At 38.8% G+C, this 56737-nt stretch carries 63 protein-coding genes (2 of these 63 only partly in view); 27 read left to right on the plus strand and 36 right to left on the minus strand.

What is annotated here, in order from left to right:
• Both ligA and zipA read right to left on the minus strand, forming a co-directional pair.
• Positions 1-181: the 5' portion of an NAD-dependent DNA ligase LigA gene (gene ligA / locus AVFI_RS10070; protein WP_155651046.1), read on the minus strand. 1826 nt of this gene lie to the left of the window's left edge; the window shows 181 of its 2007 coding nt (coding positions 1-181); its start codon is at positions 179-181; its stop codon lies beyond the left edge, outside the window.
• 91 nt (positions 182-272) lie between these two features.
• Positions 273-1280 carry a cell division protein ZipA gene (gene zipA, locus AVFI_RS10075; protein WP_054775453.1) on the minus strand — a complete coding sequence of 336 codons (1008 nt, stop codon included), beginning with the start codon at positions 1278-1280 and terminating at the stop codon, positions 273-275.
• A gap of 284 nt (positions 1281-1564) precedes the next feature.
• On the opposite strand from zipA, the gene cysZ reads away from it, so the two are divergent.
• From cysZ to crr, 5 genes are all read left to right on the plus strand, one after another.
• Entirely contained in the window at positions 1565-2317 is a 753-nt protein-coding gene (gene cysZ / locus AVFI_RS10080; RefSeq protein ID WP_017020321.1) for a sulfate transporter CysZ, read from the plus strand.
• 130 nt (positions 2318-2447) lie between these two features.
• Positions 2448-3416 (plus strand): cysteine synthase A, encoded by a 969-nt coding sequence (gene cysK, locus AVFI_RS10085; protein ID WP_017020322.1) that lies wholly within the window; start codon positions 2448-2450, stop codon positions 3414-3416.
• Positions 3417-3736: 320 nt separating this feature from the next.
• The gene (ptsH, locus tag AVFI_RS10090; protein ID WP_005420435.1) at positions 3737-3994 is read left to right on the plus strand and encodes a phosphocarrier protein Hpr; all 258 of its coding nucleotides are present in this window, start codon (positions 3737-3739) and stop codon (positions 3992-3994) included.
• Between the two features lie 55 nt (positions 3995-4049).
• Entirely contained in the window at positions 4050-5774 is a 1725-nt protein-coding gene (gene ptsI / locus AVFI_RS10095) for a phosphoenolpyruvate-protein phosphotransferase PtsI (protein ID WP_005420436.1), read from the plus strand.
• 75 nt (positions 5775-5849) lie between these two features.
• Positions 5850-6359 (plus strand): PTS glucose transporter subunit IIA, encoded by a 510-nt coding sequence (gene crr / locus AVFI_RS10100; protein WP_005420437.1) that lies wholly within the window; start codon positions 5850-5852, stop codon positions 6357-6359.
• A gap of 138 nt (positions 6360-6497) precedes the next feature.
• On the opposite strand, the gene AVFI_RS10105 is transcribed toward crr, so the two are convergent.
• The 3 genes from AVFI_RS10105 to AVFI_RS10115 all read right to left on the minus strand — a co-directional run bounded on the left by AVFI_RS10105 (position 6498) and on the right by AVFI_RS10115 (position 8344).
• Entirely contained in the window at positions 6498-7403 is a 906-nt protein-coding gene (locus AVFI_RS10105; protein ID WP_005420439.1) for a Dyp-type peroxidase, read from the minus strand.
• Positions 7404-7485: 82 nt separating this feature from the next.
• Positions 7486-7878, minus strand: a complete 393-nt coding sequence (locus AVFI_RS10110; protein WP_005420441.1) for a hypothetical protein — start codon at positions 7876-7878, stop codon at positions 7486-7488.
• Positions 7879-7894: 16 nt separating this feature from the next.
• The gene (locus tag AVFI_RS10115; protein WP_012533412.1) at positions 7895-8344 is read right to left on the minus strand and encodes a DUF2919 domain-containing protein; all 450 of its coding nucleotides are present in this window, start codon (positions 8342-8344) and stop codon (positions 7895-7897) included.
• A gap of 204 nt (positions 8345-8548) precedes the next feature.
• Here AVFI_RS10115 and AVFI_RS10120 point away from each other — a divergent pair, with 204 nt between their 5' ends.
• Positions 8549-8908, plus strand: a complete 360-nt coding sequence (locus AVFI_RS10120; RefSeq protein WP_005420444.1) for a DUF2956 domain-containing protein — start codon at positions 8549-8551, stop codon at positions 8906-8908.
• Between the two features lie 89 nt (positions 8909-8997).
• On the opposite strand, the gene AVFI_RS10125 is transcribed toward AVFI_RS10120, so the two are convergent.
• The 6 genes from AVFI_RS10125 to napF all read right to left on the minus strand — a co-directional run bounded on the left by AVFI_RS10125 (position 8998) and on the right by napF (position 13584).
• The gene (locus AVFI_RS10125; protein WP_005420446.1) at positions 8998-9129 is read right to left on the minus strand and encodes a TIGR02808 family protein; all 132 of its coding nucleotides are present in this window, start codon (positions 9127-9129) and stop codon (positions 8998-9000) included.
• Between the two features lie 9 nt (positions 9130-9138).
• Positions 9139-9714, minus strand: coding sequence for a NapC/NirT family cytochrome c (locus AVFI_RS10130; RefSeq protein ID WP_005420448.1), 576 nt, complete (start codon positions 9712-9714; stop codon positions 9139-9141).
• Between the two features lie 32 nt (positions 9715-9746).
• Positions 9747-10220, minus strand: coding sequence for a nitrate reductase cytochrome c-type subunit (locus AVFI_RS10135; RefSeq protein WP_054775451.1), 474 nt, complete (start codon positions 10218-10220; stop codon positions 9747-9749).
• 75 nt (positions 10221-10295) lie between these two features.
• Complete coding sequence (gene napA / locus AVFI_RS10140; protein WP_188863463.1) at positions 10296-12785, minus strand: periplasmic nitrate reductase subunit alpha; 2490 nt, start codon at positions 12783-12785, stop codon at positions 10296-10298.
• A complete protein-coding gene (locus AVFI_RS10145; protein WP_005420454.1) occupies positions 12782-13066 on the minus strand; it encodes a chaperone NapD in 285 nt (94 codons plus the stop codon). The genes napA and AVFI_RS10145 overlap by 4 nt, the downstream gene beginning before the upstream one ends.
• Positions 13060-13584, minus strand: coding sequence for a ferredoxin-type protein NapF (gene napF, locus AVFI_RS10150; protein ID WP_005420459.1), 525 nt, complete (start codon positions 13582-13584; stop codon positions 13060-13062). The genes AVFI_RS10145 and napF overlap by 7 nt, the downstream gene beginning before the upstream one ends.
• A gap of 187 nt (positions 13585-13771) precedes the next feature.
• Between napF and narQ the strand changes: the two genes are divergently transcribed.
• The 3 genes from narQ to AVFI_RS10165 are packed head-to-tail and all read left to right on the plus strand — an operon-like array spanning position 13772 to position 16426.
• Positions 13772-15463: a nitrate/nitrite two-component system sensor histidine kinase NarQ gene (narQ, locus tag AVFI_RS10155; RefSeq protein ID WP_065597991.1), complete on the plus strand. Its 1692-nt coding sequence runs from the start codon at positions 13772-13774 to the stop codon at positions 15461-15463.
• A gap of 20 nt (positions 15464-15483) precedes the next feature.
• A complete protein-coding gene (locus tag AVFI_RS10160; protein WP_005420464.1) occupies positions 15484-16095 on the plus strand; it encodes a response regulator in 612 nt (203 codons plus the stop codon).
• Between the two features lies 1 nt (position 16096).
• Complete coding sequence (locus AVFI_RS10165) at positions 16097-16426, plus strand: DUF4156 domain-containing protein (protein WP_054775450.1); 330 nt, start codon at positions 16097-16099, stop codon at positions 16424-16426.
• 120 nt (positions 16427-16546) lie between these two features.
• Here the strand turns inward: AVFI_RS10165 and AVFI_RS10170 are convergent, their stop codons facing one another.
• Positions 16547-16828: a winged helix-turn-helix domain-containing protein gene (locus tag AVFI_RS10170; protein ID WP_005420468.1), complete on the minus strand. Its 282-nt coding sequence runs from the start codon at positions 16826-16828 to the stop codon at positions 16547-16549.
• A 166-nt stretch (positions 16829-16994) separates the two neighbouring features.
• Positions 16995-17279, minus strand: coding sequence for a type VI secretion system PAAR protein (locus tag AVFI_RS10175; protein ID WP_005420470.1), 285 nt, complete (start codon positions 17277-17279; stop codon positions 16995-16997).
• Between the two features lie 197 nt (positions 17280-17476).
• Between AVFI_RS10175 and AVFI_RS10180 the strand changes: the two genes are divergently transcribed.
• From AVFI_RS10180 to AVFI_RS10195, 4 genes are read left to right on the plus strand one after another with little or no spacing between them, the layout of a single operon-like run.
• Positions 17477-17824: an ArsC family reductase gene (locus AVFI_RS10180; RefSeq protein WP_054775449.1), complete on the plus strand. Its 348-nt coding sequence runs from the start codon at positions 17477-17479 to the stop codon at positions 17822-17824.
• A 34-nt stretch (positions 17825-17858) separates the two neighbouring features.
• A complete protein-coding gene (gene dapE, locus AVFI_RS10185) occupies positions 17859-18992 on the plus strand; it encodes a succinyl-diaminopimelate desuccinylase (protein ID WP_188863462.1) in 1134 nt (377 codons plus the stop codon).
• Between the two features lie 58 nt (positions 18993-19050).
• The gene (locus AVFI_RS10190; RefSeq protein ID WP_188863461.1) at positions 19051-19719 is read left to right on the plus strand and encodes a M15 family metallopeptidase; all 669 of its coding nucleotides are present in this window, start codon (positions 19051-19053) and stop codon (positions 19717-19719) included.
• 2 nt (positions 19720-19721) lie between these two features.
• The gene (locus AVFI_RS10195) at positions 19722-19931 is read left to right on the plus strand and encodes a DUF2897 family protein (protein ID WP_012534030.1); all 210 of its coding nucleotides are present in this window, start codon (positions 19722-19724) and stop codon (positions 19929-19931) included.
• A gap of 28 nt (positions 19932-19959) precedes the next feature.
• On the opposite strand, the gene bamC is transcribed toward AVFI_RS10195, so the two are convergent.
• Together bamC and dapA are read right to left on the minus strand one after the other, a co-directional pair.
• Positions 19960-21012, minus strand: a complete 1053-nt coding sequence (gene bamC / locus AVFI_RS10200) for an outer membrane protein assembly factor BamC (protein WP_054775448.1) — start codon at positions 21010-21012, stop codon at positions 19960-19962.
• An 11-nt stretch (positions 21013-21023) separates the two neighbouring features.
• Complete coding sequence (gene dapA / locus AVFI_RS10205; RefSeq protein ID WP_017020330.1) at positions 21024-21905, minus strand: 4-hydroxy-tetrahydrodipicolinate synthase; 882 nt, start codon at positions 21903-21905, stop codon at positions 21024-21026.
• A 271-nt stretch (positions 21906-22176) separates the two neighbouring features.
• Between dapA and AVFI_RS10210 the strand changes: the two genes are divergently transcribed.
• Together AVFI_RS10210 and bcp are read left to right on the plus strand one after the other, a co-directional pair.
• On the plus strand, positions 22177-22704 hold the full coding sequence (locus AVFI_RS10210) for a glycine cleavage system protein R (protein ID WP_017020331.1): 528 nt from the start codon (positions 22177-22179) through the stop codon (positions 22702-22704).
• Positions 22705-22805: 101 nt separating this feature from the next.
• A complete protein-coding gene (gene bcp / locus AVFI_RS10215; protein ID WP_161484862.1) occupies positions 22806-23273 on the plus strand; it encodes a thioredoxin-dependent thiol peroxidase in 468 nt (155 codons plus the stop codon).
• A gap of 57 nt (positions 23274-23330) precedes the next feature.
• On the opposite strand, the gene AVFI_RS10220 is transcribed toward bcp, so the two are convergent.
• Together AVFI_RS10220 and AVFI_RS10225 are read right to left on the minus strand one after the other, a co-directional pair.
• On the minus strand, positions 23331-24395 hold the full coding sequence (locus AVFI_RS10220; RefSeq protein WP_005420484.1) for an AI-2E family transporter: 1065 nt from the start codon (positions 24393-24395) through the stop codon (positions 23331-23333).
• A gap of 8 nt (positions 24396-24403) precedes the next feature.
• Positions 24404-24625, minus strand: a complete 222-nt coding sequence (locus tag AVFI_RS10225; RefSeq protein WP_012533142.1) for a sulfurtransferase TusA family protein — start codon at positions 24623-24625, stop codon at positions 24404-24406.
• A gap of 158 nt (positions 24626-24783) precedes the next feature.
• Here AVFI_RS10225 and bepA point away from each other — a divergent pair, with 158 nt between their 5' ends.
• The 3 genes from bepA (at position 24784) to AVFI_RS10240 (ending at position 27098) form a co-directional block, all read left to right on the plus strand.
• Positions 24784-26238: a beta-barrel assembly-enhancing protease gene (bepA, locus tag AVFI_RS10230; protein WP_188863460.1), complete on the plus strand. Its 1455-nt coding sequence runs from the start codon at positions 24784-24786 to the stop codon at positions 26236-26238.
• Positions 26239-26253: 15 nt separating this feature from the next.
• The gene (gene arsC / locus AVFI_RS10235; RefSeq protein ID WP_188863459.1) at positions 26254-26604 is read left to right on the plus strand and encodes an arsenate reductase (glutaredoxin); all 351 of its coding nucleotides are present in this window, start codon (positions 26254-26256) and stop codon (positions 26602-26604) included.
• 65 nt (positions 26605-26669) lie between these two features.
• On the plus strand, positions 26670-27098 hold the full coding sequence (locus AVFI_RS10240) for a DUF2069 domain-containing protein (RefSeq protein WP_054775447.1): 429 nt from the start codon (positions 26670-26672) through the stop codon (positions 27096-27098).
• A 79-nt stretch (positions 27099-27177) separates the two neighbouring features.
• On the opposite strand, the gene AVFI_RS10245 is transcribed toward AVFI_RS10240, so the two are convergent.
• Positions 27178-28353, minus strand: a complete 1176-nt coding sequence (locus AVFI_RS10245) for a DUF2066 domain-containing protein (protein ID WP_065624766.1) — start codon at positions 28351-28353, stop codon at positions 27178-27180.
• A 236-nt stretch (positions 28354-28589) separates the two neighbouring features.
• On the opposite strand from AVFI_RS10245, the gene AVFI_RS10250 reads away from it, so the two are divergent.
• Entirely contained in the window at positions 28590-29810 is a 1221-nt protein-coding gene (locus AVFI_RS10250) for a uracil-xanthine permease family protein (RefSeq protein WP_012534143.1), read from the plus strand.
• 125 nt (positions 29811-29935) lie between these two features.
• Here AVFI_RS10250 and upp read toward each other — a convergent pair whose 3' ends face one another.
• Positions 29936-30562 carry a uracil phosphoribosyltransferase gene (gene upp / locus AVFI_RS10255; protein WP_005420493.1) on the minus strand — a complete coding sequence of 209 codons (627 nt, stop codon included), beginning with the start codon at positions 30560-30562 and terminating at the stop codon, positions 29936-29938.
• 225 nt (positions 30563-30787) lie between these two features.
• On the opposite strand from upp, the gene purM reads away from it, so the two are divergent.
• The 3 genes from purM (at position 30788) to AVFI_RS10270 (ending at position 33912) form a co-directional block, all read left to right on the plus strand.
• Entirely contained in the window at positions 30788-31828 is a 1041-nt protein-coding gene (gene purM / locus AVFI_RS10260) for a phosphoribosylformylglycinamidine cyclo-ligase (protein WP_005420494.1), read from the plus strand.
• A gap of 126 nt (positions 31829-31954) precedes the next feature.
• Complete coding sequence (gene purN, locus AVFI_RS10265; protein ID WP_188863482.1) at positions 31955-32593, plus strand: phosphoribosylglycinamide formyltransferase; 639 nt, start codon at positions 31955-31957, stop codon at positions 32591-32593.
• A 90-nt stretch (positions 32594-32683) separates the two neighbouring features.
• A protein-coding gene (locus AVFI_RS10270) for an IS3 family transposase (RefSeq protein WP_408580437.1) occupies positions 32684-33912 on the plus strand; the annotation gives its coding sequence in 2 pieces (ribosomal slippage) (positions 32684-33047 and positions 33047-33912; 1230 coding nt in all).
• Between the two features lie 52 nt (positions 33913-33964).
• Here AVFI_RS10270 and AVFI_RS10275 read toward each other — a convergent pair.
• Both AVFI_RS10275 and lpcA read right to left on the minus strand, forming a co-directional pair.
• Positions 33965-34798, minus strand: a complete 834-nt coding sequence (locus tag AVFI_RS10275; RefSeq protein WP_011262409.1) for a class II glutamine amidotransferase — start codon at positions 34796-34798, stop codon at positions 33965-33967.
• Positions 34799-34870: 72 nt separating this feature from the next.
• Entirely contained in the window at positions 34871-35452 is a 582-nt protein-coding gene (lpcA, locus tag AVFI_RS10280) for a D-sedoheptulose 7-phosphate isomerase (protein ID WP_005420499.1), read from the minus strand.
• A gap of 342 nt (positions 35453-35794) precedes the next feature.
• Here lpcA and fadE point away from each other — a divergent pair, with 342 nt between their 5' ends.
• A complete protein-coding gene (fadE, locus tag AVFI_RS10285; protein ID WP_005420500.1) occupies positions 35795-38242 on the plus strand; it encodes an acyl-CoA dehydrogenase FadE in 2448 nt (815 codons plus the stop codon).
• A gap of 68 nt (positions 38243-38310) precedes the next feature.
• Here the strand turns inward: fadE and AVFI_RS10290 are convergent, their stop codons facing one another.
• From AVFI_RS10290 to dnaQ, 3 genes are all read right to left on the minus strand, one after another.
• On the minus strand, positions 38311-38487 hold the full coding sequence (locus AVFI_RS10290) for a hypothetical protein (RefSeq protein ID WP_005420501.1): 177 nt from the start codon (positions 38485-38487) through the stop codon (positions 38311-38313).
• A gap of 172 nt (positions 38488-38659) precedes the next feature.
• The gene (locus AVFI_RS10295) at positions 38660-39922 is read right to left on the minus strand and encodes a TIGR03503 family protein (protein ID WP_188863561.1); all 1263 of its coding nucleotides are present in this window, start codon (positions 39920-39922) and stop codon (positions 38660-38662) included.
• 10 nt (positions 39923-39932) lie between these two features.
• Entirely contained in the window at positions 39933-40664 is a 732-nt protein-coding gene (gene dnaQ / locus AVFI_RS10300; protein WP_041941370.1) for a DNA polymerase III subunit epsilon, read from the minus strand.
• Positions 40665-40701: 37 nt separating this feature from the next.
• On the opposite strand from dnaQ, the gene rnhA reads away from it, so the two are divergent.
• On the plus strand, positions 40702-41175 hold the full coding sequence (rnhA, locus tag AVFI_RS10305; protein WP_081248912.1) for a ribonuclease HI: 474 nt from the start codon (positions 40702-40704) through the stop codon (positions 41173-41175).
• On the opposite strand, the gene AVFI_RS10310 is transcribed toward rnhA, so the two are convergent.
• Entirely contained in the window at positions 41172-41912 is a 741-nt protein-coding gene (locus AVFI_RS10310; RefSeq protein ID WP_170618920.1) for a methyltransferase domain-containing protein, read from the minus strand. The genes rnhA and AVFI_RS10310 overlap by 4 nt on opposite strands.
• A 50-nt stretch (positions 41913-41962) precedes the next feature.
• Here AVFI_RS10310 and gloB point away from each other — a divergent pair, with 50 nt between their 5' ends.
• The 3 genes from gloB to AVFI_RS10325 all read left to right on the plus strand — a co-directional run bounded on the left by gloB (position 41963) and on the right by AVFI_RS10325 (position 45055).
• Entirely contained in the window at positions 41963-42721 is a 759-nt protein-coding gene (gene gloB / locus AVFI_RS10315) for a hydroxyacylglutathione hydrolase (RefSeq protein WP_065597980.1), read from the plus strand.
• Between the two features lie 91 nt (positions 42722-42812).
• Positions 42813-44366 carry a lytic transglycosylase gene (locus AVFI_RS10320; RefSeq protein WP_017019006.1) on the plus strand — a complete coding sequence of 518 codons (1554 nt, stop codon included), beginning with the start codon at positions 42813-42815 and terminating at the stop codon, positions 44364-44366.
• Positions 44363-45055 (plus strand): YIP1 family protein, encoded by a 693-nt coding sequence (locus tag AVFI_RS10325; protein ID WP_054775629.1) that lies wholly within the window; start codon positions 44363-44365, stop codon positions 45053-45055. Before AVFI_RS10320 ends, AVFI_RS10325 begins: the two co-directional genes overlap by 4 nt.
• On the opposite strand, the gene AVFI_RS10330 is transcribed toward AVFI_RS10325, so the two are convergent.
• The 11 genes from AVFI_RS10330 to lpxD all read right to left on the minus strand — a co-directional run.
• Positions 45036-45902: an endonuclease/exonuclease/phosphatase family protein gene (locus tag AVFI_RS10330; protein WP_041941371.1), complete on the minus strand. Its 867-nt coding sequence runs from the start codon at positions 45900-45902 to the stop codon at positions 45036-45038. The genes AVFI_RS10325 and AVFI_RS10330 overlap by 20 nt on opposite strands.
• Before the next feature lie 117 nt (positions 45903-46019).
• Positions 46020-46358, minus strand: coding sequence for a nitrogen regulatory protein P-II (gene glnB / locus AVFI_RS10335; protein WP_005420517.1), 339 nt, complete (start codon positions 46356-46358; stop codon positions 46020-46022).
• 142 nt (positions 46359-46500) lie between these two features.
• On the minus strand, positions 46501-46812 hold the full coding sequence (locus tag AVFI_RS10340) for a c-type cytochrome (protein ID WP_005420520.1): 312 nt from the start codon (positions 46810-46812) through the stop codon (positions 46501-46503).
• Between the two features lie 51 nt (positions 46813-46863).
• Complete coding sequence (gene tilS / locus AVFI_RS10345) at positions 46864-48234, minus strand: tRNA lysidine(34) synthetase TilS (protein ID WP_188863562.1); 1371 nt, start codon at positions 48232-48234, stop codon at positions 46864-46866.
• A gap of 70 nt (positions 48235-48304) precedes the next feature.
• Entirely contained in the window at positions 48305-49264 is a 960-nt protein-coding gene (gene accA, locus AVFI_RS10350) for an acetyl-CoA carboxylase carboxyl transferase subunit alpha (protein WP_005420529.1), read from the minus strand.
• A 51-nt stretch (positions 49265-49315) separates the two neighbouring features.
• Positions 49316-52795, minus strand: a complete 3480-nt coding sequence (gene dnaE, locus AVFI_RS10355) for a DNA polymerase III subunit alpha (RefSeq protein WP_199414897.1) — start codon at positions 52793-52795, stop codon at positions 49316-49318.
• Entirely contained in the window at positions 52795-53418 is a 624-nt protein-coding gene (rnhB, locus tag AVFI_RS10360; RefSeq protein ID WP_005420535.1) for a ribonuclease HII, read from the minus strand. Before rnhB ends, dnaE begins: the two co-directional genes overlap by 1 nt.
• A 4-nt stretch (positions 53419-53422) precedes the next feature.
• A complete protein-coding gene (gene lpxB / locus AVFI_RS10365; protein ID WP_012533690.1) occupies positions 53423-54574 on the minus strand; it encodes a lipid-A-disaccharide synthase in 1152 nt (383 codons plus the stop codon).
• Positions 54575-54642: 68 nt separating this feature from the next.
• Positions 54643-55431, minus strand: coding sequence for an acyl-ACP--UDP-N-acetylglucosamine O-acyltransferase (gene lpxA, locus AVFI_RS10370; protein ID WP_005420540.1), 789 nt, complete (start codon positions 55429-55431; stop codon positions 54643-54645).
• A 2-nt stretch (positions 55432-55433) separates the two neighbouring features.
• Positions 55434-55886, minus strand: a complete 453-nt coding sequence (gene fabZ, locus AVFI_RS10375) for a 3-hydroxyacyl-ACP dehydratase FabZ (RefSeq protein ID WP_005420541.1) — start codon at positions 55884-55886, stop codon at positions 55434-55436.
• A gap of 127 nt (positions 55887-56013) precedes the next feature.
• A protein-coding gene (gene lpxD, locus AVFI_RS10380; RefSeq protein ID WP_054775628.1) for a UDP-3-O-(3-hydroxymyristoyl)glucosamine N-acyltransferase crosses the window boundary here: on the minus strand, positions 56014-56737 show its 3' portion. Its footprint extends 296 nt past the window's final position; 724 of the gene's 1020 nt are visible here — the last part of the coding sequence; its start codon lies beyond the right edge, outside the window; the stop codon is at positions 56014-56016.

Below are 56737 nucleotides of genomic sequence, written 5' to 3' on the forward strand. Positions count from 1 at the left end.
CTCGTTGACTTGGTGAATCAACAGTAACTAATTCAGGATGTTCAGATTCAATAGATAACAATTCCTGCATCATTCGATCATATTCAGCATCTGGTAGCTCAGGGCTATCTTCTACATAATAACGATATGCATGGTAATTAAGTTGTTGCTTCAACTCATCTAATGTCTGTTCAATACTCATGATTCATCAACTTCTTTTTCGGTTATTCTTAAAATAAAAAAAAGGCTCATGATGAGCCTTTCTCATTAGTTCTAATTCTATAGCAGATAGACTATTTACGGCAGAATACTTTTACACGCTGCTTATATTCATCGATTTTATTTGGTGTCAGCATATCGCGTTTCTCATCCAGAACGTTACCACCTAATTCTGAACTTACCATTTGAGCCGTTTGTAGCATCAACTTAAAGTTATGCTCCGCATCACCATAGCATGGAAGCGGTAAGAAGAAAGAAATCCCTGGTGTTGAGAACTCTTCACCTTCAGGTACTTGGAAATGTCCAGGTGATACCATATTCGCGACACTAAATAAGACTTTTCCAGCGCCAGATAAATCAGAGTGACGGTGATAAATAGCCATATCACCAAATACAAGACCATTTTGCTCTAAACTATTAAAGAGACGATTACCACTGAATCTATCACTTCCCATACCATGGACATTAATTACAATAACATCCTCTTCTGGTTCTGGTTCTGGTTCTGGTTCTGGTTCTGGTTCTGGTTCTGGTTCTGCAATAATAATTTCAGGTTCTAAGTAAGTCGATGTTTCAGGAATATCGACCTTAGCTTGCATAGGCTCTTGTTGAGTTAACACTTCGTCATCAATAGCAGAAAAAGAGATGGTTGGTTCTTCCCTTTTAACTGGTGCAGCAACAGGCTTAGCTTCTGGTTCAATACGACCTACTGTTGGCTCTTGTACTTGTTGTACAACCGGTTGTGGTTGAGCTTGCTGTACCGTTGGTTTTTCTTGTTCTGTAAACTTATTTGATTCAGACGAAACCGTACCTTCAAATAATGGATCATCAGAAGTAGGAACCTCTTCTCGAGCAAAAGCAGGTTCTTTTCGTTCTTTCTGAACAACCACGTCTTCTTTTGGCTGATCAAACCCACGCATAGGAGCAGCTTGTTCATCATCAACGTCTGAATCAAAATCTATGTCTACTTTCTTTCCAAATTTTGAGCTCGTTTCTTTTCGACTTGTCCACAAGCCATGAAACAATAATGCCGCAATGGCCAATGCTCCAACAAGTATCAACACTAATCGCAATTCTTGCATCGTTAACTCTCTGCTCTTCTGCTTTATTGAGCTTTCTCTTAAATAAAAAATAAGAAAGCTTATATCAACTATCATATGAATGTAGTTTAGTTATTATCACTAATCTACCACTACTTTCCTGTAATGTACCAAATAATAACCCTATTGTTGAATAACAAAATGAAAGTGGTGACATAAATCTTACATTTGAACTGTTTAGTGGAACTTTATTTGCTCATATTTCATTTATTTGTCTCAAATTTTGAGTATAGTGAACTCAACATCCACACAGTAAAATACAAATTATGAATTCGTTTAAACAATCTCAATCTGGGGTTCAATACTTTTTAAAAGGCATTTCATTAGCAATGACACCAGGCTTGCGTCGATTTGTTTTTATCCCTTTATTGATTAATTTCTTATTGCTTGGTGGCTCTTTTATTTACTTATTTAATCAAATTGGTAGTTGGATTGACCAAATTCTAGCTCAGATTCCAAGTTGGTTAGATTGGTTATCTTATTTATTGTGGCCTTTAATTGTCATCAGTATATTGGCCGTCTTCTCATACTTCTTTAGTACATTAGCGAACTGGATTGCCGCTCCTTTTAATGGATTACTTGCTGAACACCTTGAAGCTAAATTGACAGGTCAACCTGCACCAAATGGCGGAATACTAGATGCTGTGAAGGACTTACCTCGTATCTTCAAGCGTGAATGGCAAAAATTGAAATACTATATACCTAAAGCATTAGGTCTATTTATTCTCTTTTTTATCCCTGCAATAGGTCAAAGTATTGCACCTGTTTTATGGTTTTTATTTACCGCTTGGATGATGGCTATTCAATATTGTGATTATCCATTTGATAACCACAAGGTGCCTTTTGAAACAATGAGAGATGAGCTAAAAACAAAACGTGGCAAATGCTTATCCTTTGGCTCTCTTGTAACACTTTTTACCATGACGCCAATCCTAAACCTATTTGTTATGCCAATCGCAGTTTGTGGGGCAACCGCTATGTGGGTTGATGTTTACCGTGATACACATAAAAACCGTTAATCCATAACTTATAACCTTTTGATCCTTTCTCATTTTAGAAACTCTTCGTATTCTAGTTGTGTTGAGTTACTCAAATTGAGTTAAAAATAATTTATATAATCACGCTGACCGTGAAATGAAGGAACAGATCATGACAAAGATTTACGAAGATAATTCTCAAACTATTGGTAATACCCCACTTGTTCGCCTAAATCGCGTAAGTAAAGGTAACGTTTTAGCCAAAGTAGAAGCACGTAACCCTAGCTTTAGTGTTAAATGTCGTATTGGCGCAAACATGATTTGGGAAGCTGAAAAAGCGGGCACATTAAAAGAAGGCATTGAATTAGTTGAACCAACATCAGGTAACACAGGTATTGCTCTTGCTTTCGTAGCTGCCGCACGTGGTTATAAACTAACACTAACAATGCCTGCCTCAATGAGCCTTGAGCGTCGTAAGCTACTTAAAGCATTAGGGGCTAACCTTGTATTAACAGAAGCACCTAAAGGAATGGGTGGTGCCATTGCTAAAGCAGAAGAAATTGTTGCAAGCGATCCAAGTAAGTACCTACTACTTCAACAATTTAATAACCCAGCAAACCCTGCTATTCATGAAAAAACAACTGGTCCAGAGATCTGGGAAGCGACTGAAGGCAATGTTGACGTATTCGTCGCTGGTGTTGGTACTGGCGGTACATTAACAGGTACAAGTCGTTACCTAAAACACACTCAAAATAAAGCCGTTCTGTCTGTGGCAGTAGAGCCTGCTGAGTCACCGGTAATCGCTCAAGCGTTAGCTGGTGAAGAGATCAAACCGGCACCTCATAAGATCCAAGGTATTGGTGCTGGCTTCATTCCTGGTAACCTAGATCTGACACTAATTGACCGTGTTGAAGCAGTCACATCTGAAGATGCTATTGAAATGGCACGTCGATTAATGGAAGAAGAAGGGATTCTTGCTGGTATTTCTTCTGGTGCCGCAGTAGTTGCAGCTAATCGTATCGCGGAGCTACCTGAATTTGCTGATAAACAAATTGTTGTTGTGTTACCAAGCTCTGGTGAGCGTTACTTAAGTACAGCATTATTTGCAGGCTTGTTTACTGAACAAGAAAATGAGCAATAAATTTGTAACATCTATGTGTTCAAATCAATTTTTTATCCAAAAAAGCCCCTTCTGGGGTTTTTTTGTTGATTTCATTTCCCTCCTTAGTAATAATCAAGCCACTTTATTTTTAGGTGTAAAATAATTACACTCGAATACAAAGTAACAATTTTGAACTAGCTTAATATTACAAAATAAGAAAGAATGTATAAATTACTGTCGTTAACTAATTTCGTTGAAGATAGATTGTTTCTAGGTCTATGATGTGCGAAAGTACGTGCGCAAACCGAATTGGTTAACGACACTAATTTCAACATAAAATATAAATCGGGGTATACACAATGTATTCACAAGACGTAGTAATCACTGCAGAAAATGGCCTTCACACTCGTCCAGCGGCTCAGTTCGTTAAAGAAGCAAAAGGTTTTGATGCAAAAATCACTGTTACTTCTAACGGTAAAAGTGCAAGTGCTACTAGCCTTTTCAAACTACAAACTTTAGGTCTAACTAAAGGTACTAACGTAACTATCTCTGCTGAAGGCGCACAAGAGAAAGAAGCTGTAGACCACCTAGTTAAACTAATGGACGAGCTGCACTAATCAGCTTTTCTTTATTATTTTCATTCTCTAATTTGATCAATTTTAAGGTAAAGCTATGATTTCTGGCATTCTAGCATCTCCAGGTATTGCTTTCGGTAAAGCACTACTACTTCAGGAAGATGAAATTGTCCTAAACAAAACTCCAATCTCTGATTCTCAAGTAGAAACAGAAGTTCAACGTTTCTTTGATGCTCGTAATAAGTCTTCTGAGCAATTAGAAGCTATCAAAGCAAAAGCGCTAGCAACTTTCGGCGAAGAAAAAGAAGCTATTTTTGAGGGGCACATTATGCTTCTTGAAGATGAAGAGCTAGAAGAAGAAATCTTAGCCCTTATTAAAGATGATAAAATGGCTGCAGACTTTGCTATTCACTCTGTAATTGAAGAGCAAGCGTGTGCACTAGAGTCATTAGATGATGATTATCTAAAAGAGCGTGCTACAGATATCCGCGATATCGGTAGCCGCTTTGTTAAAAACGCACTAGGCATCAACATTGTTTCACTAAGTGACATCAATGAAAAAGTAATCCTAGTTGCTAACGACCTTACTCCTTCTGAAACAGCACAAATCAACCTAGACTACGTTCTTGGTTTTGCTTGTGACATCGGTGGTCGTACATCTCATACATCTATCATGGCGCGTTCTCTTGAGCTTCCTGCTATCGTTGGTACTAACGATATCACTAAGCAAGTGAAAAATGGCGACATGCTAATTCTTGATGCGGTTAACAACAAAATTGTTATCAACCCATCAGAAGCTGAACTAACTGAATCTAAAAAAATCCGTGACGACTTAGTTGCAGAAAAAGAAGAGTTAGCAAAACTTAAAGACCTACCAGCTATCACTCTAGATGGTCACCAAGTAGAAGTTTGCGGTAACATCGGTACAGTTAAAGACTGTGACGGTATCATTCGTAACGGTGGTGAAGGTGTTGGTCTATATCGTACAGAATTCCTATTCATGGATCGTGATGCACTTCCTACTGAAGAAGAGCAATATGTTGCTTACAAAGAAGTAGCAGAAGCGATGCATGGTGAGCCAGTGATCATCCGTACTATGGATATCGGTGGTGATAAAGATCTACCATACATGGATCTTCCAGAAGAAATGAACCCGTTCCTAGGTTGGCGTGCGGTTCGTATCAGCTTAGACCGTCGTGAAATCCTACGTGACCAATTACGTGGTATTCTACGTGCATCAGCACACGGTAAGCTACGCATCATGTTCCCAATGATCATTTCTGTTGAAGAGATCCGTGAACTGAAGAAAGCAATTGAAGAATACAAAGCAGAACTTCGTGCTGAAGGTCATGCATTTGACGAAAGCATCGAGATCGGTGTAATGGTTGAAACTCCTGCAGCAGCAGCGATTGCACACCACTTAGCTAAAGAAGTGAGCTTCTTCTCTATCGGTACTAACGACTTAACACAATATACTCTTGCTGTTGACCGTGGTAACGAAATGATTTCTCACCTATACAACCCTCTATCTCCAGCGGTTCTGCTTGTAATCAAGCAAGTAATCGATGCTTCTCATAAAGAAGGCAAATGGACTGGTATGTGTGGTGAGCTAGCAGGTGATGAGCGTGCAAGCCTACTTCTTCTAGGTATGGGCTTAGATGAGTTCAGCATGAGCGGTATTTCAATTCCTCGCGTTAAGAAAATTGTTCGTAACGCAACGTTTGCAGATGTTAAGAAGATGGCTGATGAAGCTCTTCAAATGCCTACTGCAGCAGAAATTGAAGCACATGTTGAAAAATTTATCGCAGAAAATACTAAGTAATAGTATAGTTGCAAAGAATTAAATATAGCCACTAAGTTTAGTGGCTATTTAATATAAACTTTAGGGAGCTACACAATGGGTCTGTTTGACAAAATTAAAAGCGCATTTTCTTCTGAAAGCGCTGACGCTGGTGCAATCGACATCATCGCACCTCTTTCTGGTGAAATTGTAAACATCGAAGATGTGCCAGACGTAGTGTTCGCTGAAAAAATCGTTGGTGACGGTATTGCTATCAAACCTGCTGGTAACAAAATGGTTGCTCCAGTAAACGGTACAATCGGTAAAATCTTTGAAACTAACCACGCTTTCTCTATCGAATCTAACGACGGCATCGAGCTTTTCGTTCACTTCGGTATTGATACAGTTGAACTTAAAGGCGAAGGCTTCACTCGTATCGCTGAAGAAGGTCAAGAAGTTAAAGCTGGTGACACTATCATCGAATTCGATCTAGCAGTTCTTGAAGAAAAAGCTAAATCAACGCTTACTCCAGTTGTTATCTCTAACATGGACGAAATCAAAGAGCTTACTAAGCTTTCTGGTGCTGTTACTGTTGGTGAATCTCCAGTTCTTAAAGTAACTAAGTAATCGTTAATAGATAACTTTAGTTAATTAAAGACAAAAAAAGGCCGCTGTTTTCTAAAGATAACAGCGGCCTTTTTGTATCTATTCGGCTAATGATAGTAAGTACCATTAACGTCAACAGTACTTACTTTAACCCATAATTTATTTAACCGTCAGCTCTGCAAACATCTCTTGTGATGGAGCAAAGAAATAGCCGCCAGTTACTGCATCTGTAAAACGTAATAGTTGATCAGTTTTTCCATCAACTTCTCCGTACATGCTATCAAGCATTACTTGGAAATTATGAACTGTTTTACAGTAAGCGATAAACAGTAAGCCATGATCACCAGAAACCGAGCCGTAAGGCAAGCTGTGGCGTAAAATCTTCACACCCTTACCGTTTTCCTTAATATCAACGCGACCTACGTGTGAGGCTGCTGGAACATCATCTAACTCGATTGAATCTGGTTTCGTACGACCAATAACCTTTTCTTGTGCAGAAACAGATAAACGATTCCATGCTGGTAATTTATGTACGAAGCGCTGGCACATCATGTAACTACCACCAGCAAACTCACCATCAGCAATCAATGCAACTTCAGCACGAGCTTCATTTTTTGGATTTTCTGTACCATCAACGAAATCCGTCATATCACGTGAGTCAAGGAAACGAAAACCCGATACTTCTTCTTTAATTTCTACATGCTCAGAAATCACATTCATTAATTTACGTAAAATATAAAAATGTAAATCATGACGATTTGAGTGAAGGTGAATTAATACATCACCATGCGTTGCAGGGGCAATAATATCGCCTTTTCCTAATTGCTTAAATTTAGCCAATTCAGAAGGCATAGGTGCAGATAACGTTGACCAGAATTCAGCACCAAAAGAAACTGCGCTACTTAAGTTCGCGTCTGGCTGATTTTCATTTAATTCAATGATCAAAGCGGGAAGCGTTTGCAGCTGTTCCAATACAAGCTGAGGATTACTTTTAATATTTAATGTAACGTATAATGCAAATCGATCTGGTTCTGGCAGTAGAGCCGTTTGAGGAGTGTAAGACATGAACTCAGTTCCTTTCTATTTTGAATTAACTGAGTCCATTATATGCAATAAAACATAAGATTGTTTGATAAAAAATAAGAGTTTATGAAGAAATTACTTCCACTGAAAGTTTCACTGTTTCATTTACTGATGAATCAGAGACCATATATGACTCCTGATTATTTAACTTCGTAATAATCGTTGGTGCACATAGTGTTCTGATCTTACCTTCACCCTCTTCTTCTGTTACTCGAAAAGCAATTTCTACATTTTCAGCATCAATGTTTTTTAGCTCCGCCCAAGCCTGCACTTGAGATTGCTTATCTATTGAATTGAAAACTAATGTTTCTTCACCTAAAACAAGAGAAGCCGATGAATTTGTTATGCGTTGTAAATCTGGTCGATTAATCTCAACCCCTAAATCCAATTGCCAATCCGCCATTGCTAGCGGGCTTAATAACGCACTAAATAATAATGCACCTGTTGATAGATCCATTGTCTGCCCCCTCTCATTAAGTCAGACTAAAGCATATCTTTACTCGTTTACTGCGACATAAAAATATAAGAAACCAGCTAAGAAGTAAGATAATCATTGCACTTCCTGGCTGAAACTCTCCTCGATTAACAATAACCGATTGAATTAACATTGAAAGGTCAATTAAAACCATCACAATGGTTAGCCACCTGCCTTGCTTCCAAAGAGTCAGCATAAAAGGCCGTGTGGGCTTTTTGAAACTGCTTAGCCACATATAAAATAATATAGGTAGACTTAAGCATAAACTCGTATACAAATGCGCATGGCTAGGATAAAACAAGGCTAATAAATCGGTACCTTGCTCACGACTCGCGCCAGCCATAACAAAAACCACAACAGAACGAATTAAAATCGCCCATCCAAACCACAACCAAAGAGGTGGCTTTAACCACCCATTTTCATCATATGCATCAAAAGAATACTGCATATTTCTACCTTAAAATTAACTAACAACCTTCTCAGTAGACTTGTTCAGCTTACTGAAATGTTTAAAAATAACGATTGGATAAAATTAAAACTTTGAGCTAGATACACCTCAAAGATCAAAATCTATATTGCCGTCACACTTTGTATCGTTTACCTTTCAGTAATGTGTGAATATAAACTCAAATAAAAATAGTTAAGAGCAAATATGACAAACTACAAAAAAACAAAAGATTCCGTCTCAATCGAGTCTCAACAAGAAGCAATGAAGATAGCTAAAGCTACACAAAAACCGGCTCAAACAAAAGAGCAAACTAAATTGATTGCACAGGGAATCGAAAAAGGCATTGCTCTTTATAAGAAACAACAGAAGGAAAAGGCAAGAGAAGCGGATAAGCAAAAGAAAAAAACGCAACGAACCAAGCAAAACAACGTAAAACTGTCCGATATAGAAGATAAACAAGCACAACAAGAATACATTAATAACGAATCAAACAAAGCGTTACCATGGATCTTACTCGCTGTCAGTTGGGCCGCCTTCATTTATTATACGGTTTTAGGATTTTAATCCTGCCTCAAATTTCGACATATAAAAAAAAGAGATGGGCATATCATACCCATCTCTCTATTCATCGAGTTGATTCGTAATTTAAACGATTACTCTTTATCTGATTTCAATGACAATAGCCAAATTGAAAACACAGATACCGCAGCAAAACCGCCTAGAATAATAGCTGGCATCGCAGCGTAACCTAGAGTATGCCAAATCACTGATTCTAATGTACTCATGCTATCTCCTTACCAACCTTCAATACCAGACATATCAGGTAATTTATGTGCGATGCCTTTATGACAATCTACACACGTTTTTTCACCTGATGCTAACGCCGTTGAGTGTTGTTTCGCACTGCGTGGGCCTTGCTCTGAGAAATCCATATAATCAAACTCATGACAATTACGACATTCTTGAGAGTTATTCTCTTTCATTCGATGCCATTCGCGCTCAGCCAAGTGAGCTCGACGTTCTTTAAATTTCTCTTCAGTATCAATCGTTTTCGTCACATAGTGAGCAAATAACTCTTTCGATGCCTGTACTTTACGAACAATCTTATCTGTCCAGTTATGCGGAACGTGACAATCAGAACAGATAGCACGTACACCTGAACGGTTTGAATAGTGAATCGTCTCTTGGATTTCCTTAACAATTGGTGCGTGACAACCAGAACAAAACTCTTCTGTATTGGTTGCTTCCATACCCGTGTTAAATGCGCCCCAGAAAAGCAAGCCGCCCATAAAGCCCATAAATAGAACAATGCCTACTGCTGCTTTACTAGGAGACGAAAAACGCTTCCAAAATGCTTTTAATAATTTCATGTATAGCCTCTCTTAACTTTATTGGCTATCGACTAGCGCAATGAGTCCACACGTTCAAATTCGTTCTCTACTAGTGGTTTTGCATCCGCTTGAGGAACGTGACATTGTAGACAGAAGTAACGACGAGGAGATACATCAGAAAGCACTGCATCTTCACGGCTTACGTAATGAGTCACACTAATCTTAGTTGCCCCCATTTCTTTTGCATTTTTCCAACTATGACAAGACAAACACTTATTGGCATTCAACGAAACTTCATAGTTACGAACCGTATGAGGAACCAAAGGTGGTTGATATACATAGTCACTATCTAAAGCGTGGTCACGTGGAAAATGCTTAAAATCATCTGCTGGACGTGTTGCTTCTAACTCTGAAGCACCACGTAATGATTCAACACCACCAATGCCACCTGGGTTATGCAGCTCAGAACCTTGCTCTGCTTCTGCTTGTACTGCGCCAGTGAACAATAGTCCTGCTGACATAAGCGCTATAATGAACTTTTTCATTCTAATTTCTCCGCCTTAAGGCAAACTCTAAAACAAGTCACTAGCCAGTAGACTAGCAACTCATCAATTTATTAATTAAGCAATTTTAGTGATTTTAACTGGACACTTCTTAAAGTCTGTCTGCTTAGATAGCGGATCAGTTGCGTCTAGAATCAACTTGTTAATTAAGATGCGAGCATCAAAGAATGGTACGAATACCAATCCTTCTGGCGGACGGTTACGGCCACGAGTTTCAACACGAACTCGTACTTCACCACGTTTGTTTGAGATTAGAACTTCATCTCCACGACGTAAATTACGTTTTTTCGCATCTGCAGGATGGATATAACAAAGCGCATCAGGAACGGCTTTATACAGCTCAGGAACACGACGAGTCATAGTACCTGTATGCCAGTGCTCAAGAACACGACCAGTACATAACCACATATCAAACTCATCATTTGGCACTTCAGGTGGCGCTTCATATGGTGCAGAGATAATTAAGGCCTTACCATCAGGTTTACCATAGAAATCCCAGTCTGAGCCTTTCTTCGCATATGGATCTGAACCTTCTTTAAAGCGCCATAGCGTTTCTTTACCATCAACAACAGGCCAACGTAAACCACGAACAGTGTGATAGGTATCGTATGGTGCTAAATCGTGTCCATGTCCACGACCAAAACTTGCATATTCTTCAAACAGACCTTTTTGGACATAGAAGCCTTGAGCTTTAGCATCATCATTAAGCTCTTGCGCTTCTGATAATGGGAAAGCATCAACTTGGCCATTTTTGAATAAGATGTCATACATAGTTTTGCCACGGTATTCAGGCGCTTTTGCTACTAGCTCTTCGCCCCACACTTCTTCAACTTTGAAGCGTTTTGAGAATTCCATGATTTGCCATAAATCTGATTTTGCTTCGCCTTTTGCTTGTACTTGTTGATACCAAGCTTGAGTACGACGCTCTGCGTTACCATAAGCACCTTCTTTCTCTACCCACATTGCAGTTGGTAGAATCAAGTCAGCCGCTTGTGCAGTTGCTGTTGGGTATGGGTCTGAACATACAATGAAGTTTTCAGGATTACGATAACCAGGTAGACGCTCAGTGTTAATATTTGGACCGGCTTGCATGTTGTTATTACACATAACCCAGTAAGCATTGATCTTGCCATCTTTTAGCATGCGATCTTGAACTACGGCATGAGCTCCTGGCTTACCATTTAGAGTACCTTCAGGTAGTTTCCAAATTTTCTCAGAGATAGCACGGTGTTTAGGGTTAGCAACCACCATATCAGCAGGTAGACGATGCGAGAACGTACCAACTTCACGAGCAGTACCACACGCAGATGGTTGACCTGTAAGAGAGAATGGGCTGTTACCAGGAGTTGCAATCTTACCAGTAAGTAAGTGAATGTTATAAACAAGGCTGTTCATCCAAACACCACGAGTATGTTGGTTCATACCCATTGTCCATAAAGACATTACTTTTGTTTTTGGATCTGCATATTGTTTAGCTAGAGTAATCAGATCTTCTTCCGATACGCCTGACATTTCAGATGCTTTTTGTGCCGTATAAGGAGCTACTGATTTTTTATACTCTTCAAAGCTAATTGAAGACATTGCACCTGAGTTAGGGTTTGCCGCTTCCATTTGAATAGGATCATCATCACGTAAACCGTAACCAATATCCGTCGTCGCTTGTTTGAAGTTCGTATGCTTATTAACGAAATCCCAGTTAACTGCATTATTTTGGATAATGTAGTTAGCAATGTAGTTAGCAATAGCAAGGTCAGATTGAGGTTCAAAAATATAGCCTTTATCTGCTAATTCAAATGAACGATGGTAGTACGTTGATAATACATTAACTTTTACATGAGGATGGCTTAAACGACGATCTGAAATACGAGTCCATAATACTGGGTGCATTTCTGCCATGTTTGAACCCCACAGAACAAACGAGTCTGCGTTTTCAAAATCATCATAACAGCCCATAGGCTCATCGATACCGAATGTACGCATAAATGCACCTACAGCAGATGCCATACAGTGACGAGCATTTGGATCAATGTTGTTTGAACGGAAACCCGCTTTCATCAGCTTAACCGCTGCATAGCCTTCCATTACTGTCCACTGACCAGAACCAAACATACCAACACCTGTTGGACCATGTTTTTTCAGAGCTGCTTTCCATTTTTCAGCCATGGTATCTAGAGCAACATCCCAAGATACAGGAGCAAAGTCACCATCTTTGTTATATTGGCCGTCTTTCATACGCAACATTGGCGTTTGAACACGATCTTTACCGTACATAATCTTAGAAAGAAAATAACCTTTAATACAGTTAAGACCTTTGTTTACAGGTGCTTCAGGATCACCTTGAGTCGCGACTACGCGACCATTTTGAGTACCAACAAGTACTGAACAACCTGTACCACAAAAACGACAAGGCGCTTTATCCCATTTAATTTTTGTTTGGTCAGAACTAACGATTAAATTTGTTGCTGAAGCAGGTAACGTAACCCCTGCAGCAGCTGCAGCCGAAGCTGCTGCGTTTGCTTTAACAAACGCACGTCTTGTCATTTTCATGATTCATCCTCACATTGCGAATCAAAGTGCTCGATTTGGTGAAATACTAAAGCGACATTTAGTACGTCTTCGAAGTCATTTATTTTATCGATTGAATCGGTGATATATCCTTGGTTTTCAGTTTCAAGAACAACAATAATCTTGCCCTCTTCACTTTCTCCATATATTTCCGTATTCGGCAGTGCTAATATTTTTTCTTTTGTTATTTCAAGTGACTCAGGTCTTACATGAACCACTAAGCTTGAAATATGAACTTCATTTTCAGGCAAATTCTCTAACATGATGTGCTATCTTCCAGTGTCATGCTGATAGCAGATGTAGGGCAAACAGCAACACAGCCACCACATCCATTACAGGCATCAAAATTAATTTTAGGTTGAGCTACGCTGCCCAACTGAAGTTGAAAACGAATGGCTTGTGTTTCACACATATCGCTACAACTACGACATTCCACAGATTTTTTCGCTAAACAGTTTTCATTTATAGATATTTTATGAGAGAAAACAGGCTCAGCCGTTAAATCAAATAAAGCTTCAGGACAGCTATTTGCACAGCCTTCACAAAAAGTACATTCACCTTTTGTAAAATCGACGATAGGAAACCCACCATCCCCTTTAACAATAATATTTTCTTCACATGCATTAATGCACTTTTCACATCGAGTACACTTTGACGTAAAAACTGATTCATTTTCTACCCAAGGCAATCGCTGTTGTGTTAACGGATTTATTTTTTTTTGAGAAGATAAACGGCGAAAAAATCCTCGCTTAGAATGGTCAATTGCATTATCTTGACTCATCTATTCATAACCTCAGTTATTCATTAACATTTTTATATGTTGAATTTTAAATTTTGTCATATTTATTGATATACCCCATAATGGTTAAACATAGGTAAATTTTGTTTTAGATCAATTTTTAAAATAAATAAAAACAACAAAATAGATCCCATTTGCTTCTTTTAATCATAGGTCACAATTAACAAACATGAAACATACTAAGACCTCAATCTTAACAAGGACCATTGCTCAAGTGATGTTGTTGATTGTTATGATCTCCATAATTACAACGAGCTTAGCCTTAATTACACTTTCCTCTAGCTTAAAAGATGCAGAAGCGGTCAATATTGCTGGCTCATTACGTATGCAAAGCTACCGTCTAGCCTATGATATTGAAACAGACTCTCCAGAACTGATTAAACATTTAGATAAATTTTCACAATCGATAGAATCACCTTCGTTTAAGTCACTAGACCAATGGTTCGTTCCTGATGATATTGAAGATTATTACGAAGACATCCGACTACAATGGCTTTCCTTACAGCCATCATTATTAAGCGACAACAAACAGATTTATTTAAACAAAGTCTCCCTTTTCGTTGATGAAATTGATCATTTTGTTTTTCGTTTACAAGAATTTTCAGAAAGAAAGCTTCAATTACTTTCTCTTATTGGTGCCCTTGGCTTATCACTGATTGTCTTCTCAAGTGTTTTCATTATTTTTTTCACTCAAAGAAAAATCGTGAGTCCATTACATCACCTAGTTGCTGCAAGTCATGCCATGACAAAAGGAAACTATTCAGTTCAGGTGGATTTAAATAGTGATAATGAATTAGGTCAGTTAGGGAATGCATTTAATCACATGACAAGACAAGTCGATTTGAGCTATCGCGAATTAGAAAATCGAGTTGAAGATAAAACCAAAAAACTCAGCCAAGCCAATCGCTCATTAATGATCTTGTATCAATGCTCTCAACAACTCTCGGCATCACAACTGGATGAACAAGCGTTTAAAAACATTCTTGATACCTTTACGAATATTGAAGGGGTTATCAGTGCTCGTCTGATTGTTGAAGAGGAATCCGGTGGCGATTGGGAGATAACAAGCGGTGAACCTGACGAATCCCCATGGAGTCTTCAGGAGTTATGTATTGATGGTGAACAATTAGGATACTTATTATGGCAAGTGTCATTGCCTTGCCCTGATCAGAAATTAATCATCAATATTTCAAATATTCTGGCACGTGGTATTTTCTATAACCAAGCACAAAAACAAACACACCAACTCATTTTATTAGAAGAACGCTCAACGATAGCTCGTGAACTTCATGACTCTTTAGCTCAGTCTCTTTCTTATTTGAAGATTCAGACAACACTATTAAAGCGCCAGTTAGAAAAGTGTGATTGTATAAATACAAGTACTACACTAGTGGAATTGGATGAAGGTCTTAAAAGTGCATATAGTCAATTGCGAGGTCTATTAAACACATTTAGATTAACCATTAATAAAGCTCACTTTGGTGAGGCCTTACAAGAAATCATGACAACCTTAGCCTCACAAACTAAGATAAATATTCATTTAAATAACGAGCTTCCTTCTTTGCCTATAAATGCTCAACAACATGTTCATTTACTACAATTGATAAGAGAAGCGACATTAAATGCCATCAAACACTCAAAAGCTGATAATATTATCATTACGTGTTTTCAAGAAGGTGAGCAAGGCTGTATTAACATTGAGGACGATGGAGTAGGGTTTGATCCTACAGAAGAAAAAATAAATCATTATGGATTAAGGATCATGCAAGAACGTGCAAACTGCGTTCATGGTAAGCTATCCATAACTTCAGAAATAGACAACGGTTGTACAGTGAACGTTATGTTTCCACTAAACCAATAAAATAATAGAGGTAAAAAATTATGTGGAATGTCGTTATCGTTGATGATCATCCGTTAATGCGTCGTGGTATTGGCCAACTTCTTTCTTTTGATGAAGAATTCACACTCACTGGCGAAGCAAGTAATGGCACTGATGCTGTAGCTCTGATTTCACAAGATGAACCAGACCTTGTTCTTCTTGATCTAAATATGAAAGGCATGTCAGGTTTAGATACGTTACATGCACTAAGAAATGAAGGGGTAACCTGCCCGATTGTCATTTTAACCGTGTCAGACAATAAACAGGACATCAAAACATTAATTAAAGCTGGCGCTGATGGTTATCTATTAAAAGACAGTGAACCAGATGAACTAATCGCATTGTTAAAAGAAGCGATGAAAGGCGGCAAAGCCTACTCTGAACAAGTTAAAGCGTGTTTAGAAGAAGACGCTCAAGGCGACGACAAATTATCTCAATTAACGGCTCGTGAACTAGAAATATTACAACATGTTGCAAAAGGCATGAGAAATAAACAAGTTGCAGATCAACTGTTTATTTCTGAAGCGACCGTAAAAGTGCACATGAAAAGTTTATTGAAAAAATTAAATGTAAAATCACGTGTTGCAGCCACACTACTCTATTTAGATTCGTAATATGAAAAAAACGTTTTATGCCCTCTTATCTCTATTGGTACTAAATGGTTGTGCATTAACAACAGAACCAATGACGCCTGAATCAAGTGCTATCAACTTATATTATAATGATAGTGTCGTAGAGGGGTGCCAAGAGGTTGGCACTGTGACAGGAAGTGAGGGCCATTGGTATACCTTCTTCTTTATTACGAATAAAGATCTAACCATTGGTGCAATTAATGACATTAAAAATGAAGCTCAAGCTTTAGGTGCAAACAGCATAGTGATTCACACACCGTCGCCATTTAATACATCAGTAACTATGTTTGGCTCTGCTTATATTTGCCCTTAATAACTTTTAACCTTAATAACTCTTAACTCGGGTTAATTAATCACTTCATTTTACAAACAAAAAACGCCAACTTTTACGTTGGCGTTTTATTTTATCTGCACATTAAAGAAGCACATATTTTTAATGGTGCAATGTTGATGCAATTTCATCTTCTCGAGAACATACCCACTCAGGATCATAAGGCCCCCAATCTGAAAGACGGTAATAACCATCATTATGACGACGGCCATCTTGAATAAACATCAATTCAATCCCAATGCCAGGTAAAGCCTTCAATACATCTTGAATAGTACGACGAGGCCAACCAGTTAACTCTACAAGTTTAGGAACATTCGGCCTTTCTATATTATGTACCAATAACGCCAAATATAAGCGTCTGGCAAACACTGGATTCAACTCCATTGATACCTCCTGAATTAATAAGAGTAATTATTAATCATTCAATAAAAATGATGTTGAGATTGATCAACTAATTACGAAAATAATCTCATATTTATGTAAATGGGTCATAAAATCGTATTTTTTGTAATTAATTTTCACAATAAGATCGGCGATATTCTCTAAAGCATTATCCAATATTAACCGTACCACCACCTTTTAGTGTGCCACCACACCCAATAGCATCGCCATCTCTTGCTGCAGGCTTTCCATCAATAAATACAGAACTTGAACCGGCAGAAATGGATCTTGGATGAGGTGGATGTTTAGGTTTAGAGTGAGGAGCAAGAGGATCACCTTGCCTTGCTGCTGGAATTCCATCCACTTTTACTGTCCCAGAGCCAGCTAAAACTGGAGTTGGATGAAAACCGTCATGATCACTACCAATATCCCCCACTTTCACTGCATTTCCCATATAGCCTCCTTTCAATATTGGGTCGAATCAGAAGTGTATGTGTTATTCCGCCTCTTTAATATTTGCCCGAAAAGAATGGCGAGTCACTTCAAATAATAATCAACAGATTACTAAATAACCTTCAAGACTGGCGTATTTGTTCAATAATCGTTATAACTAGACAATAATTAATAACATAACTAAAAATGAAGAAAGTCATGACTACAATCTACGGAATTAAAAACTGCGACACCATCAAGAAATGCAAAAAATGGCTTGAAGCAAATAACATTAACTTTACTTATCACGATTATCGTACTGATGGTATTGATAAAGATATGGTAGCTACATTCGTAAAACAACTTGGTTGGGAAAATGTAGTAAATAAACGTGGTACCACGTATCGCCAACTAACTGATGAACAAAAAGCATCTCTAAATGAAGAAACAGCAATCGAATTATTGCTAGAAATGCCAGCTATGATTAAACGCCCTGTACTTATTCATAATAATGAATACCACTTAGGCTTTAAGCCAGCTCAATACGAGACCTTGTTTGATATCTAATGCCATTAATAAAAAAGAAGTAAAGGAATACAGAATGTCTGATACACCAACATTAGCTCTTGCTAAAGATTTACTAAGCCGCCAATCCATCACACCTGAAGATGCAGGTTGCCAAGAGCTAATGATTAAACGACTAGAAGCTCTTGGTTTTACCATTGAAATTATGGTGTTTGAAGATACAACCAACTTTTGGGCTCGTCGAGGCAATGAAGCACCATTATTTACTTTTGCAGGACATACGGATGTTGTTCCTACAGGTGATTTAACGCATTGGAATACCAATCCATTTGAACCAACAATCATTGACGGAATGCTCTACGCTCGTGGAGCAGCAGATATGAAGGGCTCTTTAGCTTGTATGGTGGTTGCCGTTGAGCGTTTCGTCGGAGAGCACCCGAATCACAAAGGTTCAATTTCATTTTTAATCACATCCGATGAAGAAGGTCCATTTATTAATGGCACGACTCGTGTTGTAGATACCCTGCAAGAACGTGACGAAATCATTGATATGTGTATCGTAGGTGAACCATCAAGTACCTCTCATGTTGGTGATGTGGTTAAAAATGGGCGTAGAGGATCATTAACAGGTAATTTAACCGTTAAAGGTATTCAAGGGCATGTTGCTTATCCGCATATAGCTCGCAATCCAATTCACCAAGCGATGCCCGCTCTGTCAGAGCTAGCAACGACCGTTTGGGACAATGGCAATGATTATTTTCCACCAACAAGCTTTCAAATCCCAAATATGAATGGCGGCACAGGCGCTTCAAACGTTATTCCTGGCACAGTCGATATCATGTTTAACTTTAGATTCAGCACCGAATCAACAGTCGATGAGCTACAACAACGTGTCGTCGAAATTTTAGATAAGCATGATTTAGAATACGACTTAGACTGGATTATCAATGGTCTCCCTTTCCTAACTGATACTGGCGATTTATTAACAGCCGTTGTTAATGCTGTCGATACGGTTAATCAACAAAAACCACAACTATTAACGACGGGTGGAACGTCAGATGGGCGTTTTATTGCTCAAATGGGTTCCCAAGTTATAGAGCTTGGCCCAGTGAATGCGACCATTCATAAGGTAAACGAGTGCGTAAATGTAGAAGATTTAGAAAAACTGACTGATATGTATCAAGAAGTCCTAAATAATCTACTAGCATAAGGATAAATTAGGGTTATGATGAGAGAGCTTTTGTTCTCTCATCTTTAATTGGTGCCCTATGACATATCAAGAACTTACTGGTCAATCATTTCAACACTTGTCAAAGCTATCACCACATCGTCAGCTTCACCACGATTGTATTCTTCCATTTAAAGCCTTATCAGATGCGGCGCATCAAGCAGGGTTCACTCTAACTATTGCAAGCAGCTTCCGTGACTTTGAACGTCAACTTCTCATTTGGAATAATAAATTTTTAGGCATTCGTCCTATTTTAGATGATAACGGGCAAGAGCTTGACCCTAACACTCTCAATGATCTCGAAAAAATTCACGCCATTATGCGATGGTCAGCCCTTCCAGGTGCGAGTCGTCACCACTGGGGAACAGAACTTGATGTTTATGCATCAAATACCTTACCCGAAGATACACAATTACAACTTGAACCATGGGAGTACACCACAGGGCATCAAGCAGAGTTCAGTTCATGGTTAAATAAAAACGCCCCAAAATTTGGTTTTTTCTTCCCATATAAAACCGATAAAAAAGGGGTTGCCATTGAACCTTGGCACATCAGCTATCAACAAAATAGCAGTGAATATATGTCACAATTAACACCTGAAATGTTACTTAAAGCATGGGAGGGTGTTGATCTGGCTGGGAAAGAGACCATCATTAAACACATAGATACATTATTTGTTCGCTATATAACAAACATAGACAAGGAGTAAATATGGAATGGTTAATGAACCCTTGGGTCATCATCATCATTGTTGTAAGTGTTGTTATTGGTAATCTTGCTGCATTAAAAGCAACGGCCAATATGAAGTTTGGTCAATCAAAAAAAATGAAAAACCTTCAAGAACAAGATGATATTGACGCTGAAAAACAAAACACAGTAGATAAAACAGAAAGTTCAGAACAAAAAAAAGACGCTCAATAACGAGCGTCTTTCTTCATCTTATTTTAGCTTATTCTTCATCTTGCTCAGTCTTAGGGGCGTTGTTTGATTTTTCAATCATCGCCGCTAACACAGGAACTAATGAATCTAACGTATCTTCGTCAACAGGTTTACCACCGGCATCTGTTACGTTAATTGATGTTCTGTTGCCTAAGTCGCCAAGTAATAAGTTATAAGTACGGCCATCAAAAGACAGTGGTTTAGTACCGATCTCTTCCCAGAATTCATCATCAGGTTCTTTGTACTTAACTTCGATTGTACCTTGAGAGCGGTTTCTGTCTTCTATTGCTAGTCCCATCATAGGCAATAACTCGCCTAAGCGTTCCCAGAAAATATTGTATGGCGCACGAGCAATGATAACTGGCAGTCCACTTCTATCTTGTCCCATAGAAATAGGAATACGCTTAACTAACTCTTCTGCACGGATACGAGCTTCTTCACGTAACTGTTCATCATAAGCTGACGTCACTAAATTCGTCATTAAAATGTTATAACGCGCTTTGTTTGCAGGTGTCACTTCGGCTTGATTGCCATCTACTTGCCAATCAATTAATAAGATTTGAAAGCCTGCACGATTATTTTGATTTAGCTTGCTAATTTGATAACGAGCACCGAACTCATGATCTTCATCTTCTGAGCTCCATTTTAACCAATCAGTCTCAATTTCTGAGGGCTCTTCTTTAACAATACCGATATCTTTCTTCTTCATTAAAGTTAATACCGTTTGCCAAAGCTTATCAACATCTTCTTGCTTAACAAGCCAAACCGTGACTTCTCCATTCTGCTCTTCAATACGAGCACCAGGGATCAGTTCAAGTACTTGTTGAGGAGGACGAATATCCACTTCTTTACCGATACCACCTGTAAACTCCCCCTTAGGAATATCATATTGAGGGTAGAACTCAGGTTTAGCATCTGCAGGTTCTTTCCACTCAACTAAAGGGGTTGTCTCTAGATACTTGAAGTCTTGTTTAGCTTGGCGACGCTCTGTTGGACTACTTGAACATGCCGATAAAACAGCAATCATTAATGATCCAACAACAAAGCGAGTGTTCACTTTCATTTTCTATCCTACTACTTCAACAAACCCGCACTTTTCAGCGCTTGCTCTACCGTTGGCTGTGCTGACAGACTTAATTCCGTTAATGGTAAACGAATATCCGAATGAGTAATCATACCTAAACGATGTGCCGCCCATTTAACCGGAATTGGGTTAGCTTCAACAAATAAATCATTATGTAACGGCATTAAACGTTGGTTAATGATTTCAGCTTCTTCAAACTTACCTTGAGCAGCTAAAGCAAACATGGTCGCCATGTCTTTTGCTGCAATGTTTGACGTTACAGAGATAACACCATGGCCACCCAATTTAACAAAATCAAGCGCAGTAGCATCATCACCACTTAGTTGGATAAAGTTTTCACCACAAAGTTCACGAGTAATCGCCACGCGATCTAAATCACCTGTCGCATCTTTTAATGCAACAATGTTATCAAGCTCAGCAAGACGAGCAACCGTTTCAGGAAGAAGGTCTACTGCTGTACGTCCTGGTACATTATAAAGAATTTGAGGGATATCTGTTGCTTCAGAGATCGCTTTATAGTGCTGAAACAAACCTTCTTGAGTCGGTTTATTGTAATAAGGCGTTACACTTAAACAACCAGCAACACCAGAGTCATGGAAAAGTTTACTGAATGTTACGGCTTCATGAGTTGCATTGGCTCCTGTACCTGCAATTACAGGAATTTGACCATCAGCGAACTCAAGGGTCTTCATAACTAATTTGACATGCTCTTCTACACTTAATGTCGCTGATTCCCCTGTTGTACCAACAGCCACAATGCCATTTGTGCCCGCTTTAATGTGGTAATCAACAAGACTTTTTAAACTGGTGTAATCTACTTCACCATCAGTATCCAATGGTGTAACTAAAGCGACAATGCTACCTGAGAACATATCCTTCTCCCTTTCTATCTGCTGCTACAATATTGGTTCTGTTATTCAATTAACTTCATCGTAAAGAATCATCATCCTTGACCATGATGTGTTATCTGGTTTTCATCTTCTTACACAATGAGCAGAACCATTCAATCTATATAACTCAAGGATATTACATTAGAGCCTATGTTGTAGAGTCTTTTTTTTGACGATTGTTCACTATTGCTTGCTTATCACACAATCACTTGCGTGTTAGTATGTAGATATCTTTTTCAACAACGAGTTTTTTATGTCTCAATACCTTGTAATTACTGCGGTCGGAACAGACAGACCGGGTATATCGAATAAGGTGACTCGCCTTGTCACTGAGTCAAGCTGCAATATAGTAGATAGCCGTATCGCCTCATTTGGTAATGAGTTCACATTAATCATGTTGTTGTCAGGTACAGCAAACGCTATCTCTCGAATTGAAAATACATTACCACTATTAGGTCAACAGCATGATCTAATTACCATGATGAAACGTACTTCACCTCATCAAGAAAAAGACATTTTCTATACCATTGACGCATTTATTGAATCAGAAGACCGTCCTGGACTGACTGAAAAATTCACCGATTTTCTTGCTAATCGAGATATCGATTTAAAAACTCTTAGCGCTCAAACATTAAAAAAACCAGAAGATCAAAATACATTTCAGATCCAAATTACGGCCGAAATATTTAAAGAATGCCATATCATTGAGATTCAAGAAGAATTTGAATCCTTATGCGCTTCATTAAATGTCAGTGGTAAAATCAATTTCTATAAAAATTAAAGGCAAATAGACCTAATACCATTCCGGATAAGTAGTTGAACAAGCAAGAATGAGCAACTAGCTATGTGGATTGGTATAAACCCATAAAAGGAAAGAGAATGATCACACCATTAGCAGCAGGCTCAACTGCACCCAATGTATCGCTTTTAGATCAAAATGGAGAAAGCGTCTCGATCTCTGATTTTAAAGGTAAAAAAGTACTGTTTTACTTTTACCCTAAAGCGATGACGCCAGGATGTACCGTTCAAGCTCAAGGTCTTCGTGATATTAAATCAGAACTTGAAGCTCATAACGTAGTTACACTTGGTGTCAGTATTGACGCTGTAAAACGCCTTGGTAAATTTATCGAGCGTGATAATTTGAACTTCACTCTACTATCAGATGAAGATCATGCCGCTGCAGATGCATTTGGTGTTTGGGGTGAGAAAAAATTCATGGGTAAAGTGTACGATGGTTTACATCGCATCAGTTTTCTAATTAATGAAGAAGGTGTTATTGAGCACGTTTTCACTAAATTTAAAACCAAAGATCACCATGAAGTAGTATTAGATTATTTGAATAATAAATAATTTGAACTTATAAAAATTAAAGGCGATACCACGTGTATCGCCTTTTTTATTACCGTATTAATAATTCGCTTCTATTTCTGTTGCAGGAAGCGCTTTCCACACCGCTTTCACTAATGTTGCTAATGGAATTGCAAAAAACACGCCCCAAAAACCCCATAATCCACCAAAGACTAAAACAGAAACAATAATCGCCACAGGATGTAAATTAACCGCTTCAGAAAATAAAACGGGAACCAACACATTACCATCCAGAGCCTGAATGATGGCATAAGCTAACAATAACCAATAAAAATCTGGCGTTAACCCCCATTGGAATAAGGCAACAATCGCAATAGGAACCGTTACAGCCGCAGCGCCAATATAAGGAATAAGCACAGAAAAACCCACCATTACGGCTAGTAATAAGGCGTAACGTAAATCCATAATAAAGAAGGTTAAATAACTCACAGTACCTACAATTAAAATTTCGACGACTTTACCTCGAATGTAATTACTTATCTGTTCATTCATCTCCAACCACACTTTCGTCGCCAAACGACGATTTTTAGGTAAAAGATTACTCATAGTGCCAACCATCTCATCTTTATCTTTTAATAAGAAAAACACTAACAGTGGTACAAGAATAAGGTAAACACCAAGCGCTGCTAAACTTACTAATGATGATAGCGAGCCTTTGACTATGCTCTCTCCCATTCCAAGTACTTTAACTCGTATTGTTTCTAATAGAGTCTCGATTGATTGAGGTTGAATAAATTCAGGGTAACGCTCAGGTAAACTTGATAAGAAACTATTTAAACCATTAAACATGGATGGCACATCATTAATTAAATTACCTACTTGCGTCCAAATAGTCGGAACTAAACCGAAAACGGCCAATAACATAAGACTAATAAACAAGATAATAACCAACATTACTGAGAGTACTCTTGGTAAACCAATGCGAGTTAGTTTAGCAACAGGCCACTCTAATAAATACGCCAATACTATGGCAACTAACAATGGCGCAATTAAGTGACCAAAAAAGTAAATGGTAATAAAGCCAACAATAAGAATAGCAGCCAAACTAACGGCATGAGGATCTGAAAAGCGGCGCTTATACCACTGGGTAACCATATCTAACATAACAATTTCTACTTTTTAATTACGGTTAAAAACGAATAAGCATCTGCATGCTCTAGGCGAACTTCAAATAATTGGCGTTCAAAATAAGCAATCATATCGACTAGAGAAGCTTTGTCGACGACTTTAATTTGTAAGATTTCATTAGTCACCAAAGCCTGACTTGCTCTTTTAGCCAAAAGTAACGACATTGGGCATCGATGTTGGGTTAAATCAAGGCTTTGGGTTTCCATTCCACAACTCTATATATATGATAGATTTCATTTAAGAGTATAAATCACATAATTAATACAAAAAAGAAACCTATTTTAATTTTGATACTCTTATTCGACAGGTTTACGTTATCATCAATTAATAGCAAAGTGTTATTAAAAGGATTTGTTAAAAATACATGTTCAAACTAAAAAAACTGGCCAATGGGTTACTTATTGCATCATTACTAACAAGCTCTGTTCCGAGTTTTGCAAAAAATGATTTAAATTTACCTGATATTGGTACAACAGCGGCTTCCACCTTAACCATAGATCAAGAGTTAATCTATGGTGATGCTTATATGCGTATGCTACGAGCAAGCCAACCTGTTATTAACGATCCAGTTTTAGCCGAATATGTACAAGACTTAGGCCATCGATTAGTTGCTAATGCCAATGATGTAAAAACGCCTTTTCATTTCTTTTTAATTAATAACAGAGAAATTAATGCGTTTGCCTTCTTTGGTGGTTATGTTGCTCTTCACTCAGGGTTATTTTTGCATGCCCAAACAGAAAGTGAATTAGCTTCTGTTGTTGCTCACGAAATTGCACACATTACTCAACGCCACTTAGCTCGTAGTATGGAAGAACAGGCACGTCGCTCTCCAGCCACCGTCGCCGCTCTAGTTGGTTCATTATTACTTGCTATTGCCGCACCTGAAGCAGGGATTGCAGCTATTCACGCCACCACAGCTGGAGCGATGCAAAGCTCAATAAACTACACTCGAAGCAACGAAAAAGAAGCAGACCGATTTGGTATTGATACGCTTGCAAAATCAGGGTTTGACGTCTCTGCTATGCCTCGATTTTTTTCTCGTTTAGCCGACCAATATCGCTACGCAAGTACGCCTCCAGCAATGTTATTAACTCACCCATTGCCAACCTCTCGAATTACCGATAGTCGAGAAAGAGCGCAACAATATCCAATGAAACGAGTTAATACCTCATTGCGTTACCATCTTGCTCGTTCACGTATTGTTGCCCGATTTGCAGGTATTGATAGCAGTGCGGCCTTGGATTGGTTCTCTAGAAAATCTAAAACACATAATACCGATATAAAACAAGCATTAGAATATGGAAAAGCCTTGGTTTATATCGATTCAAAGCAATACGAAAAAGCACAACCATTAATAAATAAATTATTAAAAAACGACCCGTTGAATACGTTTTATATTGATGCCGCAACAGACTTAGATCTGTATACGAAGAAAAATGCACAAGCACTAAAACGTTTAAAAGATGGGTTGGTACAACTTCCTAATAATCCAGTACTCACCATTAATTATGCACATGCATTAACAGAGTCTAATAAACCTTCTGAGGCAGTGCGTGTATTACAACGCTATACACACGATCACCCAGATGACCCCACTGGATGGCAACTCCTTGCGAAGGCTTACCATGACGATGGTAGCTCTGATGGTGAGCTTGCAGCTCGTGCTGAAGTGTACGCTTTAAAAGGGATGTGGAACAAAGCATTAAATAATTATACTCAAGCCAGTCAACTGGTTGAATATGGTAGTTTAGATCAAGCTAGATACGACGCAAGAATCGATCAGCTTCGTTTATCAAGAGAGCGTTTTAGCACCTTATAATAAAAAGGAAAGTATATGTCTGTTGTTATTTATCATAACCCTCGTTGCTCAAAAAGCCGCGAAACCTTATCTCTTCTAGAAGAAAAAGGGATCACACCAGAAATCGTAAAATATTTAGATGAAACACCAAATATCGATACATTAAAAACGATTTTCGCCCAACTAGGTTTTAGTTCTGTTCGCGATATGATGCGTACAAAAGAAGCGGAATACAAAGAGCAAGGTTTAGCTGAAGCATCGATTACTGATGAGCAACTATTCGAAGCTATGGTGGCAACACCGAAACTCATTGAACGTCCAATTGTTACAAACAACAGTCAAGCAAGAATTGGACGCCCACCAGAGCAAGTGCTAGAGATTTTATAAGGAATACCAACCTAAGTAAGTAGCCACACACTTACTTAGTGTTGACATAAAAACAAGGAATGAACATGGAATCAGTTGCAATGAGCGCAGAGACTAAGCGCTACCGTTTACTTGCTTTATTTTGTAATTTATCTCTACTTGGCTTTATTATCCTTTGGCATAGTCTATTTTCACCGCACCCTTTAATTAACTCATATGGCGTTACGATTGCTTGGGTCATTCCCATGCTATTTCCATTAAAAGGAATCATTGAAGGAAAGCCATACACACATGCTTGGGCGAACTTTATTTTAATGTTCTACTTCCTGCATGCGTTAACAATCTTATGGTTAGACGAAGGGGAACGCTACCTAGCGGCTATTGAATTGGTTTTAACCACAGGCGCCTTCTTAGGCAATATTTACTACGCTCGTCTAAGAGGCAAAGAATTAGGATTAAAGCTTAAACGTTTATCTGAAGTCGAAAAGATAGAAAAAGAAAAGTTCACAGAATAATACCAATCACGGTAAGCAAGTGATCAGAAATAGCGAAAGAAAAAAGGTGACTATGCAGTCACCTTTTTTATCATCAATATTATTTGCTACTCAACTGATAAGCATGAATAACAGGCATTGTTTCTTCTGATTGTTCAGTTGTTTCAGATTCTTCAATAATAGGCTCTTCCATTGTTTGCTCTTCAGCAACAGGAGTAACTTGCTCTATTGCAGCATCATTAACATCAAGCTCTGCATTTTCAATCGCTTTATCTTCTTCAATTACTTCAGGGATAAGAGAAAGCGCTTTATTTTTACTTAGTAACTCTTGATTAAATTGCTCAGAATCACCGAGTAAGTTTAGCGTGTAAGTCACTTTATTGCCTTGAATCGTATCAACTTGAACACTTGCTACAGAATTTAATTGCTTAAGTTGTTTTTCAATCGTAAAAAACGCTCGTGTTGAATGAATTCCTTCAATTGAGATCATTTCAGACTGACTAACTACAGCACCTAAATTTTTGGTGTATTTCTTAGCAAAGTAATCACTGACATTATTTACCATATCAGCAAGTTGAACCGCTCCAGATTCTCGACCTTCTAACGGTTTTGTTGATGTCGTAGGCAAATACTGTGGTGTAGTATCAAACAATGTCCAAGATGAACTATTACCACGCACTTTTACCACAAGAATAGCTTGAGGGTTATAACGTTCACTTGCATCTGCAATTGGCTTTTTGAAATTACCCCATAAGTCTGGAATTTCAATTGATGTTACATCATCAAAATCACCAACAGGGAACATAACAGGCAATCCACGCTCATTTGCCGCTTCTTTAATTCGTGTAATTAACGAATTATTTGATTGTTCCCAAATAATGCTTCTTTGATAGTTATATTCATTAACAATCCAAACCAATACTGACTTACGAGGCGTTTCCCAAATACTTTGCTCAGATTGAGTCAGTAGGTTAAGTACCATTTTTGAATTATAACCAAGCTTCATTGCACGAGGTGCATCGTCATATTCAACAAAGCTCATTTGTGTTACGTAGCGATCACTTTGTGTTAGCGCTTTTTTTATCACCTCATTTTGAGCAATATCAGTTTGCCCTGATACCTTGATAAGCACATTCACTAAACCTTCTTGTTTAGCAATATTTTCTGCTTTATCAGATCCTGTTAATTGCACTTCAGTATGATAAAGATCGTTTTGCTGTTGAGCAAAAACCGGTCCTGTAACCATACACATTAATAAACACAAAATACGTAACATCAAACAACCTATAATTACTTTTATAATTTACCGCCGATAATAAGGGCTATCCTTTTATTCAGCAAGGAATTGAGTTGACCAAGATCTAAATTTCATACCATTAGAGAGCAACTTTTATAAAAAGTTTTATTTTTTCACGACCGAAATCAAGATATTTTTGTTTCTAATAATGATAGAATCCCTCAAATTCACTACTGGAAATGGAAATGCTTTATAATTTATTTCAGGGATTTCAAATGCTATTTGTTGCATTTGGTGCACTTGTGCTTGTCCCCCTCCTTACTGGCCTAGATCCCAATGTTGCTCTATTTGGTGCTGGTGTCGGTACCCTACTCTTTCAATTAGTTACACGTCGTTCTGTTCCTATCTTCCTCGCTTCTTCCTTTGCTTTTATCGCTCCAATTATCTACGGAACCCAAACATGGGGGATCCCAGCTACAATGGGCGGCCTAATGGTTGCTGGTTTAGTTTATGTCGCTTTGGGCGCTGTAATTAAAGTAAGAGGTGTGGCTTTTATCCATAAATTACTGCCTCCAGTTGTCGTTGGTCCGGTTATTATGGTGATTGGTTTAGGATTAGCACCAACAGCAGTGAATATGGCACTAGGTAAAACAGGCGATGGCGCTTATCAACTTGTTGATGGTCAATTAGCAATGTGGATTGCTGCGGCTTCATTATTTACTACGATTGCCGTTAGTGTTTTTTCAAAAGGATTCTTTAAGCTTCTTCCAATTTTATCAGGCATCGTAGTTGGCTACTCTCTTAGCCTTATGTTTGGTGTTGTTGATTTTACCCCAGTTCATCAAGCCGCTTGGTTTGCACTACCTAACTTCACTTTCCCTGAGTTCAACATTAATGCGATTCTGTTTATGATCCCAGTTGCAATCGCACCTGCTGTTGAACACGTTGGCGACATGCTTGCAATTTCAAACGTGACAGGAAAAGATTACCTTAAAAAACCAGGGCTGCACCGCACCATCACAGGCGACGGTATTGCAACAATGGCCGCTTCTTTCATTGGTGCACCACCAAATACAACATACAGTGAAGTGACCGGTGCTGTAATGCTTACTAAAGCTTTTAACCCGGTAATCATGACATGGGCTGCTGTGTGTGCCATTGTTCTTGCGTTAGTAGGTAAATTAGGTGCAATACTACAAACCATTCCAGTTCCGGTAATGGGCGGTATTATGATTTTATTATTTGGTTCTATTGCGACAGTAGGTCTAAATACGTTGATTAAAAACCAAGTTGACTTGCATAAGGCTCGTAACCTTACGATTGTTGGCGTAACGCTTGTTTTCGGTATTGGTGGTATGGCGGTAGGTATTGGTGACTTTAACCTTCAAGGTGTAAGTCTTTGCGGTATCGTTGCTATTACTCTGAATTTAATTCTTCCAAATGACTTAGGTGAAAGCCACGTTGTTGATAATGCACAAATGGAAGAAGATAAATAGATTAAGGGTCTAGGGTCTAGGGTCTAGGGTCTAGGGTCTAGGGTCTAGGGTCTAGATAATAAAAAAGCTTGATGATTAACACATCAAGCTTTTTTTTAATTCTTCTTTCTGGTTTCTAAACTAAATTATTTAGTACCAAAGATCTTATCACCAGCATCGCCTAGACCAGGTACGATGTAACCTTTGTCATTTAGCTTCTCATCAATAGCTGCTGTGTAAAGCTCTACATCTGGGTGCGCTTTTTCTAATGCTTCAATACCTTCTGGAGCAGCAACAAGCACAAGAACTTTAAAGTGCTTACAACCTTTCTCTTTAAGAAGATCCAGAGTTGCAATCATAGAACCGCCAGTAGCTAGCATTGGGTCAACAACAAGAGCAATACGCTCATCGATGTTAGAAGCCAATTTGTTGAAGTATGGTACAGGTTCTAGTGTTTCTTCGTCACGGTAAATACCAACAACACTGATACGTGCGCTTGGGATATGCTCAAGAACACCATCCATCATACCAAGACCAGCACGAAGAATTGGAACAACAGTTACTTTTTTACCTTTAATTTGGTCAACTTCAACAGGGCCATTCCAGCCGTTGATAGTTACTTTTTCTGTTTCAAAATCTGATGTTGCTTCATAAGTAAGTAGGCTACCTACTTCCGTTGCTAATTCACGAAAACGTTTAGTACTGATCTCGCCTTCGCGCATTAAACCAATTTTATGTTTTATTAGCGGGTGTTTTACTTCAACAACTTTCATTTCTGACTCCAGATACATTAATCAAACCTTCTAATTATACATACTTTTTCATTAAAAAATTAAGTTATATGAAAATAATTCACTAGCATTGAAATCGTTTACCGAGTTTATTATTTTTTATTACAAAAATTATGCAAAATTCCTTACGCAAACGTTTCCCTTTTTACATTGTGCTGTTAGAATGGCGCGGATTTTTGAAATCCAACCTATGGCGAGGACACCTCCGTGAGCGACAACAAAACTTCTCTTAGCTACAAAGATGCTGGCGTAGACATTGATGCTGGTAATGCACTTGTTGATCGAATTAAAGGCGTAGTGAAACGCACTCGTCGTCCAGAAGTAATGGGCGGCATTGGTGGTTTTGGTGCGTTATGTGAACTTCCGACGAAATACAAGCAACCACTTTTAGTTTCAGGTACCGATGGCGTAGGTACAAAACTTCGTCTAGCACTCGATTTAAATAAGCACGATACTATTGGTATTGACTTAGTTGCTATGTGTGTAAATGACCTAATTGTTCAAGGTGCTGAGCCACTTTTCTTCCTTGATTACTATGCAACAGGCAAACTTGATGTTGATGTTGCTGCTGAAGTAGTTACAGGCATTGGTGAAGGCTGTATTCAAGCCGGTTGTGCATTGATTGGTGGTGAAACCGCTGAAATGCCAGGTATGTATGAAGGCGAAGATTACGATGTTGCTGGCTTCTGTGTTGGTGTTGTAGAAAAAGAAGACGTTATTGACGGAACTAAAGTTGCCGCTGGTGACGCTCTTATCGCTGTAGGTTCAAGTGGCCCACACTCAAACGGTTACTCATTAATTCGTAAGATCCTTGAAGTATCAAATGCTGATCTTAACGAAGAACTAAATGGCAAAACTATTGCTGCTCACCTAATTGAGCCAACGAAAATCTATATTAAATCAGCGCTTAAGATGATTGCTGAGCATGATATTCATGCTATCTCACACATCACAGGCGGTGGTTTCTGGGAAAATATTCCACGCGTTTTACCACAAGGTACAAAAGCTGTCGTAGATGGTAACAGCTGGGAATGGCCTGCTATTTTCAACTGGTTACAAGAGAAAGGTAACGTTGATACCTACGAAATGTACCGCACTTTCAACTGTGGTGTAGGTCTTGTTGTTGCACTTCCAAAAGAGCAAGCTGAACAAGCCGTTGCTTTATTAAATGCTGAAGGTGAAAACGCTTGGGTTATTGGCGAAATTGCAGCAGCAGAGCAAGGCGAAGAACAAGTAGAGATCCGTTAATCGTTCTTTAAACTTTGACTTAGTTCATAAAGAAAAAATAAAAGGTGATCATTTAATCGATCACCTTTTTTATAGCTATTATTTATGTTCGAATAGTTCTCATTACAAATTAAAAAGATAGGTATGATGAAGAATATTGTTGTTTTAGTTTCAGGCAATGGCAGCAACTTACAAGCCTTTATTGATGCTTGTGGCAATAAAATCCCTAATGCACGTATCGCTGCTGTTATTTCTAACAAAAGTGACGCTTACGGATTACAGAGAGCCATTGATGCTGATATTAATGTGCATTCTTTAAATGCCAAAGCATATGACAGTCGTGAGCTATATGATGACGCTCTAGCTACTCTAATCGACCTTCACAAACCCGATGTCATTATCCTTGCTGGATTTATGCGAATTTTAAGTGAAGCATTTGTCACTCGATACCAAGGAAAAATGCTCAATATCCATCCTTCTCTTTTGCCAAAATACACGGGATTACATACTCATCAACGTGCTATTGATGCTGGAGATAAAGAACATGGAACAAGTGTGCATTTTGTCACTCCAGAATTAGATGGTGGACCTGTTATCCTCCAAGCTAAAGTTCCTATCTTTGAACATGATAATGCAGAAGATGTAGCATCTCGTGTACAAGCCCAAGAACATGTCATTTACCCTATGGTAGCGAATTGGTTGGTAGAAGAAAGATTAACCATGGTCGATGGGAAAGCGATTCTTGATGGTATCGAATTAGGTCTATCCGGTTTAGAAACGGAATAGATGCAAAAAAGCCGCTTTAATAACTAAGCGGCTTTTTAAGTTCTATGTATGTCTCGTCCTGAAATGTGTTTACACATTTAGGACTTTTATATGACAAATCAAGAAAAAACAAAGAATAAGCGAACTCAACGCGATTATTCATTAGGCTTTAAATTGCAGCTTGTTGCCGCTATAGAAAAAGGCGATATGACCTATAAGCAAGCTCAAAACATTTATGGCATTCAAGGTCGATCTACCGTACTTACTTGGTTAAGAAAACACGGTAAGATGGACTGGTCTCAATCACCTAAGATTATTATGCCTAAATCCCCGAAAGCGAAAGAATCGCCTGCACAAAAAATTAAACGTTTAGAGCGAGAGCTTGATGATGAAAGAATGCGTAATTTATTACTTAATGAAGTAGTGAATATCATGGACGCAGAACATGGTGCAGGCCTTAGAAAAAAGTATATTGCCAAGGAGCAAGAAGTCTTCAAAAGCAGAAAATGATCAGCTTAGAGCGAGCTAGTCAGCTACTTGGCATTACAAGACAATGTATATACCAACAAGAACGTAGAGCTCTGAAACGTGCCGTTGAACTTTCACCGGTTAAAAATATGGTGCAAGAAATTCGTCGATATATGCCTCGTATTGGAGGTAAAAAATTATATTTTTTACTTAAGCCCAAATTCATCACTCATGGCATAAAGTTAGGCAGAGATAACTTTTTTTCCTATTTAAGAAATGAGTGCTTATTAGTAAAACCTAAACGAAGTTATACAAAAACTACCTATAGTAAGCATTGGATGAAAAAACATCCTAATTTACTTAAAGAAGTAACACCTCAAGCATCTGAAGAGGTTTTTGTTAGTGATATCACTTACGTTCAATCACAAAAAGGTATTCATTATTTATCTTTAGTAACAGATGCTTATAGTCGAAAGATAATGGGATATGAATTAAGTGATGAAATGAAAGCTACTGATGTAGTCAAAGCTCTTGATATGGCGATAGATAGCCGTCAATATCAAAGGAGTACGATTCATCATTCAGACCGAGGATTACAGTATTGTTCAAAGGTTTATCAGGAAAAATTGAATAAAAATGATATTAAGCCATCAATGACGGATGGTTATGATTGCTATCAAAATGCATTAGCAGAGCGAATAAATGGGATACTTAAACAAGAGTTTCTTTTGTATGACTGTAAAGATTTAGAGGAGTTAAGGCATTTAGTTGAAGAATCTATTTTTATTTATAATGAAATGCGGCCACATTTAAGCTTGGGAATGAGTACACCAAATCAAGTACACAAAAAAGCCAAGTGCGTACGCACTTAGCTTTCAATTAAAAATCGTCAACGTATTTTAGGACGAGACAGTACTTTTAATGCTAAAGAGCACTATTTACTGGACATTCAGATGGAGGTGGTGCCATGTCAGGAACCGTATCGTGGTTTCCTGCACTCAGCTCTCCAAAATGAAACAACGCGTACTCACCGACTTTCATTTTACGCCACTCTTCATTATCCGTCAGAGGTTGCGTAGCTATAATCGAAACAACATCGTTTGGGGTTGTCTCTTTATGAAAATCAATCGTTACGTCTTCATCAATTAAGGAGGCTTGACCAAAAGGTGCTCTTCGAGTTATCCAATGCAAATTATTTGAACAGTAAGTCATCACATACTCACCATCACTTAATAGCATATTGAATACCCCTAAGCTTCTTAAATGATCACTACACTCAGAAACAAACTCAAACATCAGCATCATATCTTGAGGTGGTTCAGGATACTTATCTTCTAATTGATTTAATAACCAACAAAAAGCGCGTTCACTGTCTGTCTCACCAACAGGCCGAAAACGTCCTGTAGATAATTGGTCAAACCCCGTTAGTTGACCATTGTGAGCAAACGTCCAATACTTCCCCCATAACTCACGAGTAAAAGGGTGTGTATTTTCAAGGTTTACATCACCTCGATTCGCTTGCCTAATGTGACTGACTACCGCTTTGCTTTTTATTGGGTAATCTTGAACAAGTTCAGCTATTTTTGAATGACAACTTGGCGTAGGGTCTTTAAATGTACGAAATCCTTTCCCTTCATAAAAAGTAATTCCCCAACCGTCACGGTGTGGTCCTGTATTACCACCACGCTGAACTAATCCTTTAAAACTAAAACAAATATCTGTTGGTACATTAGCACTCATTCCGAGCAGTTCACACATACTTGCGTTACTCCTTTATGCGCAAAATAGCCCATCTCAACATATGAATATCAAGATAGGCTGCAAGATGGATTATGCTTCCATCTCTTTTTCAATCAGTTGAATCACAATATGGATAATTTTAATGTGAATCTCTTGAATACGGTCAGCGTAGCCAAAATGTGGTACACGGATTTCAACATCCGCAAGGCCCGCCATTTTACCGCCATCTTTACCCGTTAATGCAATTGTTTTCATGCCTTTTTCTTTTGCCGCTTCAATGGCTTTAATAATATTGCCTGAGTTACCTGATGTAGATAAACCAAACAATACATCGCCTTTTGAACCAACCGCTTGTGTATAACGAGAAAATACATGGTCATAGCCAAAGTCGTTACTTACACAAGATAAATGGCTAGGATCTGAAATCGCAATGCCAGGGTATCCTGGGCGATTTTCACGGTAGCGGCCTGTTAACTCTTCAGCAAAGTGCATTGCATCACAGTGTGAACCACCATTACCACAAGACAGTACTTTACCACCTTGTTTAAATGAATCAGCAATCGTTTTAGCAGCTAGCTCAATTTGAGCAATGTTTTTATCATCAGCTAAAAAGTCATTCAGTACTTGAGCGGCTTCTGTTAATTCAGAACGGATCAGATCTTGATAAGACATAGGATACTCTCTTTTATTATTTTCCCTAATTGGGGCTAATCTCAGTGTACCTATCCCCTTTTATCTTTAAAAGAGATTCACTCTATATTTCTTCTCTCTTCTCCAAAAATATCACTCTTTCCCCTGCAAAAAAGCAGATATCACTCACTGAAAAATGAATATTGTTTATTAATTACTCAACCTAGATCACTTTTTAACCACGAGCATTATTTACTTTTCATTAACATTAGAGCTACACTTAATTTAACTGGTTAGACCTCTTACCTAAATAATAAATTTACGACATGTAATCGTAATACCTCTGTTCCTACAAACAGAGCAGCGCCGGAAAAGGAGAATCACATGGCCCTGACACTATTAGCAACAGTAATTGCACTTGCTGCATTAAGCTATCATCGACAATCTTTGAAAACCTCAACCTTGGTTATTGCAGGTATTCTTGCCATTAGCTCTGGGTTAGGTTACGCAGGTTTTATTTCTTGGGCTGTCTTTTTACTGGTCTCAGTTCCACTAAATATTCCTTCAATTCGACAATCTCTATTCAGTAATAAAGCACTTTCTCTATTCAAAGGCGTTATGCCAGAGATGTCACAAACCGAAAAAGATGCGATTGAAGCCGGTACAGTTTGGTGGGAAGCCGAATTATTTAAAGGTAACCCTGATTGGAAATTTCTTCATGGTATTCCTAAAAATACGCTATCAGATGAAGAACAAGCTTTTATGGATGGTCCAGTAACAGAGGTCTGCCGCATGGTTAATGACTATGAAGTCACCCATGAGCTTGCCGATCTTCCACCAGAAGTATGGCAATACCTAAAAGATCATAAATTCTTCGCTATGATCATTAAAAAGAAATACGGTGGATTAGAGTTTTCTGCCTACGCTCAGTCTTGCGTACTTCAAAAATTAACCAGCGTATCTGGTGTGCTCTCTATCACTGTAGGTGTTCCTAATTCATTAGGTCCTGGTGAGTTATTACAGCATTACGGTACAGAAGAACAAAAAAACTATTATTTACCTCGTCTAGCTGAAGGTAAAGAGATCCCATGTTTTGCACTAACAAGCCCTGAAGCAGGTTCTGATGCTGGTTCGATCCCTGACTATGGTGTTGTGACTAAAGGCATGTGGGAAGGTGAAGAAGTCGTAGGTATGCGTATTACTTGGAACAAGCGCTATATCACACTAGCCCCTGTCGCTACCGTTTTAGGTTTAGCTTTCAAACTTCAAGATCCAGATGGTTTACTTGGTGATAAAAAAGATCTTGGTATTACTTGTGCTCTTATCCCGACGGATTTAGATGGCGTTAAGATTGGCCGTCGTCATTTCCCATTAAACGTACCATTCCAAAATGGTCCAACTCAAGGTAACGATCTATTTGTTCCGCTGGATTACATTATTGGTGGAGAAAAAATGGCAGGACATGGCTGGCGTATGCTGGTGGAATGCTTGTCAGTTGGTCGTGGTATTACACTGCCATCTAATGCCACAGGTGGAGCGAAAACAGCAGCACTTGCAACAGGAGCTTACGCTCGCATTCGTCGTCAATTTAAGCTTCCTATTGGTAAAATGGAAGGTATTGAAGAACCATTAGCACGTATGGCAGGTAATGCTTATATGATGGACGCTGCGAGTAACTTAACCGTTGCAGGTATTGTTCAAGGCGAAAAACCATCGGTTATCTCTGCAATTGTGAAATACCACTGTACACATCGAGCTCAGCGTGTCGCTATTGACGGAATGGATATTTCTGGTGGTAAAGGGATTTGTTTAGGTAATTCCAACTTCTTAGCTCGAGGCTATCAAGGTTCACCGATCGCTGTCACGGTTGAGGGAGCAAACATTCTCACTCGTTCAATGATCATTTATGGCCAAGGGGCTATTCGTTGTCACCCTTATGTTCTTGCTGAAATGGATGCCGCTTATCTCGATGATAAAAAAGCATCATTAGAACAATTCGATTCCGCAGTCTTTGGACATATTGGTTTTGGTATCAGTAATTTCGTTCGCAGTTTCTGGCTTGGCTTAACGGATGGTTATGGTTCTAAAACACCATTTAATGATGAAACCAAACGTTATTATCAACAAGTGAACCGATACAGTACAAACCTTGCTTTATTATCTGATATCTCAATGGCTGTACTAGGAGGAAGTTTAAAACGCCGTGAGCGTATGTCAGCACGTCTTGGTGATGTATTAAGCCAACTTTATTTAACTACATCAACATTAAAACGTTTTGATGATGATGGTCGTCAAAAAGAAGATTTAGCTCTGGTTCATTGGAGTGTTCAAGACTCTCTGCATCAAGCAGAACAAGCGATTGATGGATTACTGTCTAACTTTCCAAATCGATTTGTTGCTGGTGCGATGCGCTTTATTCTATTACCAACCGGACTTCGTCGTCAGAAACCAAGCGACAAACTTGACCATAAATTAGCGCGTATTCTTCAAGAACCGTCAGGCGTTCGTAGTAGAATTGGTCGAGGGTTATTCTTGGAAGCAAGTCGCTTTAACCCTGTAGGAAAAATGGAAGAAGCATTAATTGATATTTTAACTGCTGAACCAATTTATGACCGCGTATGTAAAGAGTCTAAGCAACGTTTACCATTTATGCAGCTTGATCGCGTGGCGAAAGTTGGATTAGAACTCAATATAATTTCTGACAAAGAAGCGCTGTTATTACGTAAAGCAGAGAAAAGTCGATTAGCAACCATCAACGTTGATGACTTTGACCCAAGCGAACTTATCGTAAAACCACAAAACCACAGTGTTGAGCACAGTAAAATTGCATAACCCTTAAAATCAAAAAAGGCCAGAGTAACTAACATTACTCTGGCCTTTTTCATAATGTCTCCATCTTATTAAGGTAAAGACATTACTAATTTTAAATAAATTATTTCTTCAAGTGATAAGCAATCAATCGTTTTATTGCATGAACCTAATTCTTGAGCAGCTACTGTTAGCTGTTTTTGTTCATGACGATGTGCTTCTAGCGCTTGCTTAAATGCAGCTTCTAACTTCGACTTACATGTAATCAAAACATACCTCACTTAATTGAAGCGAGGAGTATAAATAAGCCACACTGATAATTCAAATTTTATAAAAAAGCAAACGTTAACTTTGGGCTAAATGTAACAAAACACTACAAAAGAAGAAATAATAATGAGAAAAACCGCAAAAACTGCGGTTTTAATCTTAACTAACGTGATTTTATACTTTTGGCGGCGGTGGCATAGATAACTTTTCTGCTTTTGGCGCTGCATCTTTTACCGCTTTTGTTACCTTTATTTTTTTCCAAGCTAAAATGCCGGTAAAAATAAGCAATATAATCAACAAATTACCAGCAACAACATAAATCCAGAACCACTTACGAGCCTCTGCTCGCTCTTCTATTATTCTTTGCTGCTCTTCGAGCTTTTTCTTCTCAGCGGCTGCTTTTAGTCTCGCTTCATGTGCTGCTTTTAAATCAATCGGTTCAGTAACACCATAATTATGAGTTCCTAAATTAAATTGCAATGGTCTATCTGTTGCCATATCCGTTGCATACACCCATCCAAACCATGAGTTTTTACCCGGTAAATAACTATTTGGTAAATCAAAATACAATTTAGTTTCGTCTTTTTCTGACTGAGCTTGAGTAATCGTTACTCTTTCTTTTGGATCAACTTGTTCAATATGAGCCGCAAGTGAACCTGCTTTTATTGCGCCAGCTTCCGTATCTATAGTCATGGTATGTTTACGGTTTTCATTACGTGCTTGCGTAAAGCTTGCACGAATAGGCGCTGGGTATACCAATACATCTTGCTCAACGGTTCTTAAGAAAACACCATTACGAGATTGAATGCGAACCCAATATTTTCCTGGTTTAATATTAACTGGTAAGTTAACCGTAAACACACCATCACCAGCAACTTCATCCAACCCTTCACCATCATCCTCAAACGTTCCTAGAACTTCAGGTAGTGGACGCGCTTCTTTTACTAGCTCCTTTTCATTGGTAAGATAAGGCGTAAACGTCACATTTAATTTAATACGATTTAAAAAATCTCTTAAAACTAATGGCTTTCCATCTTGCTCTAAACGTGCAGTAAACTTGAGCGTTTCAGATTGGTACAATTTCTTTGGTAAGGTATCAACGCTTAACGTTAAGTTAGATAAAATCTTCACTTTATTTTCAGGAGTGATCTTACCTATTGCTTGCCATGGCCCAGGCATTGGATTTTCAATGGAAATAATATCCATGCCATTTTCTTCATACCAAGCAACATTCTTAGGATGTTCCCAAGCGTAATATTTGGTGCCATCAGGGCGAACAAGTGTGACAGCTTGAGATGCTTTCTCACGATAAACTAAAAAAGAAACTTGTTTAATCGTAGGATCAACACGAAAACGGTTATCCAACCAAGACATCTCCGTACTTTTCGCCCAAGAAACCATTGGGACAAAAAGTGCAATTATCAATAACCGCCACATACTCAAACTCCTAACTACGCCACAAACAGGCATCACCAACAATATCCAAACGCTTTTCATGCGCTTCTAATTCATCGGCCGTTGCACGTAAAACCTTTAATCCTTTTCTACCTGAATTCAGTCTTTTAATGGTTTCTTCGTCTGAATCAGATGAATTATCTCCAGATGAAAAGCTCAAACTTGTCTGCCCACCAGTCATTAACAGGTAAACATCAGCTAGGATCTCGGCATCGAGCAAGGCACCGTGGAGAGTACGGTGTGAATTATCAATACCATAGCGTTCACACAAGACATCTAGGTTATTACGTTTACCTGGAAATATCTTTTTCGCCATGGCCAAGGTATCGGTAATTTTACAATACTGATCCGTGGTACCAATTAACTTATTGAGTTTACTGAATTCATAATCCATAAAGCCAACATCGAAGGGCGCGTTATGAGCAACTAACTCAGCCCCTTTAATGAACTCAAGGAATTCATCATGGATGTCTTTATACTCAGGCTTATCATATAGGAATTCGTCAGTAATACCGTGAACATCAATCGCCTCTAAATCGATCAATCGATCTGGCTTAATGTACACGTGGAAGTGATTACCGGTTAATTTACGATTAATAATCTCTACGGCACCGATCTCAACGATACGGTGACCTTCATAAACAGGACCACCGGAGAAGTTCATACCAGTGGTTTCTGTATCGAGAACTATAATTCGATTCGAAGAATTGTTGCTAGCATTCATAGGTTCATTTGTGTCAGACTATTTCTAAATTCCTCTAATGATAACAGAGATAATGAAACAGGTTGAAATTTTCACAGATGGTTCTTGTTTAGGTAACCCAGGTCCAGGCGGTTATGGCATAGTAATGCGCTATAAAGGGACAGAAAAAACATTTTCAGAAGGGTTTAATAAAACCACTAACAACCGTATGGAAATGCTAGCAGCAGTGGTAGCTCTACGTAACCTAAAGGAACCATGCTCTGTCATACTCACCACAGACAGTCAGTATGTTCGTCAAGGCATCACTCAATGGATCCACGGTTGGAAAAAAAGAGATTGGAAAAAAGCGGATAAAAAGCCAGTCGTCAATGCCGATCTTTGGAAACAGTTAGATGCTGAATCTGAGCGCCACAAAATTGATTGGCGCTGGGTAAAAGGTCACGCAGGTCATCGTGAAAACGAAATGTGTGATGAATTAGCGAGAACCGCCGCCGAAAACCCGACTCAAGATGATACGGGTTATCCTGGTTAATCAGGTTTCATTTTTCCTTGACGGGTTTGAGCAACAGAAATAGGAGCCAACTTTGGCTTCTTTTTCCAAGCCGATTTTATTGGTCTTAATGGATACGTTCGTTTTCTCGCAACAATAAAATAAATACCACTAATCGGCTTAACAGCATCCCCACCAAGCCCTTCAAACCATGTCCACATTGTTCGGTAACGAGTCAATGGAGCTAAAGCAAAACAATCACTGTACACCACTTCAAAATTCAATACGCTCAACCAATCTTTAATTCGGTGAGGCGTAAACATACGTCCACTCCAAGGTAAATTATTTTTACGCCATGGAAATAAGCTTGCAAGCCCAATAGCACTCATTGGATTAAACCCCGTTAAAATAACGTAGCCATCACCAATAAGCACTCGATCTATTTCTCTGAGTAATTGATGAGGGTCTGATGAATAATCTAACTGATGAGCGAGAACACAAGCATCAATACTTTTCTCAAGAAACGGTAATTGAGGCAATTCTGCAGTAATATTTCTTAGCGAATTTTTGTTATCTAGGTTAACTTGGTGTTTAATATTACAAAAGCGACTATCTAACTCAGCACTCAGTCCACCAATTTTGAGCATATGGTAACCGAACAGTTTGGGGCACCATTCATCCAAACGTGATTGAATAAGCTCACAAATCCACTCACCATGAGGGATATCCTCCCATGAATGTGGTTTTTCAATTTTTTTATCAAGCAGTGCTGGCTTAATCAAGATCGTTACCTATACCATCGAATAATAAAAAGTTTGGAGAAATGTGAATGCTATCAGTAAAAAGCATACCTGCATTTAATGATAATTACATTTGGTTAATTCACAACAATGACAATCATTGTGTTGTTGTCGATCCCGGTGATGCTACCCCTGTTTTAGAGTGCATTAAAGAACATGACTTTATTTTAGATGCAATTTTAATTACACACCACCACCATGATCATATCGGTGGCGTTCCTGAGTTGGTAAGACAATTCCCTAACGTCAATGTTGTAGGTCCTGAAAATGAACCTATTCCAACCTTAACTCACCCCGTTGGAGATGGCGATTTTGTTGAGTTATTTGATGAGCAATTCATGGTTTTAGGTGTCCCAGGGCATACCAATGGCCATGTAGCTTATGTTGGCGATGAAAAACTTTTCTGTGGTGATGCTCTTTTCTCTGCGGGTTGCGGTCGATTATTCGAAGGCACGGCGGAACAAATGTTTAACTCATTACAAAAAATGGCAGCATTGCCTGATGAAACTGAAGTCTACTGTGCACATGAATACACGGCATCAAACTTGGCATTTGCACTCGCCGTTGAGCCAGATAATGATTACCTATTACGTTATAGAGAAAAAGTTCTTCATCTACGAGCTCATGGTAAATCGACGATTCCATCGACTCTACAACGAGAAAAACTCATTAATCCTTTTTTAAGAACAAGTGAAGCGAATGTAAAGAAATCGGTAGCAAGTAAAGTGCAAGATAGTACCGAGGTTGAGATCTTTACCGCATTAAGAAGATGGAAGGACGAGTTTTAAGTATGAAACTTGTTTGATGTGTGGTTGCAAAGTATTATTCGCCTCCAAATAAAAATATTAATACGATTAAACACACTGAAGGCAATACATAATGAAACTGAAATTCCATTGGATTGGACTCGCATTATTAGCAGGCTGTCAAACGGCACCAACACCTGAAAATACACAGCCTGATACTAACTCAGCAATCACCACGCCTTCAAAAACAGAGCCGAAAGCAGCAGAAGTTAAACCTGTTGAAAAACCGGCTCCTACCCCTCAAGAGCAAGAAGATGTTTGGCAACGTATTGCTATGCAACTTGAAATGCCAATCCCAGATAATGAATCGGTTGATTACTATCGTAATTGGTATATCAAACATCCAAGCCACCTTCGTACTGTTGCAAAGCGTGCAAAACCATTCTTATATATGATCACGGTTGAAATTGAAAAGCGTGGTTTGCCTATGGAATTAGTTTTACTTCCTGTAGTAGAAAGTGCATTTGACCCGTTCGCCTACTCTCATGGTAGCGCTGCAGGTTTATGGCAATTTGTTCCAGGCACAGCTGATCGATTTAAACTAGAGCGAAACTGGTGGTATGACGGACGCCGTGATGTACCTGCAGCAACAACCGCTGCCTTAGATTACATGGAATATTTCGACAGTCGCTTTGATGGTAATTGGCAACATTCAATTGCCTCATACAACAGTGGCGCTGGCCGTGTGTCTCGTTCAATTAAAAAGAACCAAAGATTAGGTAAGCCAACTGACTTTTTCTCTTTAGATCTTCCAAAAGAGACCAGTGGTTATGTTCCAAAACTGCTTGCTTTAGCTGATGTGATTAAAAACCACGAAAAATATGGCGTTGAACTACCACCAATTCCTAACAAACCCGTTTTAGAAATGGTTGATCCTAAGCAGCAGTTAGATCTTGCCATTGCCGCAGAGTTTGCGGGTATTTCCATCACAGAATTACAAGGTTACAACCCAGCTTATAATCAATGGGCAACCTCTCCTGATGGCCCATACCACTTATTACTGCCAATCGAACATGTTGATCAATTTAATGCCAATTTGAAAAAGAACGCGAACAAAACAATGAAAGTGGTTCGCTATAAAGTTCAATCAGGCGATACCATCAGTCAATTAGCGGTTAAGCACAATACGACAACCAAGATCATTGAACAAACCAATGACTTAAATGGTGCAAACATTCGTGTTGGTCAATATCTATTGATCCCAACGGCTTCTAAAGGCAATAAAACGTATGCGTTAAGTGCCCCGCAACGCTTGAAAAAAACGCAAGCAAAAGCGAAAGGTAAATATAAGTTAACTCATAAAGTAAAAGACGGGGAAAGCCTGTGGAGTATTGCTCGTGATAACAGTATTTCTTACCGTGACCTTGCTAAATGGAACGGCATGGCTCCAAAAGATTCATTACGTGTAGGCCAGAACCTAGTAATTTGGAAAAACAATTCAGATGGCGCAATCATTCGAACTGTTCATTATCAAATCAGACAAGGTGATAACCTAAGCTCTATCGCACAGAAATTCAGTGTCGCTGTGACAGATATAATGAAATGGAATAACATCGAACGAGGCTCTTACATTAAGCCGGGACAAAAATTAAAACTTTACGTTGATGTTACTAAGGTAAACGTATGACACCATCTTCAAATCCATTGATTTTATTAGTCGATATATTTCGATCGCCTGCGGACTGTTTTGCTGCGCTATACGAGCGTGGCAAATGGGCATGGCTGCCTTATATTCTATTAATCTTCGCCCCATTTATGTTTTGGGGAACCTATTTCGATTTAGTGAATTTCGACTGGGTAACCGCTAACTTGAGCACTCAAATAGAGAGTATTGGTGGTCAAGTTCAGCCTGAATGGTTAACAAAAGAGATATTATTAGCAGGCGAAGTAATCAATGATGTAACAGGCCGAACCGCTTCGATTTTATTGCTTGCTTTATGGTTTAAGTTAGCAACAAAACAAAGCCAATATCAGCACGGTTATTTTAAGTGGGTTGCGGCAAGTACTATTGTGATGTTTCCAGCTCTAGTTGGTGATATCGCAAGCTATGCCAGTTTATTACTTAATCATGCGAACATAATGCCTTATGCTGCTGACTTAAATAGTTTGAATGGGCTAATGAAGTTACCAATGACAGATCATTGGTCAGCTTACGCTAGCTCTTTCCCACTATTAATGCCTTGGTATATTGCTTTAAGCTATGCGGCTCTTGGGGCATGGACTGATTTAGATCGTTCTAAATCACTTATTATTGCCATCCTTCCTTGGATAACTTGTTTTACATTATGGGGCTTTATTACTGCTTTTTCAGGCTAAATATCGCTTGTAATGGATTATGATCAGAAGCGTGACTCTTTATCGAGCGCGCTTCTTTTATATCTAACCCTCGATAAAAAATATGATCTAACGCTAACCCTGTCATAAAGCGCATTCGCTCATCTGGCGAAAAAATCACTTCTTTCATATCCAATTCTTCAACTTGCTTTCTTAATGTCGCTAAACGAGCTTCACTCCACGTATTAAAATCACCAGCAATGATCATAGGACCACTATGACGACTCACTTCTTTAGACAAAGACGCTATCTGTTGCTGATAGTCTTCCGTTCCAATAGTGAAGTTAATTGCATGGATGTTAATCACCATTAATTCTTGCCCATTCGATAATGGGTATTCGGATAATAGTGCGGATTTTGGTAATCTTAACCATGGTTCAACAGCAGTATGAGCACACACTCTAAGTGCTTGTTCTTTAGCAAGACTTAATACCCCAGCACTGGTATCAAACACATCAAAAGCACGAACCAATTCTGCCGAATAACGTTTATTAACCACAAATTCTTTCAGCTCAGGGGTTAAACTCGCCTCTTGTAATAGCACTAAGTCAGTTTTATCCGACAATTCAATTAATGCTCTTTTCCATCCTTCATTTTGCTGCTTATATATGTTCCATACCAATACACTTAACTCTCCATTACGATCTAAAGGAGCTGAAGCGGGAAACGTCTCACAACCCGATTGATAAGTAGGCTGAGCAGATACTTGAGTTTGAGATAATTCAATAAACTCAGGAGATTTAGGCACTGTAAAGATTATGGCTTTTGCCACTAAAGCAGCGGTAACAACAAAAGCGATACCAGATAGAACAATCGTTTTCTTTTTCATAAACAAAAAAGGAGTGACTCATCACTCCTTCCTTCCATTAACACCAATACAATGACCGTATTTCAGCTCAATAATGAACAACAATCATCACATTAGTATGAGTATAAATTGATACTATTAAATAGCATCTTCGTCTTCTTCGCCTGTACGAATACGAATAACACGGCTAACATCAGTAACAAAGATCTTGCCATCGCCAATCTTACCCGTTTGTGCAGTTTCAATAATGGCATCAATACATTGATCAACCACATCATCACTCACCACGATTTCTAATTTCACTTTTGGTAAGAAATCGACCATGTATTCAGCACCACGATACAATTCTGTATGACCTTTTTGGCGACCAAATCCCTTTACTTCAGATACTGTCATACCTGTAATGCCAACATCAGCAAGGCTTTCACGCACATCATCTAATTTAAATGGTTTAATGATGGCTTCGATCTTTTTCATATTAGTCCCTTAACATCAATATTGAATATATGGTCATTATCGTTGAGAGGCCACAAACATTCAATAATAAAAAAGCACCGCATACCAGCAGTGCTTTAATTTATGATTTTGTTTTAAAATAATACCGTTAGTGAAATTGCTATTATTTCATCGTTGAGTAATACGCTGCTAAGTTTTCCATATCAGTATCACTTAACATCATAGACATTGGTTGCATAATGGCTGAGTTACCACCACTGCGCTCTTTATTTTTGTATGCTTTTAATGACGATACGATATATTGAGCATTCTGACCTTTCAGATTTGGATAACCCGGAATAACAGCAATTCCATTTGCTCCATGACATGATGCACAAATTGCTGATTTTGCTTTTCCTGCTGCAGCATCACCCGCTGCCAATGTCGGTGCTGAGGCCATTAATGCGATAACCGCTAATCCAATTATTTTTTTCATTCCATTGCTCCTTATAATTTTAAGTTATTGTGCCAAGCTCGTTTTGAATGTCTATTCTGATACAGGTTTATACCAAAGTAGCTCACATTCTTGCCCTGAAAATGCTTTGCAAACAAACAATCCAGCAACAGCAGCTAATTCATCGTTATAAAACACCATTGGTAATCGTGAGCGTTGCCAAGTAGGTACTTCATACTCTTGATACAGTTTTTTCATTTTACGGCTATGTTGACGTTTCTCGGGATGTGGCGCCAAACCAATAACATTAAAACGCACCTCTACTTTTTCATTAAGTAACGGTGCTCTTAATTGCAAAATACCACCCTTCTCATGATGACTAAACTTAGCTCTCAGCTCTAGCTCACCAAGATTATCTGGTAGTGCAATTTTTCCTTCTAACGTCTTTTTCCACAAAGACACATCTTGGTATTTAGGCACACAATAAATATAACCTTGATAACGTCGTATTTGTACAATTCCCAACTCTAAACAAGGATTTGCATCTTGTTGAGCCATAGCAACCTCATTCCATAAAATATGAAGTTGAGTTTGACTAGGGAGTGGGATAGCAAACAATTTCAGCCATAGTCGCAATAACATATTACGAGATGCTAGTGATTCTGGTTCAATCTGTTTAATCGATAGACCTTGAAATTCATTTTGAAACAGCTGCAATTTAGGTTGCAATAATTCAACCAACAACGCTTCTTGCTCCGCACATAATTGAGCACTTCGAGAAACAGCAGAAGCAAAACTTGGCCAACGTTGAGATAACACTGGCGTGATCTCATGGCGTAAGAAATTACGATCAAATCGAGTATCTTGATTACTTTCATCTTCAACCCAAGTTAACTGATGCTGTTGAGCATACTCTGTAATGTGCTGACGAGAGGTAAATAATAACGGTCGGCATTTATACCCAGTTTTAAGCGGGATAATTGAAGGCATAGAAGAGAGCCCAGCAGGACCACTGCCACGCTTAAGCGCTAAGAAAAACGTTTCAACTTGATCGTCTTGGTGTTGACCCGTAAGCAATAAACTATTGGCTCGCATATGTTTTTCTAACACATGATAACGAGCTTTTCTTGCCACCTCTTCCAAGCTCTCTTGCGGACTTACTTTTAAGTTGACTCGCTCGATATAAAGCGGAATATCTAACTCTTCACAATAAGAGGCACAACTCACTTCCCAATCGCTAGCATGTTTACTTAATCCATGATTAACATGAACAGCCATGCATTCCAATTGCTTTTCCTTCGCGTACATTCCAGCTAAACGCAATAACACCATTGAATCAACGCCACCACTTAATGCGACAATTAGATGTGGTTTTTTAACGGAATAAGATGTTATTTGCTGAGAAAAATGAGAATAAAGCATATCAATTAAACCTAAGGTTTCTTCCAATAAAAAAGCGAGCACTCAGGCTCGCTTTCACTTTACTCTATCTTATTGGATTACGCGACTACTGTGCGCGAATCAATAAATGCTATCAGCAGTAACCATAGCTCATTAAGCGTTGGTAACGACGCTCAAGCAGAGCTTCATTATCAAATGCATCAAGCTCTTTTAACTGCTCAAGCAGACGCTGTTTAATGTTCTCAGCAGTCGCTTTATGATCACGATGTGCGCCACCTAAAGGCTCATCAATAATCGTATCAATCAGCTCAAGTTCTTTTAGGCGAGGAGCAACAAGACCCATGGCTTCTGCAGCTTGTGGCGCCTTATCTGAATCACGCCATAAGATTGAAGCACAACCTTCTGGAGAAATTACTGAATACGTTGAGTATTGAAGCATGTTTACGTAATCACCAACACCGATAGCTAGTGCACCACCAGAACCACCTTCACCAACAACGTTACAGATAACTGGAACACTTAGTTCAGACATAATTTTTAGGTTCATAGCGATAGCTTCTGATTGGCCACGCTCTTCTGCACCAACGCCAGGGTAAGCACCAGCTGTATCAATAAATGTAATTACTGGCATATTAAAACGCTCAGCCATTTGCATTAAACGTTTCGCTTTACGGTAACCTTCCGGTTTTGGCATACCGAAATTACGTATTACTTTTTCTTTTGTGCCACGACCTTTTTGATGACCAATAACCATTACTGGGCGACCATCTAAACGAGCAATACCGCCAACTAACGCTTTATCATCAGCAAAAGCACGATCGCCTGCTAATTCATCAAACTCAGTAAACATATGCTCAATGTAATCAAGAACGTAAGGACGCTCTGGGTGACGAGCAAGTTGAGCAACTTCCCATGCACCTAAATCACTAAATGTTTTCTTTTTAAGCTCAAGGCATTTATCTTCTAATTGCTTTATCTCTTTTTCTAGATCAAGCGCATTTTCATCGCCACGACGAGAGATCTCACGTAACGCTTCTACTTTCGCTTCTAGTTCAGCAATTGGTTTTTCAAATTCAAGAAAATTCAGGCTCATCAAAGAATCCTTGTTAGTTTAAGAACACTCAAATTAGTGTTCTTCAATAATCTAGTTAAATTCAAGCTCGACTTGTTGTTCGCCAAGCAACGACTTTAAATCATCCATCAGTTGGTCGGTTGGCGTTACTCGCCATTCTGTCCCTAAGACCAACTTCACTCGAGCATCAGCTCGTTGATAATATACGTTGACCGGAACGGTCCCTGCCCGGTTAGGCTCTAGTATTTGACTAAAGCGCTCAAAAAATTGGTTATTAATTTGAGATTCGGTTACCGATACGGATAACCCACGTGCGTATTTTTCGCGCGCATCGCCCAATGACATCACTTCACGGGCAGACATTTTAAGCCCACCATTGAAATCATCAAAGCTGACCTGTCCAGAAACAAGGACTATTTTATCAGTTTCTAGTAAATCTGCGTATCGATCAAGCGCATCTGAGAACAACATCACTTCCATTCGGCCAGATCTGTCGTCTAAAGTCATTAAACCAATACGAGTCCCACGTTTAGTGGTCATTACTCTAGCAGCTATTACTAAGCCTGCAACTGTTACCGTTTGATCGCGTCGAGTTACGTGAGCATCGTTCAAACGCCATGTCGTATATCGAGACAACTCTTTAATATACGCATTAACAGGGTGTCCAGTTAAGTAAAGCCCTAATGTTTCTCTTTCCCCCTCTAGCCACACTTTCTCTGGCCATTTAGGAACGTGAATATACGCTTGTTCTACTTCTTCAGGTGCTTGAGTTAATACACCAAACATATCAGATTGACCAAAAGACTCCGCTTGATGGTGTTGACCAGCGGCTTTCATCGCATCATCCAATGATGCCATTAATGCAGCTCGGTGTGGTCCTAGTCTATCTAATGCACCAGCACGGATCAGTTTTTCAACTACACGTTTATTGGTTTTCTTAGTATCGATACGAGCACAGAAATCAAATAAGTCTTTAAAGTGACCACCTTTGTTTCTTGCTTCAATAATATTCTCAATTGGGCCTTCACCAACCCCTTTAATCGCACCGATGCCGTAAACAATCGCACCTTTTTCATTAACATTAAAACGATACAAACCAGAGTTAACATCCGGTGGTAACACGGTTAACTTCATACGGAAACATTCATCAACAAGACCAATAATCTTATCAGTATTGTCCATATCTGCCGTCATTACCGCCGCCATAAACTCAGCTGGATAATGTGTTTTTAACCATAATGTTTGATAAGAAACTAAAGCATAAGCCGCTGAGTGAGATTTGTTAAAACCATAACCTGCGAATTTTTCTACTAAGTCGAAGATTTTCATCGACAGCTCGCCATCTACACCGTTTTTCTCAGCACCTTCTTTAAAAGTACCACGCTGCTTGGCCATTTCTTCTGGTTTTTTCTTACCCATTGCACGACGAAGCATATCCGCTCCACCTAGCGTATAGCCTGCTAAGATTTGTGCAATCTGCATAACTTGTTCTTGATACAAGATAATGCCGTAAGTCGGTTCTAACGTCTCTTTTAACGATTCATGTTGCCATGTCGCATCAGGGTAAGATACTTCTTCTCGACCATGTTTACGGTCAATGAAGTTATCTACCATGCCTGATTGAAGCGGACCCGGACGGAAAAGAGCTACTAGTGCGATGATGTCTTCAAAACAGTCCGGTTGAAGACGTTTAATCAGATCTTTCATACCACGAGATTCTAATTGGAATACCGCAGTAGTTTCTGAATTTTGTAATAAATTAAATGAGGCTTGATCATCTAAAGGTATCGATTCAATTCGAACTGGATCTTTACCTTCTTTTTCAAGACGAGGGTTAACTAACCCTAATGCCCAATCTATGATGGTTAATGTTCTTAACCCTAAGAAGTCAAACTTAACTAGACCAGCAGTTTCAACGTCATTCTTATCAAATTGAGTTACAGGGAAATGACCATCAGCATCGCAATACAAAGGCGCAAAGTCTGTGATTGTCGTTGGTGATATTACAACACCACCGGCGTGCTTACCTGCGTTTCGAGTACAACCTTCAAGAATACGGCACATGTCGATCAGAGCTTTTACTTCTTCATCTGCATTATACAGCTCTGGAAGTTGAGGTTCGGCTTCGAATGCTTTAGCAAGTGTCATTCCAGGATCAGATGGAACTAACTTCGAAATGCGGTCAACAAAGCCGTAAGGGTGTCCAAGCACTCGCCCTACATCACGAATTACCGCTTTTGCCGCCATGGTACCAAAGGTAATAATTTGAGATACCGCATCACGACCATACATTTCGGCTACGTGCTCAATAACCTGATCTCGTTTATCCATACAAAAGTCGATATCGAAATCGGGCATAGATACACGTTCTGGGTTCAAGAAACGTTCAAAAAGAAGATCATATTCAAGAGGATCAAGGTCTGTGATGTCTAGTGCATAAGCAACAAGAGAACCAGCACCTGAACCACGACCCGGACCTACAGGAATTGCATTATCTTTTGACCATTGAATGAACTCCATTACGATCAAGAAGTAACCTGGGAATCCCATTTGGTTGATTACATCGAGTTCAATCTGTAAACGCTCATCGTATTCAGGTCGACGTTCTAAACGTACTTTCTCATCAGGAAATAAAAACGCCAAACGTCTTTCTAAGCCTTCTTGAGATTTCTTAACGAGAAAGTCTTCAATTTTCATCCCTTCTGTAGGGAAATTAGGTAGGAAATACTCACCTAAGCGTACCGTTACATTACAACGCTTTGCTATTTCAACACTGTTCTCTAGTGCCTCTGGAATGTCTGAAAATAATTCACACATTTCCTCTTCAGAACGTAAGTATTGTTGATCACTGTATAATTTAGGTCGGCGAGGGTCTTCTAATGTAAAGCCATCATGAATCGCAACACGAATCTCATGAGCATCAAAATCATCGGCCTTTATAAAACGAACATCATTGGTTGCGACAACAGGTAAGTTTTCTTTTTCAGCTAATTCAACCGCAAAATGAAGATAACTCTCTTCATCTGCTCGACCTGTACGCGTTAACTCTAAATAATAATGTTCAGGGAAATGCGTTTGATAAAATTCAACACACTCATTAACGAGTTCTTTATTCCCTTTTAATAATGCTTTACCAACATCACCACTTTTACCACCAGAAAGCAGGATTAACCCTTCTTTATGATTAACCAACCACTCTTTGTCCATTACCGGAGTGTGCTGAACATGGCCACGTTGATAGGCTTCAGAGATCAATAACGTCAGGTTTTTATATCCTTCGTTATCTTTTGCAAGTACCGTTAAATTAAATAATTCATTACCAAACTCTTGGGATTGAACTTTAAAGTCCGCACCAATAATCGGTTTGATTCCCGCTCCATGAGCAGCAAAATAATACTTAACTAAACCACATAAATTGGTAAAGTCAGTCAATGCCATCGCAGGCATTCCAAGCTCACCGACTTTTTTTACCAATGGCGGAACTTTAGATAAGCCATCCACCATTGAGAAGTCACTATGAACTCTTAAATGTACGAATTTAGGTTCAGACATTATTCAATCCCTAAAACGCGTTTTACGGGTTTAAAACTTCGACGATGTTCAGAAATAACACCGTGCTCTTCAATTGCTTCGAAGTGTGCCTTAGTTGGGTAGCCTTTGTGCTTCGCAAAACCATATTGAGGATAAGCTTTATCTAGCTCCTCCATCTCTCTATCACGTGTAACCTTTGCAATAATGGATGCAGCGCTGATCTCTTGAACGCGTAAATCCCCTTTCACTACCGCAAGTCCTGCCATTGGTAATTCGGGTACTTTATTACCATCAATCAATGCAAAATCAGGGGTAATATTAAGACCAGCAATCGCTCTTTGCATAGCAACCATCGTCGCTTGAAGAATATTTAATTCATCAATTTCATGCGCTTCACAACGACCTAATGACCACGCTAGTGCTTTTTCTTGAATTTCAGGAAATAACAACTCACGCTTTTTATCTGTTAATTTTTTAGAATCGGTTAACCCTTCAATCGGGTTATTAGGATCCAAAATAACCGCAGCGGTAACAACGGCTCCGACTAAAGGGCCACGACCAACTTCATCAACTCCAGCGAAAAGTTGATATCCTTCTGGATACTCAAACGGCGGTAATTCTTTTGATTCTGTTTTTTTTGTCATCTGGTTATTCTGCTGTTTCTTTATTAATTAGGCGTAATACGGCATTGGCAGCTTGTTTATCTGCGTCTTTTCTAATCCATTGATGCATTTCTGTGAATTTTTCAATTAATTCACTATTATCATTATCTAGTACTTTTTCCATTGCAGGATAAAGAAAATCTGGATGACACTCTTCTTGAATAAACTCTTGAACGAGCTCTTTTCCTGCCAATACATTAGGAAGCGAGACAAATTCAGTAATCGACAGTTTTTGAGCTATCCATCCCGTAAGCTTATTAACTTGATAGCCCACGACCATTGGACGCTTCACTAGCATACATTCTAAAGCAACCGTACCTGAAGCAAGTAACACAGCATCAGCTGCTGTCATCACATTTCGAGCTGTATCTTGAATAATAACAAAATCAAGCTCTGGTGCCGTTTCTTTCCAAATAGTTTCAAATTGCTCACGACGTTTTTCATTTACCGCGGCAACAACAAACCCCATATCTGGATGTTGTTTATGAATTCGTTGGCAAGTTTCAATAAAGGGTTTTGCTATTAATGCGACTTCACCGCCACGACTTCCAGGTAATACTGCAAGCCATTTACGATCTTGCTCTAAACCAAGTAATTCACGAGCAGCAAACTTATCGGTCTCCATAGGAATAGCATCAGCTAGTGTGTGACCAATAAACTCACAAGCTACATTGTATTTATCATAAAATGCTTTTTCAAAAGGCAGAAAGGCTAATACAAGATCCGTAGCAGCATCGATTTTAAAAATACGCTTTGGTCGCCATGCCCATACTGATGGACTAACGTAATGAACCGTTTTAATACCGTTATCTTTTAGTGTTTTTTCAAGACGAAGATTAAAATCGGGTGCATCAATACCAATGAATACGTCCGGTGGATTTTGAGTGAAGTAACGTACTAGTTCCGCTTTTACCTTCAATAAACGAGGTAAGCGACCAAGCACTTCGACCAATCCCATTACGGCTAACTCTTCCATATCAAATAAAGAATCACAGCCCTGAGCTATCATCTTAGGTCCACCGATCCCAACGAACTCTGCATCTGGATATTGTGCTTTGATTGACTTAATAAAGCCTTCACCTAGAGTGTCTCCAGATAATTCACCTGCAACAATTCCGATTCGTAATGGTTTGGTCATACTTACTCCAAATAAAAAAGGCCTACATGAATAGGCCTTATATACTTTAACTGTTTTTAATGCCGTTATTAACGAATAATACCGCGCGTTGATTTCTCAAACAAATCTAAGAAGCCTTGAAGAACTGGAAACGCTTCGATTTCTTTGTTTATTTCAACTTTTGCTTCTTCTAGCGTATTACCGTTACGGTAAAGTGCTTTATAAGCACGACGAATTGCATGGATTTCAGCTTTTTCAAAACCACGACGTTTTAGGCCTTCGATATTAATACCAAACGGTTTACAGTGGTTACCTTGTGCCATCACAAATGGTGGTACATCTTGAACAACAACTGAAGCACCGCCAATGAAGCTGTGAGCACCAACCGTACAGAACTGATGCACAGGTGACAATGCAGAAACAATAGCAAAGTCTTCTACCGTTACATGACCCGCTAGTGTCGCGTTGTTACCCATAATGATGTTGTCACCAACAACACAATCATGTGCAATATGTACATTAACGCAAAGTAAGTTATCACTACCTACTGTAGTTACACCACGATCTTGAACAGTACCACGGTGGATTTGTACACTTTCACGAATCACATTACGGTCACCGATAACAACCGTTGTTGCTTCGCCACCATATTTCTTGTCTTGGCTTTCTTCGCCGATAATTGCAAAAGCAAAAATACGGTTATCTTTACCAATCGTTGTATCACCTTTGATAACAACGTGTGACATCACTTCCGTACCTTCGCCAATCGTTACATTACCAGAAATGTAAGTAAATGGACCAACAGATACATTAGCTTCAATCGTTACGTTGCCTTCAATAACAGCTGATGGGTGAATCTTAGCAGTTTCATGAATCATAATTAAAACTCTCGTCTTGCACACTTAAGCTCAGCAGAACATACAACTTCGCCATCTACTTTAGCTACGCCATTAAATAGTGCGATACCACGACGATCTTTAATAAATTCAACTTCAAGAACCAGTTGATCACCTGGTACTACTGGTTTACGGAATTTTGCTTTATCGATACTTGCAAAGTAGTACAGTTCATTCTCAGCAGGAGCACCGAATGATTTAAATGCCAATAAGCCTGTTGCTTGAGCCATTGCTTCAAGAATTAATACGCCAGGGAAAATAGGCATTTGTGGGAAGTGACCTGTAAATTGAGGTTCATTTACAGACACATTCTTGATCGCGTGTAAGTATTTCTCTTCTTCGAAATCAGTTACTCGGTCAACCAATAGAAATGGGTAACGATGAGGTAGTAACTCTTGGATTTCAGTAATATTTAATGTTTTATTTTCACGAGTCAAAATAGTATTCCTGTAAAACAATATCGTATCTGAGCAATAGTGTAGCTCAAATAGAGTAATAATAGATAGAAAAAGGTCTGCAAAATGCAGACCAATACTTATTTATTAGAATGTAGTAAAGTTAATATTAATCGACTAACTTTTTTTCAACTGCTTTTAATCGCTTGTTCATTTCATCAATCTTATGAACACGAGCCGCTGTTTTACGCCATTCTTTATTGGTTTGCAGTGGAATGCCTGATGAGTACATACCTTTCTCATCAATCGCTCGCATTACCATGCCCATACCTGTGATGGTTACCCCATCCGTAATTTCGATATGACCATTAATTACAGAGCCACCGCCGATAATACAGTGCTTACCAATTTTAGTACTGCCTGCAACTATAGTACCACCAGCCATTGCTGAACCAGATCCGATTTGTACGTTATGCGCAATTTGAATTTGGTTATCGATGATAACATTGCTTTCAATAACGGTGTCATCAATAGCACCACGATCAATCGTCGTATTTGCACCAATCTCAACATTATCGCCAATAATTACAGAACCTAACTGTGGGATCTTAACCCAAGTACCTCGGTCATTCGCATAGCCAAAACCGTCAGAACCAATAACTGTACCAGATTGAACAAGGCAAGCTTCACCAATTTCAACGCGGTGATAAACAGATACATTTGCCCATAATTTAGTATTTTTACCGATTTTTGCTTCTTTACCGATAAAACAACCAGCACCAATCATTGCACCACCAGCAATAACCGCTTTTGATTCAATAACCGCATTATGACCAATAGCAACACCTTCACCAATAATTGCATCATCAGCAATATAAGCAGAAGGTGCAATA

This window comes from Aliivibrio fischeri ATCC 7744 = JCM 18803 = DSM 507 (genome assembly GCF_023983475.1).
Classification (GTDB): Bacteria; Pseudomonadota; Gammaproteobacteria; order Enterobacterales; family Vibrionaceae; genus Aliivibrio; species Aliivibrio fischeri.

What these genes read in the sequence shown, in the direction of transcription:
- AVFI_RS10220 (WP_005420484.1), bottom strand. Translation starts at nt 24,395, where the DNA reads ATGTTAGATATGGTTACCCAGTGGTATAAGCGCCGCTTTTCAGATCCT.
- rnhB (WP_005420535.1), bottom strand. Translation starts at nt 53,418, where the DNA reads ATGACAAAAAAAACAGAATCAAAAGAATTACCGCCGTTTGAGTATCCA.
- upp (WP_005420493.1), bottom strand. Translation starts at nt 30,562, where the DNA reads ATGAAAGTTGTTGAAGTAAAACACCCGCTAATAAAACATAAAATTGGT.
- ptsH (WP_005420435.1), top strand. Translation starts at nt 3,737, where the DNA reads ATGTATTCACAAGACGTAGTAATCACTGCAGAAAATGGCCTTCACACT.
- bepA (WP_188863460.1), top strand. Translation starts at nt 24,784, where the DNA reads ATGTTCAAACTAAAAAAACTGGCCAATGGGTTACTTATTGCATCATTA.
- AVFI_RS10240 (WP_054775447.1), top strand. Translation starts at nt 26,670, where the DNA reads ATGGAATCAGTTGCAATGAGCGCAGAGACTAAGCGCTACCGTTTACTT.
- AVFI_RS10275 (WP_011262409.1), bottom strand. Translation starts at nt 34,798, where the DNA reads ATGTGTGAACTGCTCGGAATGAGTGCTAATGTACCAACAGATATTTGT.
- AVFI_RS10115 (WP_012533412.1), bottom strand. Translation starts at nt 8,344, where the DNA reads ATGCAGTATTCTTTTGATGCATATGATGAAAATGGGTGGTTAAAGCCA.
- glnB (WP_005420517.1), bottom strand. Translation starts at nt 46,358, where the DNA reads ATGAAAAAGATCGAAGCCATCATTAAACCATTTAAATTAGATGATGTG.
- AVFI_RS10130 (WP_005420448.1), bottom strand. Translation starts at nt 9,714, where the DNA reads ATGAAATTATTAAAAGCATTTTGGAAGCGTTTTTCGTCTCCTAGTAAA.
- AVFI_RS10170 (WP_005420468.1), bottom strand. Translation starts at nt 16,828, where the DNA reads ATGGAGTTGAATCCAGTGTTTGCCAGACGCTTATATTTGGCGTTATTG.
- AVFI_RS10245 (WP_065624766.1), bottom strand. Translation starts at nt 28,353, where the DNA reads ATGTTACGTATTTTGTGTTTATTAATGTGTATGGTTACAGGACCGGTT.
- AVFI_RS10295 (WP_188863561.1), bottom strand. Translation starts at nt 39,922, where the DNA reads ATGTGGCGGTTATTGATAATTGCACTTTTTGTCCCAATGGTTTCTTGG.
- AVFI_RS10160 (WP_005420464.1), top strand. Translation starts at nt 15,484, where the DNA reads ATGTGGAATGTCGTTATCGTTGATGATCATCCGTTAATGCGTCGTGGT.
- dapE (WP_188863462.1), top strand. Translation starts at nt 17,859, where the DNA reads ATGTCTGATACACCAACATTAGCTCTTGCTAAAGATTTACTAAGCCGC.
- dnaQ (WP_041941370.1), bottom strand. Translation starts at nt 40,664, where the DNA reads ATGAATGCTAGCAACAATTCTTCGAATCGAATTATAGTTCTCGATACA.
- cysK (WP_017020322.1), top strand. Translation starts at nt 2,448, where the DNA reads ATGACAAAGATTTACGAAGATAATTCTCAAACTATTGGTAATACCCCA.
- zipA (WP_054775453.1), bottom strand. Translation starts at nt 1,280, where the DNA reads ATGCAAGAATTGCGATTAGTGTTGATACTTGTTGGAGCATTGGCCATT.
- AVFI_RS10325 (WP_054775629.1), top strand. Translation starts at nt 44,363, where the DNA reads ATGACACCATCTTCAAATCCATTGATTTTATTAGTCGATATATTTCGA.
- AVFI_RS10135 (WP_054775451.1), bottom strand. Translation starts at nt 10,220, where the DNA reads ATGAAAAAGTTCATTATAGCGCTTATGTCAGCAGGACTATTGTTCACT.
- fadE (WP_005420500.1), top strand. Translation starts at nt 35,795, where the DNA reads ATGGCCCTGACACTATTAGCAACAGTAATTGCACTTGCTGCATTAAGC.
- AVFI_RS10320 (WP_017019006.1), top strand. Translation starts at nt 42,813, where the DNA reads ATGAAACTGAAATTCCATTGGATTGGACTCGCATTATTAGCAGGCTGT.
- ptsI (WP_005420436.1), top strand. Translation starts at nt 4,050, where the DNA reads ATGATTTCTGGCATTCTAGCATCTCCAGGTATTGCTTTCGGTAAAGCA.
- lpxB (WP_012533690.1), bottom strand. Translation starts at nt 54,574, where the DNA reads ATGACCAAACCATTACGAATCGGAATTGTTGCAGGTGAATTATCTGGA.
- crr (WP_005420437.1), top strand. Translation starts at nt 5,850, where the DNA reads ATGGGTCTGTTTGACAAAATTAAAAGCGCATTTTCTTCTGAAAGCGCT.
- lpxA (WP_005420540.1), bottom strand. Translation starts at nt 55,431, where the DNA reads ATGATTCATGAAACTGCTAAGATTCACCCATCAGCTGTTATTGAAGGC.
- AVFI_RS10210 (WP_017020331.1), top strand. Translation starts at nt 22,177, where the DNA reads ATGTCTCAATACCTTGTAATTACTGCGGTCGGAACAGACAGACCGGGT.
- AVFI_RS10180 (WP_054775449.1), top strand. Translation starts at nt 17,477, where the DNA reads ATGACTACAATCTACGGAATTAAAAACTGCGACACCATCAAGAAATGC.
- AVFI_RS10120 (WP_005420444.1), top strand. Translation starts at nt 8,549, where the DNA reads ATGACAAACTACAAAAAAACAAAAGATTCCGTCTCAATCGAGTCTCAA.
- AVFI_RS10145 (WP_005420454.1), bottom strand. Translation starts at nt 13,066, where the DNA reads ATGTTAGAGAATTTGCCTGAAAATGAAGTTCATATTTCAAGCTTAGTG.
- accA (WP_005420529.1), bottom strand. Translation starts at nt 49,264, where the DNA reads ATGAGCCTGAATTTTCTTGAATTTGAAAAACCAATTGCTGAACTAGAA.
- cysZ (WP_017020321.1), top strand. Translation starts at nt 1,565, where the DNA reads ATGAATTCGTTTAAACAATCTCAATCTGGGGTTCAATACTTTTTAAAA.
- AVFI_RS10190 (WP_188863461.1), top strand. Translation starts at nt 19,051, where the DNA reads ATGACATATCAAGAACTTACTGGTCAATCATTTCAACACTTGTCAAAG.
- rnhA (WP_081248912.1), top strand. Translation starts at nt 40,702, where the DNA reads ATGATAACAGAGATAATGAAACAGGTTGAAATTTTCACAGATGGTTCT.
- napA (WP_188863463.1), bottom strand. Translation starts at nt 12,785, where the DNA reads ATGAAAATGACAAGACGTGCGTTTGTTAAAGCAAACGCAGCAGCTTCG.
- AVFI_RS10175 (WP_005420470.1), bottom strand. Translation starts at nt 17,279, where the DNA reads ATGGGAAATGCAGTGAAAGTGGGGGATATTGGTAGTGATCATGACGGT.
- AVFI_RS10105 (WP_005420439.1), bottom strand. Translation starts at nt 7,403, where the DNA reads ATGTCTTACACTCCTCAAACGGCTCTACTGCCAGAACCAGATCGATTT.
- AVFI_RS10195 (WP_012534030.1), top strand. Translation starts at nt 19,722, where the DNA reads ATGGAATGGTTAATGAACCCTTGGGTCATCATCATCATTGTTGTAAGT.
- bamC (WP_054775448.1), bottom strand. Translation starts at nt 21,012, where the DNA reads ATGAAAGTGAACACTCGCTTTGTTGTTGGATCATTAATGATTGCTGTT.
- dnaE (WP_199414897.1), bottom strand. Translation starts at nt 52,795, where the DNA reads ATGTCTGAACCTAAATTCGTACATTTAAGAGTTCATAGTGACTTCTCA.
- dapA (WP_017020330.1), bottom strand. Translation starts at nt 21,905, where the DNA reads ATGTTCTCAGGTAGCATTGTCGCTTTAGTTACACCATTGGATACTGAT.
- napF (WP_005420459.1), bottom strand. Translation starts at nt 13,584, where the DNA reads ATGAGTCAAGATAATGCAATTGACCATTCTAAGCGAGGATTTTTTCGC.
- arsC (WP_188863459.1), top strand. Translation starts at nt 26,254, where the DNA reads ATGTCTGTTGTTATTTATCATAACCCTCGTTGCTCAAAAAGCCGCGAA.
- AVFI_RS10225 (WP_012533142.1), bottom strand. Translation starts at nt 24,625, where the DNA reads ATGGAAACCCAAAGCCTTGATTTAACCCAACATCGATGCCCAATGTCG.
- AVFI_RS10330 (WP_041941371.1), bottom strand. Translation starts at nt 45,902, where the DNA reads ATGAAAAAGAAAACGATTGTTCTATCTGGTATCGCTTTTGTTGTTACC.
- AVFI_RS10165 (WP_054775450.1), top strand. Translation starts at nt 16,097, where the DNA reads ATGAAAAAAACGTTTTATGCCCTCTTATCTCTATTGGTACTAAATGGT.
- narQ (WP_065597991.1), top strand. Translation starts at nt 13,772, where the DNA reads ATGAAACATACTAAGACCTCAATCTTAACAAGGACCATTGCTCAAGTG.
- AVFI_RS10110 (WP_005420441.1), bottom strand. Translation starts at nt 7,878, where the DNA reads ATGGATCTATCAACAGGTGCATTATTATTTAGTGCGTTATTAAGCCCG.
- AVFI_RS10250 (WP_012534143.1), top strand. Translation starts at nt 28,590, where the DNA reads ATGCTATTTGTTGCATTTGGTGCACTTGTGCTTGTCCCCCTCCTTACT.
- AVFI_RS10340 (WP_005420520.1), bottom strand. Translation starts at nt 46,812, where the DNA reads ATGAAAAAAATAATTGGATTAGCGGTTATCGCATTAATGGCCTCAGCA.
- AVFI_RS10125 (WP_005420446.1), bottom strand. Translation starts at nt 9,129, where the DNA reads ATGAGTACATTAGAATCAGTGATTTGGCATACTCTAGGTTACGCTGCG.
- gloB (WP_065597980.1), top strand. Translation starts at nt 41,963, where the DNA reads ATGCTATCAGTAAAAAGCATACCTGCATTTAATGATAATTACATTTGG.
- purN (WP_188863482.1), top strand. Translation starts at nt 31,955, where the DNA reads ATGAAGAATATTGTTGTTTTAGTTTCAGGCAATGGCAGCAACTTACAA.
- lpcA (WP_005420499.1), bottom strand. Translation starts at nt 35,452, where the DNA reads ATGTCTTATCAAGATCTGATCCGTTCTGAATTAACAGAAGCCGCTCAA.